The organism is Martelella alba (genome assembly GCF_005217455.1).
Classification (GTDB): Bacteria; Pseudomonadota; Gammaproteobacteria; order Enterobacterales; family Enterobacteriaceae; genus Acerihabitans.
Window position 1 is genome coordinate 1 of the sequence record NZ_SZPQ01000009.1, and the last position, 57,671, is coordinate 57,671.

The window sequence follows — 57,671 nt, forward strand, 5'->3', positions numbered from 1 at the left end:
CGAGAGTAGGGAACCGCCAGGCATCCAACAGACAAGCCCTGTACTTAGGTACAGGGCTTTTTTTATGCGCCCGACATGGGCGTACTCCCGACGGTGCAGACCCGCCCATAATGCAGACTGGTTCAGTTTTCAGTGCGCATTTCCAAGATGCCAGGCACTATTTCTGAAACACACGCCGTGATACAAGGTTTATCAGAAATAAATTCTATTATTTTATAATAAAAAAAACCTTTGAAATCATATATATGTTCATTTTAAAAGTAAAAAATGGAAATTGTTTTTGATTTTAATGTACAGATCGGATTAAGCTTGCCCGTGTTGGTTGAAAAATGATCGCATTGGCAACATCGGTTCGCTAGGCGCAGTGAAGGCCATCTGTATGGGAAAAATCACATGACGCAACAGACGATGAACAGAGAATTGACGTTTAACCAGCCTAAAGGTGAGGTTGAACAACAGATTTTGACAGACGGGGCTATCGACTTTCTCGCTGATCTGGTCGGCCGATTTACCGTGCCGCGGGATAAATTACTGGCGCAGCGGCAGGAATATCAACGCCGGATCGACGCAGGGGTATTACCGGCATTTACTCCAGAAACAGTTTCCATAAGAAGCGCGGAATGGAAGATCCGTGGTATCCCTGTTGACCTGCTGGACCGGAGGGTGGAAATCACCGGTCCGGTGGAGCGCAAAATGATCATCAATGCGCTTAATGCCAACGTAAAAGTGTTTATGGCGGATTTCGAGGACTCGCTGGCGCCAGCCTGGCGAAAGATCATGGAAGGACAGATCAATTTGCGCGATGCGGTACGGGGCGTCATCGCCTATACCAGCGACGAGGGTAAAATTTACCAACTCAAACCCGACCCCGCAGTGTTGATTTGCCGCGTCCGCGGCCTGCATATGCCGGAAAAGAATGTGACATGGCGTGGACAACCCATTCCCGGTTGCCTGCTTGATTTTGCACTGTATTTTTTCCATAACCACAGAGAATTGTTGAATAAAGGCAGCGGGCCCTACTTTTATCTTCCTAAATTACAGTCTTACCATGAAGCCGCCTGGTGGGACGAAATATTCAGCTATACGGAAGATCGTTTTGATCTGCCGCGCGGCACAATTAAAGCCACAATATTGATTGAAACGCTGCCGGCCGTTTTCCAGATGGATGAGATTCTCTACAGCATGCGCGACCATATTGTCGGCTTAAACTGTGGTCGCTGGGATTATATTTTCAGTTATATCAAAACGTTGAAAAATCACGCCGATCGCGTTTTGCCGGACAGACAATCGGTCACCATGGACCAGCCGTTTCTTGATGCCTATTCACGTTTGCTGATTCGGACCTGCCACCGGCGCGGGGCTTTCGCCATGGGCGGTATGTCGGCGTTTATTCCCGGCAAGGATGCGGCGCGTAATGCCGTGGTACAGGAAAAAGTCCGGCAGGACAAAGAACGGGAGGCCCGTAATGGACACGACGGAACCTGGATCGCCCATCCTGGGCTGGCGGATACCGTGTTGCCTATCTTCGACGCTATCTTGGCCGGGCGACAGAATCAATTGACCATTTTGAGAGAACATGACGCGCCGGTGATCGCCGCGGATTTACTGGCCCCCTGTCCGGGCGAACGTTCCGAAGCCGGCATGCGCGCTAATATCCGTGTGGCGGTGCAATACCTGGAAGCCTGGATTTCCGGCAATGGCTGTGTGCCGATTTACGGGTTAATGGAAGATGCCGCCACCGCGGAAATTTCGCGCACCTCTATCTGGCAGTGGATTCACCACGGAAAAACGCTCAACGACGGGCGCGCGGTAACCAAAGCATTGTTTCGACGGATGCTGGAAGAAGAGATGCAGGTGATTCGCCAAGAACTTGGCGACGCGCGTTTTCAGTCTGGACGTTTTGAACAAGCGGCACGATTGATGGAGCGTATCACCACACAGGACGAACTGATCGATTTTCTCACCTTATCCGGTTACGACTTGCTTGTTTAATCTTAAAAAAAGGAATCGCCATGAGCATCACCTCTCGTATTCACTCTGCGCAGCAACTTGAACAAGACTGGCAAAAACCACGGTGGGAAGGCATTGTCCGACCATATCAGGCGAAAGATGTGATCAATTTGCGAGGTTCGGTGAACCCGGCCTGTACACTGGCGCAGCGAGGCGCGGAAAGACTGTGGGATCTGTTGCACGGCGGCGCGCGAAAAGAATATGTCAACTGCCTTGGGGTACTAACCGGCGGTCAGGCGCTACAGCAAGCGAAGGCCGGAATCGAGGCGATATATCTTTCCGGCTGGCAGGTGGCGGCGGATGCCAACCTGGCCGCCGCCATGTACCCGGACCAATCGCTTTATCCGTCCAATTCCGTACCGGCGGTGGTGCAGCGCATCAATAACACGTTTCGCCGCGCGGATCAGATCCAGTGGGCGAACGGTATCGAACCGGGCGACCCGCGGTATATCGATTATTTCTTGCCGATTGTGGCGGATGCGGAAGCCGGGTTCGGCGGCGTATTGAATGCGTTCGAATTGATGAAAGCGATGATTGAGACGGGCGCGGCGGCGGTACACTTCGAGGATCAACTGGCGTCGGTGAAAAAATGCGGCCATATGGGCGGCAAGGTCTTGGTACCGACGCAGGAAGCGGTGCAAAAACTGATTGCGGCCCGGTTAGCGGCGGATGTCATGGGCGTGCCGACATTGCTGGTCGCCCGAACCGATGCGGACGCGGCGGATTTGCTGACGTCGGATTGCGATAGCCGCGATCAGCGCTTTATTACCGGCGAACGCACAGTGGAGGGTTTCTTTCGCACCCAGGCCGGCGTAGAGCAAGCCATCAGCCGCGGACTGGCTTACGCGCCTTATGCCGATCTGGTGTGGTGTGAAACGTCCACGCCGGATCTGGCGCAGGCGCGGCGTTTCGCCGAGGCCATCCATGACCGCTTCCCCGGTAAGATGCTGGCCTATAACTGTTCCCCTTCCTTCAACTGGAAGAAAAATCTGGACGATCGCACCATCGCCCGTTTCCAGGATGAATTATCGGATATGGGCTACCGATATCAGTTTATCACCCTGGCCGGCATCCACAGCATGTGGTTCAACATGTTCGATTTGGCGCACGCCTATGCGCAGGGAGAAGGCATGAAGCATTATGTTGAAAAGGTGCAGCAGCGGGAGTTCGCCGCCATGGCGCAGGGATATACTTTCTCGTCGCACCAGCAGGAAGTGGGCACCGGTTATTTTGACAAGGTAACGACCCTGATTCAGGGGGGCGCTTCTTCCGTAACGGCGTTGACCGGTTCCACGGAAGAACAGCAGTTCTGACGGCGGTGTCGGACGATGCGGCCAGGCAACGGCCGCATGGCATAAAAGCAAATACCGGGGAGTGACGATGCGCGATCGGCATCAATTAGTGGCGCAAACCATTTTGCAGGGGTTTGATGCGCAATACGGGCAATTTCTGGAGGTGACGGCCGGGGCGCAACAACGGTTCGAGCAGGCGGACTGGCAGGCGGTGCAGCAGGCCATGAAGCGGCGTATTCATCTCTATGACCATCATGTCGGCCTGGTGGTTGAACAATTATTGTGTATCACCGAACAATGCCATGAGACCGATTTTATTGTTCGGGTAAAAGAGATTTATACCGGGCTACTGCCGGATTACCCCAGGTTTGAAATTGCCGAAAGTTTTTTTAATTCCGTGTATTGCCGGCTGTTTAACCATCGGTCGCTAACGCCGGATAAATTGTTTGTTTTCAGTTCCCAACCCTCCGCGCGTTTCCATGAAGTCCCGCGTCCACTGGCGCGGGTTTACCGTCCCGACGGCGACTGGGAGGGGGTCTTGCGACACATATTGAACGCGTTGCCGTTGCGGTTGCCTTGGGAGGATCAACGACGGGATATTGATTATGTGATACGCGCGCTGCGGGAAAATTTCCCCAAACAGTGCCTGGCGAAATCGGTATTGCAAGTCGCCAATGAACTGTTTTACCGCAACAAGGCCGCCTGGCTGGTGGGGAAGCTTATTCTGCCGCAAGGGATCTTCCCGTTGTTGTTGCCGATTCACCGCAACGAGCATGGCGCGTTGTTTATCGATACCTGTCTGACCCGCTACGATGAGGCAAGCATCGTGTTCGGTTTCGCCCGTTCTTATTTTATGGTGTACGCGCCGCTGCCATCGGCATTGGTCAACTGGTTGCGGGAAATCCTGCCGGGTAAGACCACCTCAGAACTTTACCTGGCGATCGGTTGCCAGAAACACAGTAAAACCGAATATTACCGGGAATACCTGCGTTTTCTGGAACATTCCCAGGAGCAATTCGTTATCGCCCCTGGCGTAAAAGGCATGGTGATGCTGGTGTTCACACTGCCTTCTTTCGAGCGGGTGTTCAAAGTGATTAAAGACCGCTTCGCACCGGAAAAAGCCGTTGATGAAGCGCGGGTTCGCGCCTGTTATCAAATAGTGAAAGAACATGATCGCGTTGGACGCATGGCGGATACCCAGGAATATGAGAATTTTGTGCTGGAAAAATCCCGCATCAGTCCGCCGCTATTGGAGGAGTTGTGGCGCGAGGCGCCGGGAAAACTGGAGGATCTGGGCGACAGGCTGGTGATTCGTCATTTGTATATGGAACGGCGGATGACGCCGCTCAACCTTTATTTGACGCAGGTCGAGGGACGGGCATTGCATGAAGCGATTGAGGAATACGGCAATGCCATTCGGCAACTGGCGGCGGCGAATATTTTCCCCGGCGATATGCTGATGAAAAACTTTGGCGTCACTCGCCATGGCCGGGTGGTATTTTACGATTATGACGAGATTTGTTATATGACCGAGATGAATTTTCGCAATATTCCGCCGCCGCGCGATCCGGCCGACGAACTGGCGGCGGAACCTTGGTATAGCGTCGGACTTAACGACGTCTTCCCCGAGGAGTTTCGTCGTTTTTTGTGCGGCAATCGCCGTTTGTTGCGGTTGTTTGAGGAATTGCACGGCGATTTATTCCAGGCGAATTACTGGCGCGACTTACAAAAACGCATCCGCGAGGGACACGTGGAGGATGTTTTCGCTTACCGGCGAAGCCAGCGCTTTTGCCAGCGCTATGGCGGGGGCCGCCGCCAAAACGCCGACCGGTCAGAACGTCTGTTAACCCATGCCGCCATAGGCAAGGGTGATCTCTTTCGCGGCCCGGATCACTAGCGCGCCGAGTTCCGTCACGCGCACGTCGTTGATGCGCGATACCGGGCCGGAAATGGATATGGCCGCCACCGCGTCGTGGTGTTCGTCGAAAATGCACGCCGCCACGCAGCGCAACCCCAACGCGTGTTCTTCATCGTCAAAGGCATAGCCCTGGCGGCGAATTTGCGCCAGATTCTCTTTTAGCGTCCGGGTATTGAGCGTCTGCGGCGTATAGCTTTGCAGCCCTTTGTGATGCAGCAGTTGCGAGACTTTGTCATCCGTCAGCGCGGCCAGCAAGGCCTTACCGGCGCCGGAGGCGTGCATGGGCAGTTTACCGCCAATGGGCGCGGACATGCGCATCAGCGCGTTACACTGCACCTGGTCAATGATAATCGCCTGATAATCCGATTGATCCAACACCGCCATATTGACGGTTTCCCCGGAGCTTTCCATGAGCTTTCGCAGTATCGGATGCACCATGGCCAGCAGATTCCGGCTTTGCAGAAAGCTGGCGCCGACGATAAAGGCTTGCGTGCCGATGCTCCATAACCCCAGATCGCCCACCTGGCGCACAAACCCCTGCTGTTGCATCGTCGTCAGTAGACGGTGCGTGGTGGAATTGGGCAGCCCAGCCTGTTGCGCCAGTTCAGTCAGCGCGATGCTGCCGTTGGCATGGGCTATGTATTCAAGCAACGTCAGGCCGCGGGTTAGCGATTGGATCTGCCCGGCGGGCGTCGCGGTAACGGAAGTGGCGGCGCGGGGTTTTTTGCCGCGTTTGATGATGTCGGGAGAAACCATGGCGAACATTCCTTTTTCATATCATGGAAACGATTTTCGTTTTTTTGGCGGCGAATGCAAATGCTTTCGCAAGGACACGGAGAAAAGAGTGGCAAACGATCGGAATGCCTCTCGATCGCCATAATGCCGGCGATTTTCGCGGCCCTGGTTCGGGCGAAGGGGCGTTGGGGCGGCAATAGGGATTCTGGCGGCAGGAAAACCCCCCGCTATCGCCTTGGAATCGTCAGTTTCTGAAAGCCATAGGTATCACTTCTGATTATTGTAAATCACATTATCAGGAGGTACCCCTATGCCCAACATAATTGCCACCGTCTCAAGGGAAAACACCGCGTCCGCCGCCGCGTCCGTGGCGCAACACAATAAAGGACCGCGTCCGCAGGCCGTTCATAATAGCCCGCAAACCTGTCGCCGCGTCGGCGCGCATGCCGGTATCCCGGGTTCGCCGGCACGGGGGGACGACATGCTGTCCAGGCCGGTTCCGATCGATTCGGGCGGCCCGCGAGATAGTTTGGTCTCTTCCCGTCTTTCGCCACAGAACACGGCATTGCCTGGACGAAACCACGGGGCGTGCCGGACAATGCCGATATCGGCCCCGCAAGCGGGGGATGCTGTCGCGGGGGGACGGACTACGGCCGATGCCGGCCCGATCAAACCGGTTATGGCCGACGCTCCCCGTCCCGCCTGTCAAGCGACACGGATGAAAACCGTTATGCAGGTCGCGGTGAAAACCGCCGCTCTGGCCGTGGCCGTCACCGCCGTGCTGATGCCGATAGCCGCCATGTTCGGCATCCCGGTGGGCATGCTGTCGCTCGTTCAAATGCTGGCTGTGGGGGTGGGGATCGCGGCGGGCGTTTATACCGTCGCTGGGCCGGACAGATTTGCCCTGCTCATGGACAAAATCTTGCCGAAAACCTCAACGCACACGCAATCGATCGCCGGCGCTTCGGTTGGGCTGGTCTCGGCCGGCGTCTACCGTGCGTCGGGGAGAGGGAAAGCCATTGCCTCCGTGGCGGGGTATTATTCCGTCAAAAAAGCCGCCAGCCTGGCTGGCTTCGGCGATAGCGGCGCGGCCGGCTTGGCCGGCGCCAATGCCGCCGGCGCCGCTATCGGCACGGTGGATAGACTGGCCGGTGGCAAAGCCAATATGGCGATCCACACCGGCGCGGCGGTCGGCGGCGTCATCGGCGGCTGGGCGCTGGGTCGGGTTGACGGCAGCGCGCGGGTCGGCGAGACGGCGGGCGCCGGGGCGTATTATGGCGCGGGCTGGGGTAAACGCCTTGATGATTACGCCGCGGCGATCATCGCCAATCCCTGGCGGCTATTTTTGGGCAATGCTGAATCGCAGGATCGTCGCGCAGACAGCCTGTTTATGACACGGATGCCGATGGCGTCGTCGATTGCCGGCGATGATGGCGGGGAGCCGGCGCGGTATCACCGTTATCCGGCCTTTACCGACCTGGCCCATGGGCAAGCGGCCCCGCGATGGACGTCCGGCAGGGCGGAAAAGATTGCCGCGATGACGGGTGGGGTAAGCGGCGGCCTCTATGCCGCGGCGGATATCCATTGCGGCGGCAACCTCTCGCAAACCGCCGGGGCGGCAGGCGTTGCTTATCACACCCTGTCATTCGGCAAACTGGTGCTTGCCGCCCGCAATTATCTTAATGATTGCGCCGTCTTTGCCGAACAAGGGCAACGGCGATTCGCTTTGGTCGATAACATCGACTGAGCCTCCCCGCCGACAGCGGCGCATACTTGCGCGGCCGGCACAGACTTAAGTGCCGGCATGCGTCTCTTCCAGTCGCCGGCCGCTGGCGGCATCGAAAAGATGCAGGCCCCGCGGTTTGACTTCCAACGATATCCGCTGACCCGGCAAGCCGGGCAGACGGCCGGCAAATTGGACATGCAGCGGAAATTCCCCCCAATCCACATGTAATAGGCTGGTTTCGCCAGTGATTTCCTGAAGCCGCAAGGTCGCGGCGGGCAGCGTCCCCTCATTGCCGTCGACATACTGAAAATCATGGGGGCGAATGCCCAAAGTAATCGGTTTGTCGCCCTGCCGCCGGGCGGCGGCATGCCATTTATCGGCCAGGGGAAACCACAAGGGTCCGCATAAGACGCCGGGCCGGCCTTCGCGCGCGGTACAAACGCCCGGCAACAGGTTCATGGGGGGCGAGCCGATGAATCGCGCCACAAAAGTATCGACCGGCCGATCGTAAATAGCCAGCGGCTCCCCTTGCTGAATGATGGCGCCGTCTTTCATGACCACAATTTGATCCGCCAGCGTCATGGCTTCAATCTGATCGTGCGTGACGTATATCGTGGTGGTTTTGAACCGTTGGTGAAGGGATTTGATCTCAGCGCGCAGCTCCATGCGCAACTGGGCGTCCAGGTTGGATAAGGGTTCATCGAAAAGAAATACCCGGGGGTTGCGCACCATGGCCCGACCCATGGCCACCCGTTGCCGTTGACCGCCGGACAGGGCTTTCGGCAAGCGTTGCAAGAGACGTTCGATCCCGAGCATCTTGGCGATTTGCTGCACCTTGGCCTGCTGTTCCAGGCGGGGCACCTTTTTGACCTGCATGTGAAACGCCAGGTTTTCCGCCACGGTCAAGTGCGGGTAAAGCGCATAACTTTGAAATACCATCGCGATATCCCGATCGGCGGGATCCAGATTATTGATTTGCTGGCGATCGATAAAGATATCCCCCTGCGAAACGGTGTCCAGACCCGCCAGCAATCGCAATAACGTGGATTTTCCGCAGCCGGAAGGACCGACCAAAACGGTAAAGCTGCCGTCCGGGATGGTTAAATCCAGCGGTTTTAATACGGAATGTTTGCCATAACGCTTGGCTACATTAATCAGTTCGACGCTCGCCATGGCTTATTCCTCGCCGGTATAGGATTGAAGAGCGGCGCGATCCGGATAGCGGCGCGGCGAACTGCTAATAGCCTGTCCCGCGACCCGGATGCCCCAGTACAACGCCTGCCGCCGGTTATGGCCATATAACAGGGCGCTTAAAAAACCGGCATTGAAACTGTCGCCGGCGCCGATGGTATCAATGACTGTCACCGGTTCCGCCGCGCGGACGATAACTTCCTGGTTATCCACCAGCATGGCGCCTTCTCGCCCGCGCTTAATGACGCAAGCGCCGTCGGGCGCCAGTTGCTCGGCCAGACGGCGGCCACCGATCTTGAGGTCCGGGTTGTCGGCCAGGCCCTGAGTCTCCACCTCGTTCAGGAGTAAATAATCGCAATATTTAAGCCAACCGGCGATACGACGCCGTATATCTCTGTTCCAGCCCTGCGGCGGCCAACCGGTATCCACCGCCACGGCAAAACCCCGCTGCCGCAGCGCGGCCAGCAAATCGGCATAATCCTCGAACAGGCGCAGGCATAAAAAGGTTCCGCACAGCAAAACCCGGTCTCCCGGCGTCGCTTTTTCAGGCAACTGCCGCAGGACATCCTGTTGCGACAGGCGGACGATATGCCCCTGGTTGCTGAAAAACGTCCGTTCATTATCCGGATGGGTGATGCCGACTGTGAGGGAGGTCTCGCAGTCATAACGCGGCCAGTGGGGCGCGCTATCGGCAAAATGCTTTGCCAGCCAGCCGGAAAAGTGATCATTGCCCTGATTGGCTACCGCGCGGTGGGGCGTTCCCAGCGCCGCCAGCGCCAAGACGCAGTTGCCCGCCGAGCCGCCGGGACGCAGCGCGCTGTAGTCCAGCATCGCCTCGGTGCCGCGGGCCGGCCATTGCCTGAGCGTTCCCATGATAAGATCGATATTGATATTACCCGCCACATATAGCGTGGCGGTGGAGGAAGTCGTCGTCATAGTATCGAATACTTGTGGTTGATTAACCCTTGCTACCGCCGCTGGTGAGACCGCTCACCAGGAATTTTTGCAGCCAGATCGCAATAATCAGTGGCGGAATGGAAGCCAAAATGCCGACCGCGGCGATAAGTCCGTCGTCCGTGGCGCGCCCGGCGGTAAAACCGGCGATGGTCACCGGCAAGGTCTGGGCCTGGATATTATTGGTAAATAACAGCGCGTAGAAAAATTCATCCCAGGCCAGCAGCCAGCCGAACACGGTTGAGGCGGCGAGCGAGGGTTTGCCCAGCGGTAACGTAATGCGCAGCAAAACCTGCCAGAATCGCAGACCATCCAGACGGGCCGCCTGTTCGATATCCCGTGGCAAAGCGTCGAACTGGTTTTTCAGCATCCAGGTGAGAAACGGCAGTATCAGCGAACAATACACCAAAATCAGGCCCAGATGGGTATTGAGCAGTCCCAGCCATTGCAGGATGAAGTACAGCGGCAGGACGAAGGCTACCGGCGGGACCATATAAATGGCCAGGCTGGCGGTTAGCCAGCCACCGCGCCCCGGATAGCGCGAAAAACCGAATGCCGCCGGTATCGCCAGCAGCAAGGAAATCAAAGTGGCGCCGGTGGCGGTCAGGATGCTATTGGCCAGCGCGTGCAAAAACAACTCGCCCGGTTGTCCTGGCGCCAGCGACAGCAAACGGCCGTAGCGGCTGAAATCCCATTGCCGCGGTAGCCACTCCAGCGGAACCCTGGCCAGATCCGCCGAGGAGCTGACGCTCATTAAAAACAGCCAACCCAGTGGCGCCACAATGGTTGTCGCCAGGACTAACGCCGCGAGATAACGCAGCAAGGTGTGGATGTGGCGTTTCATTGCCAAACCTCCCGCCGGCGCTGGCGCGCCAGCATCAGCATATAGACGACGATCAGTATGCCGCACAACAGGGTCATCAAAATGGCATAGGCGGCGCCGCTGCCGGCGCGCAAATAGCTAAACGATTCCTGGTAGACGAAAAAGCTCAGCGTCTTGGTGCTATCCACCGGCCCGCCGCGGGTCATGACATAAATGATATCGAAAATCTTGAAGGCATCGATGGTACGCAGCACCAGCGCCACGCCCAGCGGACCGAGGATCGCCGGCAGGGTGATGGCGCGAAACCGCCGCCAGGCGGACGCGCCGTCGATACGGGCGGCTTCGAACAAATCATCCGGAATGGTTTGCAATGCGGCCAGCGTCAAGAGCGTCACCAGCGGATAGTTTTTCCAGATATCGGCCGCCATCACGGCGTTTATGGCCGAATCGGGCGAGCCCAGCCAACTGCGGTAATGACTGATAAGGCCGAGTTGGGTCAGCAAGGCATTGACGCTGCCGTAATCCGGATTGAAATTAAGCCGCCACATCATGGCGTTGACGATGGTCGGCAATGCCCAGGGCAGTATCACCAGTACCCGCAATAGGCCGCGGCCGTGGAATTTCTGGTTTAGCAATAGCGCCACCAACACGCCGATGACCCCCTCGCAGGCCACCGACACCACGGTGAAATATAACGTGCGCGCCAAAGCGGCCAAAAAATCGGGGTCGGTCAGGGCATAGACATAATTATCAAAACCGACCGGCCGCGGCGGCGTCCCTCCGCCTATCAGCGCGGCGTCGGTGAAACTGAGCCACAGGGTTCGGGCCAGCGGCCAGGCGGTCAGTAAAAACATCATCAGCAGCATGGGCGCCAGCAGTACCCATGCCTGACGACGCTCGCGTTGCGGCAAACTGAGCATAACGGGGCAATCCTTAACGCAGACGATCGGCCGCCTTGGTCGCCGCCTGCATACCGGCCTCCGGCGTGACCTGGTTTTGCAGTACCTGTTGCAGATCCTGTTGCAGGATATTGGACAGGCGTGAATATTCATCGGTCGCCGGACGCGACAGCATAACGTTCAGCGATTGTTTCGCTGCGGCGATAAGCGGTTCTTGCCCCTGCTGTACCGCGGGATCGTCGTAAGACGATTTCCAGATGGGCAGACTCAGGCGGGCATATTTGTCCTGCACCGGCTGGGAGGTCATATAGGTGATATATTGCCAGGCCTGTTCCGGATGCTGGCTGCCTTTGGCGATACCGAGACCCATTGAGCCGTTGACCGCCGAGACGTCGCCCGGCGTGGATCCGGGCGCCGGGATGATGCCCACCTCGCCCGCCACTTTACTCTGCTTCGGGTCGTTGGCCATGTTATACATATAGGTCCAGTTCAAGGCGAAGGCCGCGTCGCCGTTGGAAAAGGCTTTGCGGACGTCCTCTTCCAGGTATTCACGCGAATTGGGGTTGGTCAGGCCCTTATCCAAGGTATCCTTCATGTAATTGACGGCCTGCATTGAACCGGGATTGGTGAAGTTGAATTTGCCGTGTTCGCTAAACCCCCCTTTGAACGCCGAAACCAGCGTGGTGTAATCGCAAATAAGGGCTTCGGCCTGCGACCAACTCCATACCAATGGGTATTTGACGATACCTTTTTGTTTCAGAATTTCCGATTGCTGTTCCACCTGTTGCCAGGTCTGCGGCGGGGCGGTGATGCCGGCCTTGTTTAACATGGCCTTGTTGTAATAGAGATATTTGGTGTCGAGAATCCAGGGCATGCCCCAGATTTTGTCTTTATAGGTCACGGTGCTCATGGCCCCGGAAAAAATTTTCTTACTGTCTTGCGGGTTGATCCGCGCGGTGACATCTTGCAACAGACCGAATTTATAAAACTCGGCGGGCCAGATGGCATCGAACAATACCACATCATAGCCGTTGCCGCCGGCCCCCCTGGCCGCGACAATCTTGTCGTGCAGGGCTTCATAGGGCACAAATTCAAGATTAACGTCGATATCGGGGTGCTGTTTAGTGAAATCGGCCGTCATGGCGCGGATATCGTTTTCGCTGTATGCGGCCTGGGTCATAAACAAGGCGTTGATTTGCGTTTTCGCCAGGGCTTGCGCCGATAGCCCCAGCGAGAGGACCGACAAGGCGCAAAAGGTCAGGGCAGGGCACAATCTCTTTATCTTCATGACTCTCTCCGGGAACAGTAATGATGGGGGTTGGGGCAATCATTAAATCAATTTGATTGCTTTAATAGCCGGACACAACCGCCGCGCTTCCATCTTGTGACGGCTATCGCGATGTCGTCTCTCTCTCGCAGGGGGCTATTGCGGTAATCATGTGCAATTGCCATGCCGAAAACGGCCATTTGGGTTTATTAAATCAAATTGATTGCTAAATAATGCCTATCCTGCAAAATGCAATGAGGCGGCATTAACCCTTATCCGCCGGCGCCGTGACCGCGCGCCGTCAATAAACAGGCGGTTGGCGGGGTGACGAGTCAAGGGCATCGTTGCATACTGGCAACAAACCAGCGGCAATTTAGGAAGTGAATGAAGAATTCAGGCACGAATCTGGAACATGCCAGAGCGCATAACAGGCGGGTAATCATTGAGGCCATCCGGCTAAAAGGCGAGCTGACGCGGGCGGAACTGGCGCGATTAACCGCGCTGACGCCGCAGACCGTTTCCAATATTGTCGCCGAGCTACAGCAGGCCGGGATCCTCTCCTCGCACCTGCCGCGCCATATCGGCGGGCGCGGCCAACCGGCGGTGCCCATCACCTTAAATCCCGATAGCGCCTATTCCATCGGCATCCATCTTGATCACCAGACTTTGCTGATGGTGCTGGTGGATCTGACCGGTCATGTGCGCTTCCGGCGCCTTTGTTTGGTGCATAAGCCCCAACCGGGTGCGACGCTTGCGTTAATTGAGCAATTGCTGGGGGAAATGAAACAGCGCATGTCCATCGACTGGCGCAAATTACTGGGCATCGGGGTGGTCATGCCGGGACCTTTTGGCGTCGAGGGTATTTCGTCCCAAGGGCCGACGACCTTGCATGGCTGGGAGGAAGTGGATGTGGCGGCGGAATTGTCCCGCGCCAGCGGGTTGCCCGTGACGCTGGAAAACGACGCTACCGTGGCGGCCATTGGCGAACGCTTTCACGGCGTGGCCAAGCAGCTGGATTCCTTTATTTATCTTTATATCGGCGCCGGCCTGGGAGCGGGTATTTTCACCCGCGGGCATATCTACACCGGTCATGCCCACAACGCCGGCGAAGTCGGCCATATGGTGGTACGGCCGGGAGGTAGGCCTTGCGCCTGCGGCAATCAGGGGTGCCTTGAGCGGTATCTTTCGTTACAGGCCGCCTATGAGACCTGCGGTCTTAATCCGATGACGGCCATGCCCGAGGATTTGCTTTTGGTAGAAGCGTCCGTGTTCGACCGCTTTGTCGAATCGGCGTTGCCGGCCGCCCGTCAGGGGATCAATATTCTCGAATGCCTGTTTGATGCGGAGACGGTGATCATCGGCGGTTTAATGCCGCATCCGCTGGTGGAAAAGATCGTCCGGCGCCTGTCGCCGCTGCTGCGCTCGGTGCGCAGTATGTATCCGGACGATTATCGTGTCAGGATCGGTATGACCGGCACGGATACCGCCGCCCTGGGGGCGGCGGCATTGCCGATTTTCGATGAGTTCAATCCGCAGTATGACGTGCTGTTGAAATAACGCGTCACGGTTTAATGCAGGATTTGCGACAGGAACGCGCGGGTACGCTCGGACTTTGGCTGGGTGAAGAAGGCGTCCGGCGACGCTTCCTCGACAATCTCCCCGCGGTCCATGAAAATGACCCGATCGGCCACCGTCCGGGCGAAGCCCATTTCGTGGGTGACGCATAACATGGTCATTCCGTCGTTGGCCAGGCTTATCATGGTATCCAGCACTTCTTTGACCATTTCCGGATCCAAAGCCGAAGTGGGTTCGTCGAACAGCATGATTTTGGGTTTCATGCACAGCGAGCGGGCAATAGCCACCCGTTGCTGCTGGCCGCCGGATAACTGGCCCGGAAATTTGTGGGCATGCTCGGCGATCCGCACCCGTTCCAGAAAATGCATCGCCAGTTCCTCCGCCTCCTTGCGCGCCATTTTCCTGACCCATATGGGCGCCAGGGTACAGTTCTGCATGACGGTCAAATGGGGAAACAGATTGAAATGCTGGAATACCATGCCCACTTCCGCCCGCACCCGCTCAATATTGCGCAGATCGTCGTCCAGCAGAGTGCCGTCCACCACGATGGTGCCGCGCTGATGCTCCTCGAGGTGGTTGATGCAACGGATGGTGGTGGATTTGCCGGAGCCGGACGGACCGCACAGGACGATGCGCTCGCCGGCCTTCACCTGTAAATTGATGTCTTTCAGGACATGGAACTGGCCATACCATTTGTTGACGTTTTCCAGCGTAATCATCAATTGTTCTGCCGGGGTGGCGTTATTGTCGCTCATATTTCACCTCAATGCTTTAAAGAATGCCCGGTATGGAAACGTCTTTCCAAATGCTGGCTATAGCGGGACATGCCGAAACAGAAAATCCAGTAGACAAGGGCGGCGAAGACATAACCCTCCGTCGACATTCCGAGCCAGGCCGGATCGACAGTGGCTTGCTGAACGCTGCTGAACAAATCGAACAAACCGATGATGACCACCAGGCTGGTATCTTTGAACAGCTCGATAATGGTATTGACCAGGTTGGGGATGACGATTTTCAATGCCTGGGGCAGGATCACCAGCGCCTGGGTCTTCCAATAGCCGAGCGCCAGGGATTCGGCCGCCTCGTACTGGCCCTTGGGCAACGCCTGCAGACCGCCGCGCACCACCTCCGCCACATAGGCGGACTGAAACAGGATAACGCCGACCAGCGCGCGGATCAGTTTATCGATATTGGTGCCTTCCGAGAGAAACAGCGGCAACATCACGGACGACATAAACAGCACGGTGATAAGCGGCACGCCGCGCCATAATTCAATGAAGATAATGGAGAACCATTTTACCACCGGCATCTTCGAACGACGGCCCAGCGCCAGCAGTATGCCCAGCGGCAATGCGCCGCTAATACCCACCGATGAGATAATCAGCGTCAGCGTCAGCCCGCCCCATTGCCGGGTTTCCACCCGCGACAAGCCCAAAAAGCCGCCGTAAAGCATCACCCAGGTAAAGAGGGGGAAGGCGATGACCCAGCAGGCGATATAGCGTCCGCGCCGGGGCATGGCGCGCCAGAAGAAGGGCCAGGCGGTCAGTAGCAAAACCACCAGCACGGTATTGATACGCCAGCGCTGTCCCATGGGGTACAGACCGTACATAAATTGCCCGAACCGGGCATGGATAAAGACCCAACAGGCCCCGTCCCGGGTACAGTCGGCACGGGTGGCGCCCGTCCAGTTGGCCTGGAATACCAGCCAGTTGAGCAACGGCGGGATACAAACCCACAACAGCCAGAGGCACAAAAGCGTCACGATACTGTTGGTCACGTTGGAAAACAGGTTTTGCCTCACCCAGGTCAAGGCCAACGCCAGCCGGCTGCGGGATGCGGTCGCTACGGGTTCGTTATGAGATAAAGTCATGGTCATGGATTTCCCTTAGCGCTCAACCAATGCTTTACGCCGGTTATAGACATTCATGAGGAAAGAAATCGTCAGGCTGATGATCAGATAAACCGACATGGTCATGGCGATGGTTTCAATCGCCTGTCCGGTCTGATTCAGTACCGTCCCGGCAAACAGCGACACCATATCCGGATAACCGATTGCCGCCGCCAGGGAGGAGTTTTTGACAATATTAAGATATTGATTGGTGAGCGGCGGGATAATGACCCGCATTGCCTGGGGCAATATGACCTTGTTCAACGTTACCGGATTGGGCAGCCCCAGGGAGCGCGCCGCTTCGTGTTGGCCATAAGGCACCGACTGGATGCCGGCCCGCATGATCTCGGCGATAAAACTGGAGGTATAAATGGACAACGCCAGCGCCAACGCGGCCAGTTCGGGGATAAGCGCCATGCCGCCGCGAAAGTTGAAACCGCGCAGCGCCGGTATGTCCCAATGCACGGCGGCGCCGAAGAAGAACTGGCCGAGGGCGGGCAACGCTATCAATAGCAGGATGATCCAGGGCCAACTGCGGCGGAGTTCGCCGGTGGCCATCTGATGCCGGGAGTTGATACGATAAAGCGCCACGGCGACGACGATGGCGATGACCAGGGCGACAAACGTCGGCCATGCGCCGGCGCTGGCCAGCGGCATGGGAAGATAAAGGCCGCGGTTGCTCAGGAAAATCACATCGAAGGCGTCGACGGCCTGACGCGGACCGGGCAGATTGCGCAGCACGGCGAAGTACCAGAAAAATACCTGCAGCAACAGCGGAATGTTACGGAAAGTCTCGATGTAGATAGTGGAAAGTTTGCGTAACAACCAGTTATCGGAAAGCCTGGCCAACCCGACGAAAAAACCTATCACGGACGCAAAAACAATCGACAACGCGGAAACCAGCAGGGTATTGAGCAGGCCGATAATAAACACCCGTCCATAGGTGTCGCCATCCTGGAAGGAAATCAGATGCTGCACGATGCCGAAACCGGCGGGATCGCTTAGAAAGCCGAAGCCGGACGTGATGCCGCTGTGTCTGAGGTTGGTTAGCGTGTTGTGAAGGATGTAGCCGGCAAACGCGAAGAGTACCACGACCGCCACAACCTGATACACCCAGGCGCGGATAGCCGGATTGGTCAGGGAAAAACCGCTTTTTGCGATTCGGCGTTGTTGCATGTGGAAAGCCTCAGAAAAGAAAGATCTACTGAAAAACACTGGCGCGCGGCGCCAGTGTTTCCGCCTGTTGGGCTGTTATTATTAACGTACCGGCGGCGCGTATTGGATACCGCCTTGATTCCATAACGCGTTCAGGCCGCGTTTGATTTTCAGCGGGCTGCCCTGGCCGACATTGCGTTCGAAGCTCTCGCCATAGTTCCCTACTTCCTTGACGATGTTGTACGCCCAGTTATTCGGCAGTTTCAGTTGTTCGCCGTAATTACCTTCTTTGCCCAGGAAGTGGGCCATATCAGGCGTGGTCGGATTGGCGGCCAACTGATCGACGTTTTTGGAGGTGATACCCATTTCTTCGGCATCCAGCATGGCGAACAGCGACCATTTGACGATGGCGAACCAGTCGTCGTCGCCGCGACGCACCACCGGTCCCAGCGGCTCTTTCGAGATAACTTCCGGCAATACCACGTAATCATCGGGCTTGCCCAGTTTGATGCGCAGGGCGTAAAGTTGCGATTGGTCGGAAGACAGCGTATCGCAGCGGCCGGATTCCAGCGCTTTGGCGGTTTCGTCGGAACGGTCGAACGTCAACGGGGTATACTGCATTTTATGCGATTTGAAATAGTCGGCCACGTTCAGTTCGGTATCGGTGCCGGACTGTAGACAAACGGTGGCGCCGTCCAGATCCTTGGCGCTCTTCAAACCGGCTTTCTTTTTGGTCAAGAAGCCGATGCCGTCATAGTAATTGACGCCGGCGAAGACAATACCCATGGAGGCATCGCGGGAGGAGGTCCAGGTCGTGTTGCGGGACAGCAGATCTACCTCGCCCGATTGCAGGGCGGTAAACCGTTCCTTGGCGGTCAGCGGGGTGTATTTTACTTTATTGGCATCGCCGAACACGGCGGCGGCAACCGCCCGGCACACATCGACATCGATCCCGGTGAATTTACCGCTGGCATCGGCATAGGAAAAGCCGGGCAGACCGTCGCTGATACCGCATTGTACAAAACCTTTTTTCTTAACCGCATCCAATGTCGCGCCCGCATGTGCCTGATTAGCAGCCGCGAACAAGGTTGCCGCGGCGACTAATGTGGAAATCATAATTTTTTTCATAAAGCATCCTGTGAGGCAAAAAAAAATATCGAATGGTTTTGATGCACCTTAGCTGCGCACCCGTCCTGTCTATGGCGTGTCGCCAGTAACCTCATAGCAAAGGCAATGCCAATATGGCAAGCGCCGGCCTGACGCCTAAGGCGGTGATAATGTCCCATTTTATGGCACAAAAAACGCGCATTCGCGATCCAAAACCGTGCGTTTGTCCTTTTTATGCACTTTTTTGGTGCTTGCGAGTTCCGCTATATGGGATTTCGCCAAAACGCGACGCTTCTCCCGCTTGCCGGCCCCGACGCAAGTTGCCGGTTTGTTGATAGTCGCTGTGTTGCAAATGATTTTTTTATAAATTTGATTTCAAATTAATAAAAATAAGTCAATAAGACCTTCAATCGAAGGGTTTTGACAGAAAAATAAAAATTGCCTTTTAATTAAACCCCTCAAATAACCTGGAATGGGAACAGACCTTATACCCTATGTTATTAACGTTTCATCGCGGCAGCCGATAAATAAGGCAATTTGAAGGACGACGGGTATTAAAAAGAAAGTACTGATCGGCGCAATAAATATTTTCTTATACTCTAAATACTAAAAGTTGCATCGCGGCGGTAAGCGGTAAAGTCCCCAGGAGAATAGCTGACCCTATGACCGGGGCGAGCGAGTGTAGCCAACAAAGAGGCAACTTGGAGTATGACAAGTATAAAACAGTATCGACAGAGTACCGGGGCGTTTAGCCATACCGGGCAACGCGGCAGAGTCATCCGCAAACCCTTTTCAGCCGTACCGCTTGGCGCAGCGCGCGCGCCCTATGCAACCTCTCGTTCCTCGTGCGCCGATATCATGCTGCGCATGATGTTATTATTGGCCCATGTTTCACAGAGCATGCCATGGACGGTCCAATTGAACGGGACGTCCGTGTCCGCCGGAAAAAGAACATTGTTATCCCCGACGTGGCAGACAGCGCGGCCGCCGGGCGAAATCCCCGGCCACGGGTTTTTGGCGCCGCCAGAAGGGCCAGCCTTGCGCCAGCGGAGCCGTAGGGGCTTGAAAAGCGCCAAAATCCCTAAAACGACGGTTAACCGCCAGGAAAATGAAACGACGCGCGTCACCCAACGGCCGTTACACGCTTATTCGGGCGGCGCCGACAGCGGTAAAACCGGCCAGGCCGCGATGCAAACAAGTCGCGGGGCGTTTGGCCTGAACGGATCGATGCATCCCGGTAAGACGTTATCCCGCCCAGCTTCGGCCGGGCCAGGCGCAGATCCGGCCAAACGGCGGGCCACGTCCCAAGCCCGCGGCGAGGGGGCGGCGGTCAACGGATCAGGCGGCGCCGGTTCGGCGCCGATCCTGGCAACGCTGACCGATTTCGCCAAGGCCTATGCGGAACATTACCCCGAAATCAATAAGATTGCGGCCGATGCCATTAAAAGCGCGTTGTTCAGGCGAACCGGCATCATGCTCGACCCCGATCGAACTTATTTTCATCGTTTCTCGTCCGCCCAGAATGATCCGGCTTCCGTCACCGGCTGGCGCCATGGTCGCGCGACACCGATCTTGTCGGCGACATTGACCCAATGCGTATTAAACAATTTTTCCGCCGATGCGCAGGATAATATGGATGTGGTTGATCAGATGAGCGGAATCTATACCGAGCCGGCGCACGGTGTGGGTTCCTTCGGCCATGAAAATCAGGTCGCAATCAAACCTTCTCTGCTTGCCGCGGTTATTCATGATCTGGATTTTTCCGCCTATTATCTTGATAAGCTGGAGCGCTACTGGCAAAGCGGTATGCCGGACCATTTCAATTTGGTCTGTCTGATTATCGCGCTGGCCAGCTTGCCGCGCGATGACGCCGATGCGGCCCGGTTGATATTGCGCGCATTCGACTTGCTCGCTGAGAAGACGCCGGCCGTGGAAAGCTATCTGTTCGTCGTCGACAACACCGCCGCCACCGATATCCTTGTTATCAAGGATCCGCATTCAGCGCGGCAGGTGATTTATCTGCCCGGCGAAAATCCCTCGTTTGTCTGTTTTGAACATCCCCCGGCGCTAGCGACCTGGTTGCGGGATAGCTGCGCGAATCCGTCCCGGCGCGCGGCGCTGGCGCGCCATTTCCCCCTGCGCGACCGGCAACCCGGGGTACTTAGCCAGGGGGTGGATCGCTGGCTGGCGGATTGCGCCAAAGGACAAGCAACCCTGGGAGACATGGGCATGCCGGGGGCGGCGATCGGCGGGGATTTGCTCAGCTCTATCCGCGCCCGGCAAAAGGAGCGGGCGTTAAGCGATGCCGATATTCTGATCACGTCCAACGCTGAGGTTAACAGAGACAGAATGATTCGTTATATCTCGGTCATGAACATGCTGTTTCCAAACCCCATAACGGCGTTTGTCTCGTTGGGGCTGAACATTGAGAAAATGGTGGACGGCGATAATCCCGACGAGCGGCGGGAAGCCATGATCGCCACTGTTGATGATCTGGCGAATATCGCGCTGCAATCCTTAGGCGCCGTGCTGGAGCGTTGGCTTGCTTTGTCCGCGGATGTTCCGGCGCCGGCGATGCCGGAAGGGCGTCTTTCGCATATGTTGCGCAAGGAAATGGCCCGTCGGGCCGACGCGTTGGACCCGCAGGCGGCCGGCCGTAAGCGAAACCGCCCCGGCGCGGTACGGCCGGAGAACGTCCCGTCGGCGCTTTTACAGGCGCAAAGCGGTCCACCGCACCGTTTTCGGCCTTCGGGCCGGCTAACAATGGCGAATTCACGTCGCGGGTCCCTGTTTAACAGGCTCAAAGCGCGGGGCATCGGACCCAGTTCCGTGCCTTTGTCGCGACTATCCAAGGCCGACCTGTTTGGCGTGCGTTATGATAAACGCAATAAACCGTATTTGTTGATTGACGGACATCCCATCAGGATTAATAAAATCAAACGTCCCGGTTATTATACGCTGGGTAAGCGGGATCAGGTGGGCGTCTATGTCGAGGGATCCACTGCGGGCTACCGGGTGATTCCTTTGAGGAATCGATTCCCTGTGGAAATGCCGCTATGCCGGGAACCCCGTTCTTTTACCAAAGCGGCATTCCATTACTGTCTGCATTTTTCCCCCCGGGCAAAAAAAACGCTTGGCAAATTTATTATGGCCAATCCGGATACCGGAGGGTCCAAAATGAATATCATCTATAACCGGGATAAAAATTATTTTATCGATGAGGCTAAAAATCAGAAGTACATACTTTATGCGAAGAGATATTTTCCCATTCAAGAGCATCGCGGCGGATATGATATTTTTAGCGACAACATCCACCGGCGGCAGATAAAAATCATCAGGGTTTATTTTAGCAAAAGTCGTAATCGAAATTTTCTTATCAGCCGTCTGGATAGACTTATTGAAATTTTCAATAGTCCCGCTATCGAGCAGTATCAATTGCGCATCAAGCCCAACCAAGCGTTAACCGCCGAGGAAACATACGCGCTGGCCGAATTTCGTGATGATGGAGGAAATAGGGCGGTGATGTCCATGCCCGCCCGATCCGGCCCGGCCATGGCGCAGTCCGTCCTAGTGCGTCAGGGGGAGCATTTGCGTTCGGCGCTGGCGAAAATCCGGCCGGCTGAATGCACGGTGTATAAAATGGGCCAATTGCCATTGGTGGAGTGGGACAATATCCATAAAAACGACTTTTTCGTCACGGATCGGTTCATATTGGCCGATTTGCGCGAGCCTCTCGACAAGGATATCCCCACGGAACCCGGCAATGTGCTGGTCAAATTTGTCTTGCAAATGAAAAAAAGGGGATACCCCATCGACAGTTTCAGTGCCGACGGCAGGGTGCTTATCAAGGACAAAACCTATTTCAGAATCCGCGAGGCGCGCGGCAGGCTGATTGTGATGCAGGAAGCTCCGTCGCCGAACCCGGTCGGGTCACGGGCCGATGCGGCCAATTTGCGGCGGCTGGATTTTGCCATTAACGCCGGAGGAACGGGGGATTTGTTGGCGGAGGGCGAAATGCTGCGACGGCTGCTGTCGCAAAAAAAGCCTGGGGCGCGCATCGCCCGCCAGGAGGTGGATACATTGGTGGACGTGCTGATCTTATTGGCGAAAAAGCAGGTGCACTCGCCGGCCCTGGAAGATTATACCGAAGCGGGCAGTGACGCCATCAATAACTGGCTGCGTTTCGACGCGGTGAGACACGATCCGGCTTACGCCGATGCCGGCGTTGAAGCGCGGCTGTTGCTGAGGGATTTTGACAAGCTGTATAACTATGACGGTTATGCTTATCGTTCCGCCAACTTTCCCGCCGGTGTTTACGGTAAGAAGATCGTCACGGGCGATGTGGTGTTGGACAAAGGGTTTATGTCAGCCTCTGCCCTGCCTGGCAACAGCATCGAATGGAAGGATCAATGGTCGAAAACTATCGCCCGCTCCGCCAACGATCAGGTCATATTCGTTATCGATCGCCATGTGCCGAAAAAAGTCGCCGGCACCGGCTTTTTGGTGGACCATTTGCTGCTTAAACCCGGCACTGCGCTGAAAATCGTCGAAATCATGGCCGCCGAAGACCGCCATGGTATGCCGGTTAAAGTGATCTGCGTCGCCAGTGGCGTGGAACATCGGTTGGCAAAAGACATTTTTTCCGGTGAGCCGCTGGCCGCGGCGTCATGACACGGGAGAATAATTGGTGATGATTTCCAGAACACCGTTGATAATAAATTGGACGCCCATGCATACCAGCAGGAACCCCATCACCCGACAGACCGCTTCGATTCCGCCTTGGCCGATAAGGCGCATGATGGTGCCGGAACTGAGCAGGCAGCCCCAGAGAATAAGACTGACGCACAAAAAAACCATGACGGGCGCCACAGCGATGACCCAGGGGGAAAAGAGCGGGGTATCTTTAATGGTGGACACTGAGCTGATGATCATCGCGATAGTGCCGGGACCGGCCGTGCTGGGCATCGCCAGCGGCACGAAGGCGATATTCGGCGCCGGGTGATGCATCGCGTCCTTATGGATATCGTCATCTTGTTCCTTCTGCCGGGGAAACAGCATGCGAAAACCGATAAACGCCACAATGAGCCCGCCGGCGATCCTGAGTCCGGGAATCGAGATGCCAAAGGTATTCATTACCAGTGTGCCGGCGTAGTAGGCCACCATCATGATGACAAAGACGTAAAACGACGCCATCATCGATTGCCGTTTACGTTCCTCGCGGCTCATGTTTTTGCCGAGCGCCAGAAACAGCGCCACGGTGGTCAGGGGATTGGCCAAGGGTAAAATCACCAGCAAACCCAATCCTATCGCTTTGAACAAGTCGCTCATGAATGTCTTCTCTCTCGCGTATGAAAAAAGCGTTAACGGTTTCCCATTAACGCTTTTATTATCAATTAGCTAAGTTACAGTATTAGTTCATACCATATTTTTTCAATTTCTTACGCAGCGTGCCGCGGTTGATACCCATCATCAAGGCCGCGCGGGTCTGGTTACCGCGAGTGTATTGCATGACCATGTCCAACAATGGCTGTTCCACTTCAGCCAATACAAGCTCATACAAATCATTAACATCCTGACCGTTTAATTGAGCAAAATAGTTCTTCAGTGCTTGTTTCACCGAATCCCGCAGGGGTTTTTGCGTTACCTGATCCTGAGAATTAACAGTGGAAACAGTCAGTACGTCAGAATTTACGCGTTGTTCGAACATAGTTCTGTCAGCTCTTTTTTCTATTACGCAAGATTTTCAAAATATGCCTCCAACGCCTCCAGCTGTTCGCCGGCATCCTCTATGGCGTTGAATGTGCGCCTGAACTGGTTGTCGGGGGCATGCTCCTGCAAGTACCAGGAGACGTGCTTACGAGCAATACGGAATCCTTTGCCTGGACCATAGAAGTCGTGCAATTCCCGGACATGCTCAATCAACAATCGCTTTACCTCGCCCAACAGCGGCGGCGGCAGCAATTCCCCCGTATCCAGATAATGCTGGATTTCCCGGAAGATCCAGGGTCTTCCCTGAGCGGCCCGGCCTATCATCAGGGCGTCGGCCCCGGTGTAGTCCAATACCGCTCTGGCTTTGCGCGGGTCAGTGATATCGCCATTCGCGACAACCGGGATGGCGACAGACTGCTTGACTGCCCGAATACTGTCGTACTCCGCGCTGCCGTTGAACAAACAGGCGCGGGTGCGGCCATGAATCGTGATGGCCTGTATACCACAATTTTCGGCCAATCGGGCAATTTCTACACAGTTACGGTGAGCCGGCGCCCAGCCCGTACGTATTTTAAGCGTTACCGGCACATTAACCGCTTTGACGACCGCCGTCAGTATCCGTTCCACCCGATCCGGATATTGCAGCAAAGCGGAGCCCGCCATCTGACGGTTAACCTTCTTGGCGGGGCAGCCCATGTTGATATCAATCAGTTGCGCGCCGTTCGCCACATTGATGACGGCGGCGGCAGCCATATCCTCAGGGCAACTGCCGGCAATCTGTACGGCCCGGATTCCGGGTTCATCACTATGTACCATACGTAGACGAGACTTATCCGTGCGCCATACCTCAGGATTCGAGGAAAGCATCTCGGAGAAAGTCAGCCCCGCCCCCATCGCATGACATAGCGCCCTGAAGGGACGATCCGTAACACCGGCCATCGGGGCGGCCATCAGGCGATTAGCGAGCTGAAGATGTCCAATACGCATAGACGAAGAACGACCATACTGTGTCCGCAAGGGCGCGTATATTACGCATTTTTTTCGCCAGATGAAAGGCCAAACTTTGAACAATCCGCTGCTATAGATCAATGAATTTGTTCTTTGAATAGCCTGTTTTAGCATTTTTTGTTAAATAACAATTAGTTGCAGGTAAAAATACCTTTTGTGCGGTTAATAAATTTTCAAAAATGACTTTTGTCCGCGAAACCCGTTTCCTACGATGCCGACCCACGCCGTCGGCCGGTGATTCGGCACCATTCGTCTTTTTCCGCCGCCGGATCAAGTAAAAACTCGCCGGCGTAGGCCGCCGCGACGCCGTTTGCCTGATTCGTCAAGATACCGGACAGGCCGATAAGACCGCCGGCCGACGGCAGCGCCGACAACAGCGGCGCCAGTTCGCGCAGCGGTCCGGCCAGAATATTGGCCACCACCACATCGGCTTGTAAATCATCCGGTCTGTTCTGGGACAAAAACAGCGTCAACCGGTCCTCCACCCCATTGCGGCGGGCGTTGTCCCGGCTGGCCTGAATGGCCTGGGGATCGATATCGATGCCGACGGCGCGGGCGGCGCCGAGTTTCAGCGCGGCAATGGCCAGGATTCCCGAGCCGCAGCCGAAATCGATAAGCGTTTTACCGGCCAGGTCCAGACTGTCGAGCCATTCCAGGCAAAGCGCGGTGGTGGGGTGGGTACCGGTACCGAAGGCCAGACCGGGATCAAGCATAACGTTAACCGCATCGGCGTCGGGCACCGGCCGCCAACTGGGGCAAATCCACAGCCGTCGGCCAAAACGCATGGGGTGGAAATTATCCATCCACTCGCGTTCCCAGTCTTTGTCCTCCACCTGCTCGATTTTATGGGCGAAGGCCTTGCCCAGCAACGGATGGGCCGCCAAGGCCGCTACGACCGCCGCCATGTCCGTATCGGCCGCGAACAGTCCTATGACATCGGTATCGCCCCATAACCGCGTCTCGCCCGGTAGCGGCTCGAATATCGGGGTATCGCGGCTATCCTGAAAGGTGACCGACACCGCGCCGTTTTCCATCAGCGCATCGCTCAGTTCCTCGGCATGCGCGCCGGCGGCATTGATTTTAAGTTGAATCCAAGGCATGGCTGCTCCCAGTTTATTAAAGCCGGCTCGATTCCGGGCCGGGACAGTCCGAGCCGAACCGATTACCAATAAGAAACGCCAGCAGGCTTAGCGCCAGCGACAGCACGATGGGGTGAAAACCGCCGGGTTGCAGGGAGAAGATCGCCAGCAGCGCGTAGCAGCCGCCGCCGACAATCATGGAACTCAGCGCGCCGGCGGCATTGGCGCGTTCCCAGTAAAGCCCCATCACCAGCGGCCAGAGGAATACCGCCTCCAGGCCGCCGAACGACAGCAGATTTAGCCAGATAATCATCTGGGGCGGTCGCCAGGCCGCCAGTACCAGCAACAATCCGAGAATAAGCGTAACGGCGACGGATAAACGGGTCAGCAATGCCTGGTTACTTGCCTGGCGCGGGGACAGGCTGAGATAAAGATCTTTGATAATCGTGGCGGAGGATTGCAGCAGATGCGCATTGGTCGTCGACATGATGGCCGCCAACGGCGCCGCCAGGAAGATCCCGGCCAGAACGGGCGGCAAGACGGTTACCATCAGTGTCGGGATCACTTGATCGGGAATGGCGAGATTCGGCAGCACGGCCCGGCCCAATGCGCCGGAAAGGTGCATGCCGAACATCAATATTCCCAGTACCAGCGTGCCGATTACGATACCGCGGTGCACCGATTTGCTGTCCCGATAGGAAATACAGCGCACGGCCGTGTGCGGCAGACCGACGACCCCGAAACAGACCAGGATCCAGAAGGAGGCCATAAACGACGGTGAAAGAATATGGCCGGCGCCGGCGGGCGTGGTCAGCGCCGGCTGTATGTCATGCAGTTTGTGTACCGCCGCCGGCAAGCCGCCGGCCGCATGGATGACGCCGAACAGCAGAATAAACGTGCCCAGCAGCATCACCAGCCCCTGGAAGGCATCATTCAATACGCTGGCGCGGAATCCGCCGAAAGTGGTATATAACGCGATAGTCAGGCCGAAAATCAGCAAGCCGGCGTCATAAGGGATCCCGGCCGCCGTTTCCAGCAACCGGGCGGCGCCGATGAACTGTACGGTCATGGCGCCGATAAAGGCCACCAGCAGGCTGATGCTGGCCAGCCAGACCAAGAGCGGGCTTTTGTAACGCGCCAACAGCATATCGTTTAATGTGACCGCCTGATAGCGCCTGGCCAGAATGGCGAACTTTTTGCCCAGCACCCCGAGGGACAGCCAGACCGCCGGGACCTGGATCATGGCCAGCAGTACCCAGCCGAGGCCGTATTTGTAGGCGGCGCCCGGCCCGCCGATAAAAGAGCTGGCGCTGATGTAGGTGGCGGTCAGCGTCATCGCCAGTACAAAACCGCCCATGGAGCGATTACCGAGAAAATATTCGGCCAGAAACTCCCCTTGCCGGCGCCGGCGCCAGGCATGGACCGACAGCGCGAAAACCAGCGCCAGATAGGCAATGAGCGGCAGCAGGATTTCAATCCGCATCATTATCCTCCAGCGAGATATCGCGGTAGATAAAGCGCACCATCAAGGCGCACAACAGGAGAAAAATCAGCGGAACCGCCAGGCAGGACAGCTCGAACCAGCGGGGCAGGCCGGTGATGCCGGGCTGATCGCCCGGAAGATAGGCGGACAATAACCAGGCGAGCAGGTATGCCAGCGCCAGGCTGAACGCCCATCGAGCTTCCCGATGGGCCTGTAGAAAACGTTTATCCATGATAGTGACGCCCGTAGGAACCCGATAGCAAGAGGCCGGTGAAAACCGGCCCCGGACTTCGGCACGACCCTTCCGGCCTATTTTTCCTGTAGGCCGAGCTTTTTCTCAAGATAGTGGATGTTGGTGCCGCCGTGCTGGAAGTTTTCGTCGTTCATGATCCGCTGCTGCAGATCGATGTTGGTTTTGATACCGTCGATGATCAATTCCGCCAAAGCATTGCGCATCCGCGCGATGGCCACATCGCGGTTTTCGCCGTAGCAGATGAGTTTGCCTATCATGGAATCATAATAGGGCGGTACGGAGTAGCCGCCGTAAATATGCGATTCCCAACGGACCCCGAATCCCCCCGGCGCGTGGAAGCGGGTGATTTTGCCGGGACTGGGCAGGAAGGTATTGGGATCTTCGGCGTTGATACGGCATTCGACCGCATGTCCCTTAACCGTGACATCTTCTTGCTTGATGGACAAAGGCTGGCCGGCGGCGATCCGCAATTGCTCCTTGATGAGATCGATGCCGGTGATCATCTCGGTAACGGGATGTTCCACCTGGATTCGGGTATTCATTTCAATGAAGAAGAATTCGCCGTTCTCATAAAGGAACTCGAAGGTGCCGGCGCCGCGATAACCGATATCGCGGCAGGCTTTGGCGCAGCGGTCGCCGATATAGCGGCGCAGGGTGTCGGTGATGCCCGGCGCTGGCGCTTCCTCGACCACCTTCTGGTGGCGGCGCTGCATGGAGCAGTCGCGCTCCGCCAGATAAATGGCGCTGCCCTGGCCGTCGGCCAGTACCTGGATTTCCACGTGACGGGGATTTTCCAGGTACTTTTCCATATAGACCATATCGTTGTTGAATGCGGCCTTGGCTTCGGCGCGGGTCATCCGGATGGAGGATTCCAGTTCGCCATCGCCGCGCACCACGCGCATGCCGCGGCCGCCGCCGCCGCCGGACGCCTTAATGATGACCGGATAGCCGATGCGTTTGGCGATGGCGCGGTTTTTCTCCATGTCGTCGCCTACCGGGCCGTCGGAGCCGGGAACGCAAGGCACGCCGGCTTTTTTCATGGCGGTGATGGCGGAAACCTTATCGCCCATCAGCCGGATGGTTTCCGCGCGCGGGCCGATAAAAATAAACCCGGAACGCTCCACCTGTTCGGCAAAGTCGGCGTTTTCCGACAGAAAGCCATAACCCGGGTGGATAGCCACGGAACCGGTAATTTCCGCCGCCGAGATAATGGCCGGGATATTAAGGTAGCTTTTCACCGAGGGCGGCGGTCCGATACAGATGGTTTCGTCCGCCAGCAGGACATGTTTCAGATCCCTGTCGGCCGTGGAATGTACGGCGACGGTCTTTATACCCAGTTCCTTGCATGCGCGCAAAATACGCAGCGCAATTTCGCCACGATTGGCGATGACGATTTTATCTAGCATGTGGCGCCCCGTTATTCGATGACGACCAGCGGCTCGTCGAATTCCACCGGCTGACCGTTATCCAGCAGTATGGCTTTTACCACGCCGGCTTTATCGGATTCGATCTGGTTCATCATTTTCATTGCTTCAACGATACATAACGTGTCGCCAACGTTGACTTTCTGACCGATTTCGATAAAAGGCTTGGCGTCCGGGCTGGGCGTGCGATAGAAGGTGCCCACCATGGGCGAACGCACCAGGTGTCCAGCGGTTTCGACGGCCGGAGCGGGCGTGTCCGCGGCGGCGGCCTGCGCGGCGGGGAGCGCCGCTGCGGCTGCGGCAGGCTGCGCCGCGGGGAGATACGCTTGCTGCATCACCGGATAAGACGATGCCGGCGCGGCGCGGCTGATACGAACCGATTCCTCGCCTTCGGAGATTTCCAGCTCAGATATGCCGGATTCTTCAACCAGTTCAATCAGTTTCTTGATCTTACGAATATCCATGAGAGGGTTCCATACACGAATTAATTGGATGCGGACAGGCGGTTGACCGCCGTCTGGAATGCATAATGATAACCATCGGCGCCGAGGCCGCAGATAACGCCGACCGCGATATCTGAAAGATAGGAGTGATGGCGGAAGGGTTCTCGCGCATGCACGTTGGACAAATGGACTTCAATAAAAGGAATGCTTACCGCCAGCAACGCGTCACGCAGGGCCACGCTGGTATGGGTGAACGCCGCCGGATTGATGACGATGAAATCGGCGTTGCCCCGCGCCTGGTGGATTTGATCGATAAGCTCATGCTCCGCATTGGATTGCCTATGGCTGAAAGTGACGTCCAGTCGCCGAGAAAGCGCCTCAAGACCGCTTATGATATCGGCAAGGGTGGTACGGCCGTATTTTTCAGGCTCCCGCGTCCCCAGCAGGTTAAGATTGGGGCCGTTTAGGAGTAAAATATGGAACTTATCCGCCATCGTGCCGCTATCTCCGGTCAATAGTCGCTACCTGGTAAGAAAATAACCTTCCGGTACCGGTTTGTCATCTTTTCGCTGCATAATTCGCCCCAGATTGTTAGCAGGCTCATGCAACAGCGGAAAATCGCCGCTGTTCGCCACTAAATTCTGGCGATATCCGCGAAGTTGTCTTTACGCGGTCGGCAAAGTGGAAAGCAAGATAGCGCATTTTGCGCGGGGATAGAAATAAAAAGTGATTTTCTCATCGTCGCCAATGGCGGAATTTCTTATAACGCAGCGCTAATAACAACGCGGCCGCCAAGGCGTAAACGACGGGTTGCGGCGATAGGATTTTCACCGACCAAATATAATGAATGGGTGCCAGTACCGCCACCACATACACCAGATTATGCAACGCCTGCCAGCGGCTTTTCAGGCGCCGCTGCGCCCATTGTGTGGAGGTGGCGGCCAATGCCAGTAAAATGAGCCAACTGATTATCCCCAGAGTTAAATAGGGCCGCCGCACCAGCTCGCTGCCCAGCAGCGCCAGATTATCCATGCCCAGCTCCAGCAGCGCGTAGCTGAGCAGATGCAGGGTAACCCAGAAAAAACACCACAGGCCCAGCAAACGGCGGCAGCGGATCAACAGAGGCTGGCGGCCGTAACGGGCCAGGGGCGTCACCAGCAGCGAGCCTAGCAGCAATTTAAGCGCCATTCGTCCGGTGAAATGCTGGATATCCTTGGCGGGATCGGCGCTAAAGTCGCCTTGCGCGACCGCGAAGACCAGCCAAACCAGAGGCAGAAAGGCAGCCGAATGCAGCAAGACTTTCAGCCAAAACACCTGCCTGAGGGTGAGGCGCACTTAAAAATTCTCCCGTAAATCCAGTCCGCGATACAGTTTGGCCACTTCGCGGGCATAGCCGTTAAACAGTAACGTCGGTTGGCGTTTCACGTCCAGAATACCACCGGCGCCTATCACCCGTTCGCTGGCCTGGGACCAGCGGGGATGATCCACATGGGGGTTGACGTTGGCGTAGAAACCGTATTCATTGGGGGCCGCCAGGTTCCAGGTGGTGGGCGGCCGGTTGCGGACCAGACTGATGCGCACGATGGATTTTATTCCCTTGAAACCGTATTTCCAGGGAATAATCAACCGAATCGGCGCGCCATTTTGCGGCGGTAGGGTTTTACCGTAGACGCCCACGGTCAGCAGCGTCAGCGGATGCATCGCTTCGTCCAGCCGCAAGCCCTCCACATAAGGATAAGACAGGCCCCCGCCCAGCAGACTGTCTTTCTCGCCAGGCAACTGTTTAGGATCATCCAGGGTCTGAAACGCCACATAGCGGGCCTGGCTGGTGGGTTGCGCCCGTTTAAGCAGTTTGCCCAGTTCGAAGCCTATCCAAGGCACCACCATCGACCAGGCTTCCACACAGCGCATGCGATAGATGCGTTGTTCCAGGGGAAAACGCTTGAAGATATCGTCCATATCCAGTGTCATCGGCTGGGCGACTTCGCCGTCGACGGCGATTTTCCAGCCGGCGGTTTGCAGTCCGCCGGCGTTGCGGGCCGGATCGGATTTGTCCATGCCGAACTCATAAAAATTATTATAGCCGGTGACTTTGTCCTCCGGCGTGAGCGGCAAGTCGGCCTGCCACTGCGGCGGCCGGTCGAAAGTCAGGGGCTTGCCCGGCGGCGCCTTGACCGGCGTGAAGGATTTCAGCCAGGAGGCCAGATCCGCCTGGGCCTGGGAGGGTACGCTCAGGGCGGCGGCGGCGATACCAAGCGCTTTCAAAACCTTTCGGCGTTGAAAAAAAGCGTCTTCGGCGGTCACATCGGCATCACGCAGGGGACGATAGCGGTTCATAACAGGCTCCATCGCGTCAACACAAGTGGCATATCCATTATGATGGGTAAAAACGTTTTTTATTCCCACCGCCGAAAACTTTTCTTCGTCTTGCGGGGCGCGCGCGCCGCAAGACACCACAAACGGACGGAACAAAATATGTCATTTCGCCGCGACAACCGATACACTTAACGGGGAATTGGCGGCGAGCGCAACATCGGCAGCATTATCGTCGCCTTGCACGGTGCCGCGCCGCAGGTGGGCAGCAGACAATTAGCGGGGCTCAGGGATGCGATTGATCGTCAGACTTTCCGCAATGATGGCCTTATTATGCTCGCTGGTGACGTTACTGATCCTGTCGGGCAGCGCGTTGAGTTTCTTCTATCTCAGCCAAAGCCGGACCGAGCGCCAGTTCGCGGCGCTGGCGACTACCCTGGACAAAGCCCTCGATGATCAGCCGCCGCCGGCGCTCGCCCGCTGGCTGCCTTATGCCTTAAACAGCAGCGGCGTCGAGCAACTGATTATCCGCCGGGGCGGGCATATCGTCTATCACTACTCCGCGCCGGCGGATATCGGTTCGCCATCCTACGGGCAACGCCCGCGACGGCTGGCGCTGGCGCATCATCCCGAATACCAGGTGCTGGCGAGCTACCCTATTGTGCCCCTTGCGGAAGTCCGCACGCCGGGCGTCACAGCGCCGGTGGGCGCCGCCATTATCGCCATCGTGCTGGCGCTGCTGACCGTTGTCCATTGGCTGCGACGGCAGATACGACCCCAGGAGTCGCTGGAATCCCGGGCGCGGCGAATTATCCACGGCGAACGGGACACGGTGCGGGAGTCCGCCGGCGAGTCTTCCTCGCTAACCGGCCATGCCATCGATCGGCTGCTAAACGATTTGGCCCAGGCGCGGGAGCAACGCGGCCGGGTCGATATCCTTATCCGGGCCTTTGCCGCCCGCGATGCCAAAACCGGGCTCAGCAACAGGCTGTTTTTCGACAGTCAACTGGCCTTGCAACTGGATGATAGCCAGGAATCCGGACCGTATGGCGCGGTACTGCTGCTGCGTTCGCCGGACGGCGAAATTTTTGAGGGCCGGGTGGGCAAAACGCCGGAAAACGATCTGTTCCATCTGTTTATCGATGGGATTTCCGCCTGCGCCAAGCGCTACCCCGACGCGCTGCTGGCGCGCTATTTCCAGGGCGATCTGGCTTTGCTGCTGCCGCACGGCTCCCTTAAGGAAGCGGAATCCCTGGCCGCGCAATGCATCGGCGCGCTAACGACGTTGACCGGCCTGCCGGCGGGGCGGCGGGAGAATGTGCTGAACATCGGCATTTGTCTGTATCGGCGCGGGCAGGCCGCGGTGGACGTCATGGAGGCCGCGGAGCAGGCGGTGCGCGAAGCGGTGTTGCAAGGGGGCAATACCTGGTCGGTGTATGGCGGCCGGCAGCCGGGGCCGGCGCGCGGCAGCGTCAAATGGCGTACCTTGCTGGAACGCACGCTGTCGCAAGGCGGGCCGCGGCTTTTCATTCGTCCCGCCTTCGATAGTCGCGGGCAACCTGATCATCTGGTTATCATCAATCGCATCATCGATGGGGACGAGACGGTGGCCTCCGCCGAGTTTTTACCCCTGTATCGCCAGTTGGGCCGGCTGACGGATTACGACCGTTTACAACTGAACCGGACCATTGCGCTGCTGGATCAACTGCCGCAGCAAGTCCTGTCGATTACCGTGAGCGCCGATTCGCTAATGCAACAGGCATTCGTCGTGTGGCTGCGCGATACGTTGATGCAGTGCGGTAAATCGCAGCGACAGCACATAATGTTTGAACTTGTCGAGGCCGATCTGTGTCAACACTTGGGTCAATTACGGCCGGCATTGCGTTTGCTGACCGGTTTGGGCTGCCGTCTGACGGTGTCGCAGGCCGGACTGACCATGGTCAGTACCGCTTATATTACCGCCGTGCCGGTGACGCTTCTCAAGCTGCATCCCGGATTGGTAAGGGATATCGATCGGCGCGCGGAAAACCGGCTGTTTGTGCAAAGCCTCTCGGAAGCCTGCCTCGGTACGCCGACGCGGGTTTACGCCACCGGCGTCAAAACCCAGTCGGAATGGCAAACCCTGACCGATCATGCCGTGGCGGGGGGCCAGGGCGATTTTTTCGCGCCGTTGACGCCGTTGGATCAGGTGGTAAAAAAATATTCACGCCGGAACGCGTGAACAGTATAAAAGTTCGGGAAAAATAACGTACAATAACGCCCATTAACCAACTTGGTTAGTAGGCACTTACATTGCCTGGGATCAGGTTAACCGTGAGATTTTCCGCTTGGCGCGCTCGCCATCCATCGCAGGCAGGAGAGTCGTTATCACGGCGCGCCTGGCATAAAACCGCGCAGGGACTTATACCCGTGATATGTCGAGTCGCGGCAAGACGGCGGCCCGGCGGTTCCCGGACGGCTTGGACAACCAGGTGGCCGTGACCGGCGCGGGGAGCCGACAAAGCGTCGGCTTGAAGGAATCAGGGTATATACGGTATGTGGAAATATTAACGGGACCATTTTTTCATTGAAGTAGCGCTTCTTTGCGCCTTGTCGCTGCTTCTCGTGGTTGGTAAAGTAGGCGGATTTTATCTTCGCCCCAGCTTGCAGGATTATCCTTCAGTTATGTTTAAAAAATTTCGTGGCATGTTTTCCAACGACTTGTCCATCGACCTGGGTACCGCCAATACCCTGATTTATGTGAAAGGACAGGGCATTGTCCTCAATGAACCTTCCGTCGTCGCGATTCGCCAGGATCGCGCCGGCTCGCCGAAAAGCGTCGCTGCCGTAGGCCATGAAGCCAAACAGATGCTGGGCCGCACTCCCGGCAACATCGCGGCGATTCGGCCGATGAAAGATGGCGTCATCGCCGACTTTTTCGTCACCGAGAAAATGCTTCAGCACTTCATCAAGCAAGTTCACAGCAACAGTTTTATGCGCCCGAGTCCCCGGGTGCTGGTTTGCGTACCGGTGGGGGCGACCCAGGTTGAGCGCCGCGCCATTCGCGAATCGGCCCAGGGCGCGGGCGCCCGCGAGGTTTTTCTGATTGAGGAACCCATGGCCGCGGCCATTGGCGCCGGTCTGCCGGTTTCGGAAGCCACCGGCTCAATGGTGGTGGATATCGGCGGCGGTACCACTGAAGTCGCGGTCATCTCCCTGAACGGCGTGGTCTATTCCTCTTCGGTGCGAATTGGCGGCGACCGTTTTGATGAGGCTATTATTAACTATGTGCGCCGCAATTACGGATCGCTTATCGGCGAAGCCACCGCGGAGCGCATCAAACATGAAATCGGCTCCGCCTATCCGGGCGACGAGGTCAGGGAAATCGAAGTGCGCGGTCGTAATCTGGCCGAAGGGGTGCCACGGGGCTTTACCCTGAACTCCAACGAAATCCTGGAAGCGTTGCAGGAGCCTTTGACCGGTATCGTCAGCGCGGTGATGGTGGCGCTGGAACAATGTCCCCCGGAACTGGCCTCCGATATTTCGGAACGGGGCATGGTATTGACCGGTGGCGGCGCGTTGCTGCGCAATCTTGACCGCCTGCTGATGGAAGAAACCGGTATTCCTGTCGTGGTGGCGGAAGATCCCTTGACTTGCGTCGCCCGCGGCGGCGGCAAAGCCCTGGAGATGATCGACATGCACGGCGGCGATTTGTTCAGCGAAGAATAACCTGCCTCGAAAAGGGGGGAACCGCCCGGGTGAACGCTGATATTTTTCATCCTGGCCGGCGCCCCCCTTTTTTGTTGAGGAACTTGCAAAGCTTATGAAGCCGATTTTCAGCAGGGGCCCTTCTCTGCAACTCCGTTTGTTCCTGGCCGTGCTGGTTGCCGGCGCGGTGATATTCGCCGATAGCCGGCTTGGGACGTTCGTCCAGATCCGCACCTATATGGACACCGCCGTAAGTCCTTTTTATTTTCTGGCCAACGGCCCGCGTAAAATGCTGGATAATCTCTCCCAGACTTTAGCCTCGCGGGACCAGTTGGAACTGGAAAACCATGCGCTGCGCCAGGATCTGCTGCAAAAAAACAGCGAATTGCTGTTGCTCGGACAGTATCGCCAGGAAAACGCCCGCCTGCGGGAATTGCTGGGGTCGCCGTTGCGCCAGGACGAACAAAAAATGGTGGCGCAGGTCTTATCCACCAGCACCGATCCATACAGCGATCAAGTGGTCATTGATAAAGGATTGGATAATGGCGTCTATGTGGGGCAGCCGGTTATCAGCGATAAGGGCGTAGTCGGGCAGGTGGTGGCCGCCGGCAAATTCACCAGCCGGGTGCTGCTGATTTGCGATGCCTCGCACGCGTTGCCGATCCAGGTCCTGCGCAACGATATCCGGGTCATCGTGGCCGGCAATGGCTGTAGCGAGGATTTGCAACTGGAGCATCTGCCCGCCAATACCGATATTCGCGTCGGCGACGTGCTGGTGACTTCCGGACTTGGCGGCCGTTTCCCGGAGGGTTATCCGGTAGCGGTGGTGTCGTCGGTGAAAGTCGATACGCAACGGGCCTATACCGTGATCCAGGCGCGTCCCACGGCCCAATTGCGCCGTCTGCGCTATTTACTGCTGCTTTGGGGCGCCGATCCGCGCGGCGAGGTGCCCCTGCCACCGGCCGAGGTCCATCGGGTGGCGAATGAGCGGCTCATGCAGATGATGCCGCAAGTATTGCCGACTCAGGAAATCATGGGACCGACGGCGCCCGCCGCGCCGCCGTCGCCGGACGGCTCCGCCCCGTCTTCGGCCAGCCCGCCATCCGGGGCCAACCCATGAACCGGTATAACCGTAATGGCACATGGGTCATTTGGTTGTCGTTCCTGGTCGCGATCATTTTGCAAATCATGCCCTGGCCGGATCAGCTTTACCTTTTCCGGCCGTCGTGGCTCAGCCTGGTGCTGATTTACTGGGTGATGGCCATTCCGCATCGGGTCAATGTCGGTACGGGTTTTTTGCTCGGGCTCATCTTGGATCTGGTGCTGGGGTCCATCTTGGGCGTCAGGGCGCTGGCGCTGAGCATCTTGGCCTATCTGGTGGCGTTCAAGTTTCAGCTATTCAGAAATATGGCGTTATGGCAGCAATCACTGGTGGTGGTTTTGCTGTCGCTCGCGATGCATGTGATCGTGTTCTGGGCGGAATTCCTGGTGATAAATATTTCGTTCAGGCCGGAAATATTCTGGAGTAGCGTGGTGGATGGGGTATTGTGGCCGTGGTTGTTTTTGCTGATGCGCAAAATCCGCCGCCAGTTTTTGGTACAGTGAGGGACGGATGAAGGCAATTTATCTGGCTTCCGGCTCGCCGCGACGTACCGCGTTGCTAAGCTTGCTGGGAGTGTCTTTCGATGTTCTGCATGCGCCGGTGGCCGAACAACGCATGCCCGACGAGGCCGCGGCGGATTACGTGCAACGGCTGGCGCTGGAGAAAGCGCGGGCCGGGGTGGCCATCGCCCCCGAGGCAAGGCCGGTGCTGGGGGCGGATACCATCGTGGTGCTGGATGACGAAATCCTGGAAAAACCCCGCGACGGCGCCGATGCCGCCCGTATGCTGCGTTTGCTGTCCGGCCGGGGCCATCGGGTCATGACCGCCATCGCTGTGGCGGATAAAGCGCGGCAACGGGTTCAACGGGTTGATACCGAGGTGGTTTTCCGGTCATTGTCCAATGAGGATATCGATCGCTATATCGCGTCCGGCGAGCCGATGGACAAAGCGGGCGCTTACGGAATTCAGGGCCTTGGCGGGGCTTTCGTCAGGTCGATTAACGGCAGTTATCACGCCGTGGTGGGATTGCCGCTGGTGGAAACCTCGGAATTACTCTGCCAATTCACGGCGTTAACCTAGGTACGGTGACAACATGGCTGCAGAATTACTGATTAATATCACGCCTTCCGAAACCCGTGTCGCTTATATCGACGGCGGCATCCTACAGGAAATTCACATTGAGCGGGAAGCGCGGCGAGGTATCGTCGGTAATATCTATAAAGGCCGGGTCAGCCGGGTATTGCCGGGGATGCAGGCGGCGTTTGTGGATATCGGCCTGGATAAGGCGGCGTTTTTGCACGCCTCCGACATCATGCCGCATACCGAATGCGTGGCCGGCGAAGAACAGAAAAATTTTCATGTGCGCGATATTGCCGAACTGGTCAGGCAGGGACAGGACATTATGGTGCAGGTGGTCAAAGATCCGCTGGGCACCAAAGGCGCCCGCCTGACCACCGATATTACGCTGCCGTCCCGCTACCTGGTGTTTATGCCGGGCGCGGCCCATGTCGGCGTATCTCAACGTATCGACAGCGAAGAAGAGCGCGAACGGCTCAAACGCGTGGTGGCCGATTACTGCGATGATCAGGGGGGGTTTATTATCCGCACCGCCGCCGAAGGGGTCGGCGAGGAGGAACTGTCCCAGGACGCGGCGTTTCTCAAACGCTTATGGAGCAAAGTCACCGAGCGCAAACGGCGCGGCCAGACCCGCTACATGCTATACGGGGAACTGGCGCTGGCGCAACGGGTCCTGCGCGATTTCGCCGGCGCCGCGCTCGATCGTATCCGGGTGGATTCACGCCTTACCTACGATTTGCTGGTGGATTTCACCGGCGAATATATACCGGAAATGACCCACAAGCTGGAGCATTACAACGGCAAACAACCCATATTCGATCTGTATGATGTCGAAAACGAAATACAGCGCTCCCTGGAACGTAAAGTCGAACTCAAGTCCGGCGGCTATCTGATTATCGATCAGACCGAGGCCATGACCACCATCGATATCAACACCGGCGCTTTCGTCGGGCATCGCAATCTCGACGAAACCATCTTCAATACCAATATTGAGGCGACCCAGGCCATTGCCCGCCAGCTCCGGCTGCGTAATCTGGGCGGCATTATCATTATCGACTTTATTGATATGAACAACGAGGAGCATCGACGGCGGGTACTGCATTCCCTGGAGCAGGCGTTGAGCAAGGATAGGGTTAAAACGGGCATTAACGGCTTTTCCCAGCTCGGCCTGGTGGAAATGACCCGCAAGCGGACCCGTGAAAGTATTGAACATATCCTTTGCAGCGAGTGTCCTACCTGTCATGGCCGCGGTACGGTGAAAACCATCGAAACCGTATGCTACGAAATTATGCGGGAGATTGTGCGGGTGCATCATGCCTATGATTCCGATCGCTTTCTGGTCTATGCTTCGCCGACGGTGGGCGAGGCATTGAAAAGCGACGAGTCCCATGCGCTGGCGGAGGTGGAGATTTTCGTCGGTAAACAGGTCAAAGTTCAGATTGAACCGCTTTACAGTCAGGAACAGTTTGATGTAGTCATGATGTAGGCCGGGCGCCATCTTTGCCGACGCCGCGGCCGGGAACAGAAATGGGGCCCTTCGCCTAAGCGAAGGGCGACGGGATGCAAGGAGAAAGGCTTGAAGCGACTGCCGGGGATATTGCTGGCCCTAAGTGCAACCCTCATTGTCCTGGTGGCGTTGGCGGTGAGCGCGCTGCGTTTGGCCCTCCCTTATCTGGATTCGTTCCGGCCGCAGATTCTTCGGCAAATCAATTCCGCCTACGGTTTAAACGTCACCGCCGGCGAAATGCACGGCAGTTGGCAGTCTTTCGGCCCGACGTTGGAGATTCGCAATCTCACATCGGAGACTGACCAGGAAACGCTGGCTATCCGGCGGGTTACGGTGGCGCTGAACGTTTGGCAATCCCTTTTGCATTGGCGCTGGCAATTCCGGGATGTCACCTTCTATCATTTACATCTCGATCTCAATGCCACGCTGCTTGGCCGGGATCGCCAGGGCAGCCCCATTAAATCCGACGAACTGTCCGATCTGCTGTTCCGGCAATTCGATCATTTCATTTTGCGCGACAGCGAAGTGTCGTTTTTGACGCCCTCCGGCGAGCGCAGCACGCTGTCGGTGCCGTCCCTGACCTGGCTCAATACCCGCCAGCGCCACCGGGCCGAAGGTGAAATCAGCCTGTCGAACAGGGTGTCGCCGCAAGGCGCCATCCAGTTGCGTATGGATTTGAACGATGAAAGCGGCTTGCTCGATAACGGCACGGTCTACCTACGGGCGGACGATATCGATCTGAAGCCGTGGTTCAGTCAGTGGCTGCGCGACCAGACCGGCTTGAAAAACACTGATTTCAGCCTGGCCGCCTGGATTCATCTAAAAAAGGGCAATATCGCCGGCGGCGACATGATGCTATCGCGGGGCCTGGCTGAGTGGGCGGATGGCGATAAGCCTCACCGGCTGGATGTGACGAATTTGTTTATGCACCTGAGCCGGCGCAACGAGGGTTGGCAACTGGATATCCCGAAGCTGGATATCGCCACCGACGGCGACGCCTGGCTGCCGGGGGCTTTATCGCTTTATTGGCAACCGGAGAAAAACCATCTGTTTTCCCCGGATCAAGCCAGCGAAATTCACATCCGCGCCCGACAGCTGCGTCTGGAGCGCTTCGCGCCGTTTCTCTCGCTGGCCTCGTTCGTGACGCCCAACCTGCGCGATCGCTGGCGGGATTTGCAGCCGAAGGGCGATTTGACGACCCTTGCCATGGATATCCCCCTCAGGCATCCGGAAAAGACCCGATTCCAGGCCAATTGGCGCGATATCAGCTGGCGGCAGTGGCAGCTACTGCCCGGCGCCGATCATGTCACCGGCTCGGCGTCCGGTACGCTGGAAAACGGCCGGCTAACCCTGGCGCTGGATAACAGCACCCTGCCTTACCAGGGTATGTTCCATGCGCCGCTTAGCGTGCGGCAGGCCAGAGCCAGTCTCCATTGGCGCGATGATGCCCAGGGGCTGGCGTTATGGGGGGAGAATCTCGATGTGCGCGCCGACGCCCTGTGGCTGACCGGCGATTTCTATTTCCACCAGCCGGCCGGGGGCGAGCCCTGGCTGGATATTCTCTCCGGCATACGCCTGTATGATGCCGCCCAGGCCTGGCGCTACTTCCCCGAACCACTGATGGGGCCGCATCTGGTCAAGTATCTGACCGGCGCGCTGAAAGGCGGTCGGGTGGATAATGCCACATTGGTGTTCGCCGGCAATCCGAAACAATTCCCCTTTCGGCACAATGACGGCCAGTTCGAGGTGTGGGTACCCCTGCGCCAGGCCGATTACGAATTCGAACCGGGCTGGCCGCATCTGACCCCTCTGGATATCGACCTGGATTTCGTGAACGACGGTCTGTTTATGCGAGCGCCGCAAACACAGTTGGGCGAGGCGACGGGTCGCGATATCGTGGCCGCCATCCCCGATTATTCCAAGGAATTGCTGTTGATTGACGGGGACATCAACGGCACCGGCAAGGCTATCGGCGACTATTTCAACCAGACGCCGTTGCAAAACTCCTTGGGCGCCGCTTTGCAGGAATTGCAGGTAGGCGGTAATGTCAGTGGGGACTTACATCTCGATATCCCCTTGGATGGGCAGCCAACAGTGGCCTCCGGTCGGGTCAATCTGCATAACAACAGTCTTTTTATCAAACCGTTGGGCACGGCGTTAAAAGACTTGAACGGGCAGTTTCGCTATCGTAACGGGGATTTGGACAGCGACGGGCTGAAGGCCCAATGGTTGGGACAACCGGTGAACATCGCGTTCAGTACCGCCGAACAGCCGCAAGCTTTCGACATTAATGTCGGTATGCAAGGCAACTGGGCCGTCGACCGGCTGCCCGGTATCCCCGCGCCCTTTGTGAAGCCCCTTAACGGGCAGGCGGCCTGGCAAAGCGCGATTGCCGTGACCGTTCCGGCCAAGGGCAAGACGTCCTATAAAATCGATTTGACCGGCGATCTTCGGGAAGTAAGCAGCCACTTGCCTGCGCCGCTGGATAAGCAAGGCGGCAAGGCCTTTCCCCTGACGGTCAATGTCGCCGGCGATTTGGCCGGTTTTACGCTCAGCGGCAGCGCCGCCGGTAATCAATTCAATTCCCAATGGCTGATGGGCCGACAGATTACGTTGGCGCGGGGCGCCTGGAGTCACGGCGGCGGCAAAATTCCGCCGTTGCCGGCCGATAAAAGCCTGACGTTGGATCTGCCGCCGCTGGACGGGGAACAGTGGCTGGCGTTGATGACGCCGCAATCACGCACCGCGGGCAAGGCGGTGGTCAGCCGGTTCCGTTTTCCCGAGGCGTTAACGCTGAAAACACCGTTATTGACCCTGGGCGGCCAGCAGTGGCACGAGTTGTCGCTGACTCGCCGCGATATCGCCGGCGGCAGCGCCGTCGCTCTTCAGGGACGGGAAGTCAGGGGGACGCTGTCCATGATGGATCAAGGCCCGTGGCGGGCCGACCTGGATTATCTTTATTACAACCCGCTGTGGCCGAAAAACAGTCATACCTCCGGCGGCGATAGTCGGGATTCGTTATTTGGCGGCGATACCGCCCAGCCTTTCGCCGACTGGCCGGCATTACAACTGCGCTGCCGGGAATGCTGGCTGCTGGGCCAAAACCTGGGCCGGGTGGAAGGGGATTTCACGCCGCACCAGGACAGTCTGTCATTGGATCACGGTACGGTGGATACCGGCAAATCCTTGCTGACGCTGACCGGCACCTGGACGCGACGCGGTTCGCAAAACCAGACCGGTGTAAAAGGCCAGCTCAGCGGCAAAGATATCGGCGCGGCCAACGATTATGTCGGCATTGATACGCCGTTGCGCAACGCGCCTTTCAAAGTGGATTATGACCTGCATTGGCAGTCCGCTCCCTGGGATGTGGACATTCCCACGCTAAACGGGGTGCTGCACGCCAATCTGGGCAAAGGCAAAATCGACAACATCAGCAGCGGCCGGGCCGGCCGACTATTGCGGCTGGTGAGCTTTGACGCGCTGCTGCGCAAACTGCAATTTGATTTCAGCGACACATTCGGCAAAGGGTTCTATTTCGATTCCATTAAAGGTACCGCCTGGCTGAAGTCCGGCGTACTGCACACCAGTGATTTGCTGGTGGACGGCCTTGAGGCGGATATCGCCATGTCAGGCCAGGTGGACCTGAACGCCCAGAAAATCGATATGGAAGCGGTCATCGCCCCGGAAATTTCCGCTACCGTCGGGGTCGCCACCGCCTTTGCCATCAATCCTGTGGTCGGCGCCGCGGTGTTTGCCGCCAGCAAGGTGCTGGCGCCTTTATGGAACAAGATATCGGTCATTCGCTACCATATCAGCGGCAGCCTGGATCAGCCCAAAATTCAGGAAGTCCTGCGTCAGCCGCGTCAGCCGTCGTCAAGCAAGGGTAAATAATGACGGTTATTTGACGCCGGCGGCGAATTGCCGCAGTCTATAGACTACGAGGTCGTTCAAGTTGCATCAAAGAAGCCACTTGACGTGCGACGAGACTCCCTGATAACGGTCGCGGCGCGTCGTCCAGCCGCTGCTGGCCATTTCACCCAATATAAGTGTGTAAAACTATGAGTCTGACATTAGTCAGTGAACATCTGCTTTCAGCCAACAACCTGAGCCACAACGATCTGTTTAACCTATTGGAACAGATGACCGAGCGCCGTCTGGACTATGCCGATTTGTATTTTCAGGCCAGTTACCATGAAGCCTGGGTAATTGAAGACGGTATCATCAAAGACGGCTCTTATAACATCGACCAGGGCGTGGGGGTGCGCGCCGTCAGCGGCGAAAAAACCGGTTTCGCCTATGCCGATCAGCTTACCCTGAATGCCTTGACCCTAAGCGTTAATGCCGCGCGCAGCATTGTCAACGAGCACGGCGACGGCCGGGTGCGCACGTTGGGCGAAGTGCCTTATCGTCAACTGTATCCGGTGCTCGATCCCCTGGGCAGCCTGCCGCGGGAAGAGAAAATCGCGCTCTTGCATCGGGTTGATCAAGCGGCGCGCGGCGCCGATCCCCGGGTCCGGGAGGTCAATGCCAGCTTGTCCGGTGTTTACGAGCAGGTTTTGGTCGCCGCCAGCGACGGTACCCTGGCGGCGGACATCCGTCCGTTGGTGCGGTTGTCCATCAGCGTGCAGGTAGAGCAGGACGGTAAGCGCGAACGGGGTTCCAGCGGCGGCGGCGGCCGATTTGGCTATGAGTATTTCCTGGCCGACGAGAACGGTGAAATACGGGCCGAGAACTGGGCGAGGGAAGCGGTGCGCATCGCGCTGGTGAATTTGTCGGCCGTCGCGGCGCCCGCCGGAGCCATGCCGGTGGTACTGGGCGCGGGCTGGCCCGGCGTGCTGCTGCATGAAGCCGTGGGCCACGGTCTGGAAGGGGATTTCAACCGACGGGGAACATCGGTGTTCAGCGGGCAGATGGGCAAGCTCGTGGCCTCGCCCCTATGTACTGTGGTGGACGACGGCACGCTGTCCGGACGGCGGGGGTCGCTGGCGGTGGATGACGAAGGCGTGCCGGGACAATATAATCTGCTGATTGAAAACGGCGTGCTTAAAGGCTATATGCAGGATAAGCTCAATGCCCGCCTGATGGGCGTGCCGCCCACCGGCAACGGTCGGCGCGAGTCCTATGCCCATTTGCCGATGCCCAGAATGACCAATACCTATATGCTGGCGGGCCGATCCACGCCGGACGAAATCATCGAAAGCGTCGAATACGGTCTGTATGCCCCCAATTTCGGCGGCGGCCAGGTAGATATCACCTCGGGCAAATTCGTGTTTTCCACGTCGGAAGCCTATCTTATCGAAAAAGGCCGCATCGCCAGTCCGGTAAAAGGCGCGACCCTGATCGGCTCCGGTATGGAGGCGATGCAGCAGATCTCCATGGTGGGCAATGACCTGGCGCTGGATAAAGGGGTCGGCGTGTGCGGTAAAGAGGGTCAGAGCGTGCCGGTGGGGGTTGGCCAGCCGACCTTAAAGCTGGACAACATCACCGTCGGCGGCACCGCCTGATTTCAGGCGGTGTTATCCCGCCGGAAGGCCTGGTAAATGGCGGTGACGTTTTTGAAGTAATCCTGAAGAGCGTTAATGCACACCTGTACCTTAAGCGGCAAATTGTTCTTTTGGGTATATAAAGCATAGACCGGGCGCGGATCGGACAAATACTGGTTGAACAGAATTTCCACCTCGCCCCGTTTAATTTCCTCCAGTACCCACATCAGCGGAACATAGGCGACACCGGCGCCGGCGGTCAGCCAGCGGATGAGCGTCTGCGAGTCGTTGGTGGCGAAACGTCCCTGGGGGGAGAAACGCAGGGCAATGCCTTCCGGCGCGATCAGTTCGAATTCGCTGTCCGGGCGGACATCGTATTGCAGCCAGGAATAATTGGCGATGTCGCCGGGTTTCTCCGGCGTGCCGTGGGCCGCCAGATAGCTTTTGGCGGCGCAAACCACCATGGGCATGGCGCCCAGCCGCTTGGAAAACAGACTGGAATCGCTCAGGGCGCCGACCCGCACCACCAGATCCAGCCCGTAGGCTATCACATCCGGCGCCGGGATGCCGGTGATCAAATTGACCGACAGCCCGGGATACTCTTTCAGCATATCGGCGGTGATGATCGCCAGTACGTTTTGGGCCATGGTGGAGGAACTGCCGATGCGCAAAGTCCCGATGGGCGTGTTGTTGAAGGCGTAAAGCTGTTCATGGACCGCGGTGAACTCCGCCAGCATTTTCCGGCAGCCCTGGTAATAGATTTTCCCCGCCTCGGTCAAGCCGATGCTGCGGGTACTGCGATTGAGCAGTTTGATCTGCAGTTCGGCTTCCAGCTTCGCCACGGTCTGGCTGACGGAGGAAACGCTCGTTTGCAATTGTCTGGCCGCCGATGTGAAAGATCCCCCTTCCACTACTTGAGCGAACACCATCATACGGTTTAGCCGTTCCATTATTCACTCTGAGTTAAAAGTGATTTAGATCACATTAAGTTGAAACCAGTGGATTATCAGGGATATTATTATGCATCGGTTCATGAGATCGCGCATCATCCCATTATATAAATAGAACTTTTATTAGCGATTAATAAACAGTTACATTTTGGCCGCGGTATTGCCAGTTTGTCTAACCTGTTATGCCCCCTGGTCCGTCCATCGGTACATTTTCCGCTTTTCGACTAGCCTTTCTGATATGACATGATGAATGTCCGGGATCACGGGGAGTGTTGTCGTGGACGGTCAAACCTGTCCCGGCCCCGACGCGCTATCAAGGAAATTGTAAAGGAAAAGGTCATGAGTTTGCTCCCGGTTTTGGTGATCTTCGGCTTATCCTTCCCGCCGGTGGTTTTTGTGCTGGCGGTATCGATGGCGTTGTTTGCGCTGCTGCGCCGTTTACTTCAGCCTACCGGTTTTTACGACTATATCTGGCATCCGGCGCTGTTTAATACGGCGTTGTATTGCTGCATGTATTACCTTGTTTCCGCTCTGTTCGTCTGAGGTTGTTGTGAAAACTATTGCTACAAAAATAATTAAAATATCCATCACCTTGCTGCTGGTCCTGATCGCCGTCATCGCCATTTTCCGGGCCTGGGCCTTTTATACCGAGTCCCCCTGGACTCGCGACGCCAAATTCACCGCCGACGTGGTGGCCATCGCGCCGGATGTCAGCGGCCTTATTAGCGATGTGCGGGTTAGCGATAATCAATTGGTCCGGCGGGGACAAGTTCTGTTCGTGATTGATCAACCCCGTTATCAGCAAGCGCTGGACGAAGCGCAAGCCGACGTGGAGTACTATCAGTCGCTGGCGGACGAGAAACGCCGCGAAGCCGCCCGGCGGCAGCGGTTAGGCACCAACGCCATGTCCCAGGAGGAAATCGATCAATCCAGCAATGACTACATTACCGTCAGCCACCAGTTAGCCAAGGCCATCGCCGAGCGGGACCTGGCAAAACTTGATTTGGATCGCACCGTGGTCCGGGCGCCGGCGGAAGGCTGGATTACCAATCTGACCGTGCATGCCGGCGAATTCATCACCCGCGGCAACGTTTCGGTGGCGCTGGTAAAACGCAATTCGTTTTATCTCTTGGCCTATATGGAAGAAACCAAGCTGGAAAGGATACGGCCGGGTTATCGGGCCGAGATTACGCCCCTGGGGAGTAATCGGGTGATCTACGGTACGGTGGACAGCATTGCCGCCGGGGTGACCAATAGCAGCAGCACGGCGGGCAGCAAAGGGCTGGCGTCGGTGGATTCCAACCTGGAATGGGTGCGGCTGGCGCAACGGGTGCCGGTGAAAATCCATCTTGATAGCCAGCCGGAAAACCAATTCCCGGCCGGCACCACCGCCACGGTAGTGATCACCGGCAGCCGCGATCGGGGGCAAAAAGCGTCGACGCCATTCATTCAGTTTATGCGCCGGCTGCGCGAATTCGGTTAAGTATCCGCTATGTTGCAATCTTTTTTCATTCATTGTCGTTTCGCGCTGAAACTGACCTTCGCCATTTTGCTGGCGTTATTTCTCGGTTTCCACTTTCAATTGGCCACGCCACGCTGGTCAGTGCTGACGGCGGCCATCGTCGCCGCCGGTCCGGCTTTCGCCGCTGGGGGAGAGCCCTTTGCCGGCGCCATCAAATACCGGGGAATACTGCGGATCATCGGCACCTTTCTTGGCTGTTTCGCCGCATTGGCGATTATTACCCTCACCATTCGCGCGCCGGCGGTGATGCTGCTGCTGGCCTGTATTTGGGCCGGAGTATGCACATGGTATTCCACGCTGGTGCGCGTGCAAAATTCCTATGCCCTGGGACTGGCCGGCTATACCGCGCTGATTATCATCATCGGCATTCAATCGCAGCCGCAGGCCGCGCCGCAATACGCCATTGAACGGTGTAGCGAAATCGTTCTGGGCATTGTTTGCGCCATCCTGGCCGACGTGCTGTTTTCGCCGCGTTCGGTCAAGAAGGATATCGATCGGGCGGTGGACCGATTATTGATCGAGCAATATCGACTATTGCGACTGTGTTTATTCAATGCCCCCAGAGAGGAAATCGACGCGTTATGGGGGAATATGGTCAAAGCCATCAATAATCTTGAGGGCATGCGCGCCAATCTGGTGATGGAGTCTTCTCATTGGCCGCGGGTCAACCGGCGTTTAAAGGCATTGCACACACTGGCCTTGACGCTTATCACCCAGTCTTGCGAAACCTATCTGGTGCTGCAGAATCATCTCGATTATGTGCCGCCGTCGCTTCGCATGTTGTTTGACGACTCACTGGAAAGCGTGTCGGATATCCATAAACGGATGAAATTACTGCGTCAGGTCATCGCCACCACGCCGGCCAGGGAAACGCCGCAAACCCTGTATACCTGGGTCGGCGCCGCCACGCGCTTCCTGCTGTTGTCGAAGGGCATAAAAAACAACACCCGGATAAGCCAAGTGGAAGAACAGGTGCTGGTGGATCAGGCCATTATCGTCGCGCCGTCGGCGGAGCGGCATCGCGCCCTGATAAACGGCCTGCGCACCGGCATCGCTACGGCGCTGGGCGGCCTGTTTTGGCTGTGGACCGGCTGGTCGGCGGGCAGCGCCTGTATGGTTATGATAACCGTGGTTACGGCGTTGGCGATGCGCACCCCCAATCCGTTGCTGGTATGCAAGGATTTCGTCATCGGCATGTCCGCCGCGTTGCCCGTCGGCGCGCTGTATTATATGTTTTTGATGCCGGCCAGTCAGCAAAGCCTGCTTCTACTCTGTCTGGCGCTGGGCGCGCTGGCGTTTGTCATTGGTATTGAGGTGCAAAAACGCCGGGTCGGCGCAATGGCCACCTTGGCCGGCACCATCAATATCCTGGTATTGACCAATCCCATGTCGTTCGGCGTAAACACGTTTCTCAATAGCGCCCTGGGCCAGTTGTTCGGCTGCGTTCTGGCCATGCTGATTGTCATGTTGGTGCGGGACGGCTCCAAGGAACGTATCGGCCGCGTGCTGCTAAACCGATTCGTGCTTGGCGCCGTTTCATCCCTTTCCACCAATAAGGCCCGGCGGCAGATCAATTTGCTGCCGGCGCTGTATCAACAACTGTTCCAACTGCTGACGCTGTTTCCCGCCGATATTGATAAATACCGTCTGGCGTTGCAGCTTATCATTAGCCACCAGCGCCTGCGCGTCACTGATATTCCGGTCAATGAGGATCTCTCAGCCTATCACCGGCAGATCCGCGCCACCGCCGATCGTGTTTTAACCGCGCGCAACGAAACCCGTCGCAGCGAGTATTACAATCAATTGATGGGAGAGCTGGATGTCTATCAGCAAAAACTGGCCGGATACCATGCGTCGGCGGCGGTGACCGAGCCGGTGCGCCGGCTGGCCGATACACTGCGCCGTTACCGCCACGCCCTTAGCGAATAGCGTATACTTTATTTATTTCAAGTAGCATGGCGGCGGCAAAGGGGCGGGTCCCCCGGCGTATCGCCGACGCCGTGGCGAAGGGCGCGGGCGCAACCCGTAAAGAGGCGACCTAAGGCATGTAAAGTCTATATACTTAAGTGGGAGGTGGCATATGGGCCGAGCAACGCTGCAAGAGAATGTCCTGTTCAACACCGGTTATCTGGTCGACGGGCAATGGCGTCATGCCCGTGAAACGTTTGCCGTGCATGACCCGGCCACCGGTCGGTTGCTCGCCAACGTCTCCCGCTGCGGCAAGACCGAAGCCGAGGCCGCCATCGCCGCGGCGAGCGCCGCTTTCCCCGCCTGGCGCGACAAAACCGCCAAGGATCGCTCCGAGCTGCTGTACCGCTGGTACGCCCTTATCATGGATAACCAGCATTATCTGGCGGAACTGATGACCGCCGAGCAAGGCAAGCCGCTGAAAGAGTCGGCGGGCGAAGTGGCCTACGCCGCCAGTTTCATCCAGTGGTTCGCCGAACAGGCCAAGCGCGCCAACGGCGAAATCATTCCCGCCGCCAAACCCCGTTCCCGTATCCTGGCAACCCGCGAGCCCATCGGCGTGGTGGCGGCCATTACACCCTGGAATTTCCCCCTGGCCATGCTGACCCGCAAACTGGGGCCGGCGCTGGCGGCTGGCTGCACTGCTTTAATAAAACCGGCCAACGCAACGCCCCTGTCGGCCTTCGCGCTCTTGGCCCTGGCCCACCAGGCCGGTATTCCGGGCGGCGTGGTGAATGGCGTGGCGGGGGATACGGCGGCCATCAGCGATGCCATTATGAGCAGTTCGGCGGTGCGCAAAATCACCTTTACCGGTTCGACGGCGGTAGGCAAGACCCTGATGCGCCACGCCGCCGACACCATGAAAAAGATTTCCCTGGAACTGGGCGGCAACGCGCCCTTTATCGTGTTCGACGATGCCGATATCCCGGCCGCGGTGGCCGGCGCCATCGCCAATAAATTCCGCAACGCCGGCCAGGTTTGTGTCAGCGTCAACCGATTTTATATACAAAAAGGCGTTTATGAGGCGTTCGTCGCCAGGTTGGCCGAAGCGGTGGGGCGGTTGACCGTGGGCAACGGTATGGACGACGGGGTGGTGGTCGGGCCGCTTATCAATCAGGACGGCCTGGAAAAGGTAACGGGACATGTCCGGGATGCGCTGTCGAAAGGGGGCCGTCTGGTGATTGGCGGACAACCCCATGCGTTGGGCGGTAATTTTTTTCAGCCGACGGTCATCGCCGAGGCCAACGAGCATATGACCCTGGCCCATGAGGAAACCTTCGGTCCGCTGGCGGCCTGTTTTCGTTTCGACAGCGAGGAAGAGGTCATTAAACGGGCCAATAATACGCCCTTCGGTCTGGCCGCTTATTTTTACACGCAAAACTTGCAGCGGGTATTCCGGGTGGCCGGCGCGCTGGAAGCCGGCATGGTCGGCGTCAACGAATGCGCGGTTTCCACCGAACTGGGGCCGTTCGGCGGCGTCAAGGAATCGGGGCTCGGCCGGGAGGGCTCGGTGCTGGGACTGGAAGAGTATTTGGAGGTCAAAACGCTACATATCGGCGGACTGTAGCAGGTTGGATGCCGGTGCCCGGCAGCAGGCTGCCCGGGTTTTTTTTCGACAGGTTTCGCGGAGTGCGCTTGATGGGAAAAGTCTCTTTTGATTTTAATCATATAGCCGATCTTCCGGATTTTTATCGCGCTTTCGCGCGCGAATTCCCGCCCACGGATGCCGATGCCATGAATCTCGATGAATTATGGCAAACCGTCACCCACCGTTTGTCTTTGCCGGTGGAAATTGAATTTTTGCATCTCGCCGGCGCGAAAAAACGCCGTTTCGGCGCGCTGATCCTGCTGTTTGACGAGGCGGAGGAAGAGCTGGAAGGACAATTGCGCTTCAATGTGCATTGATTAGCCGGCCGGCGCGCGGCGCCGGATAGCGAAGGCCGGAACTAGCGATCTTCGGCCTGGTCGCGCAGATACTGAAAGATCTGCCGCGCGCTTTTCGGCGGCTTGCCGGCGGTCCGTTCTTTTTGCGCGTTGCGCACCAACGTGCGTAACTGCTGGCGATCGGCAGCTGGATAGAGCGCCATGACTTCTTCGAGAGCCTCGTCGCCCCGTTCGATGAGCCGGTCCCGCAGGGTTTCCAGTTTATGGAGTAGCGTCACTTGCTGGTTATGGCGGTTTTTCAGCTTGTCGAGAGCCTGGCGGATGGGCTCCACGTCCCGGGCGCGCAGCATTTTACCGATAAGCTGGATCTGGCGGCGGCGCCCTTCCATTTTGATCCGCTGCGCCAGGGCGACGGCCTCGCGCAAATCGTCGTCCAGCGGAATCCTTTCAAGACTGCTTTTGCCCAGTTCCACCAGTTCAACGCCAAGTTTTTTCAGCGCTTCGGCATCGCGCTTGATTTCGCTTTTGCTGACCCAGATAATTTCATCGTCTTCATCATCGTCCGGCAGCGCGTCAGGCTGCTGGTCGCGCCAGTCGTCCGGTTGCTTGTTCATGTGCCTATCCTCGAAAAGGGACTGATACTAACAGGTCGGCGGGGATCTGTAATGTCCTTATTTTACCCCAGGACGCGTTAAGGGGGGAACCGGGCGTCGGCCGGGGCGATAACCCGCCGCACGGATACCGCCGAGCGGAGTGCCAAATGGTTTGCGGACTGATAGACTGGATCGGGATACCCGGCGGCAGCCGCAACGGACTGCCCGATCGCGGCGCCCGGCCCCGCCTGTGGCGAGTGTGGGCGGGTTTTCGCGGATAACCCTATGAAACTGGCGGATCAATGAAACAAGTCACAGAAGTCGCAGAGCAGCGGAATTTACTGGAGAACGCCGTGGCGCACGCGCTGGAATTGGCCAAGGCTGGTTCCGACGCAGCGGAAGTCGCGGTCACCAAAACCACCGGTATCGGCGTCAGTACCCGATATGGCGAGGTGGAAAACGTTGAATTCAATAGCGACGGCGCATTGGGCATCACCGTCTATCATCAGCAACGCAAAGGCAGCGCATCATCCACTGATCTGAGCCCCGATGCCATTGCCCGCACGGTGAACGCCGCGTTGGATATCGCGCGCTATACTTCGCCCGATCCTTTCGCCGGTCCCGCGGATAAAGCGCTGTTGGCGTTTGACGCGCCGGATTTGGATTTGTTCCATCCCGCCGATCTGGATGCCGAACGTGGCGTCCAACTGGCGGCGCAGGCTGAAAAAGCGGCTCTGGCCCTGGACAAGCGGATCGTGAACACGGAAGGCGGCAATTTTAACAGCCATTACAGCATTAAAGTCTACGGCAATAGCCACGGAATGCTGGCCGGTTACAACAGCAGCCGGCATTCCCTGTCCTGTAGCGTTATCGCCGAGAGCGGCGGCAGAATGGAACGCAACTACGCCTATACCTTGAGCCGGGTTTTCGAGGATCTGCGTTGCGCCCAGTGGGTCGGCGAGGAAAGCGCGCGCCGCGCCCTCGCGCATCTCAATCCCCGTAAGCTTGCCACCATGCAGGCGCCGGTACTGTTTACCGCCGAGACGGCCACCGGTCTGTTTGGCCACTTGGTGGCGGCCATCAGCGGCGGCAACGTTTACCGCAAATCCACATTTTTGCTCAACGATTTGGGCAAGGGGATATTGCCGGATTGGCTGACTATCGAGGAGCATCCGCACCTGCCGAGGGGGTTGGCATCCGCCCCCTTTGATAGCGAGGGCGTGCGGACCGAACGGCGCGCCATCGTGCAGGATGGCGTACTAAAAACCTGGCTGCTGGGCAGCTATGCGGCTCGTAAGCTGGGCATGAAAAGCACCGGCCACGCCGGCGGCATCCACAACTGGCGGATAGCCGGCCGCGGTCTGGATTTTGCCGGCATGCTCAAGGAAATGGATCGCGGGCTGGTGGTGACCGAGTTGATGGGGCAGGGCGTCAGCGCCATCACCGGGGATTATTCCCGCGGGGCCGCGGGTTTTTGGGTGGAAAACGGCGAAATCCAATATCCGGTGAGCGAAATCACGATTGCCGGTAATTTACGAGATATGCTGCGCAATGTCGTGACTATCGGCGATGATATCGAGACGCGAAGTAATATCCAGTGCGGTTCGGTGTTATTGCCGCAAATGAGAATCGCGGGTCAATAACAAACAGGAAAGCAATGATGAATATAAAAATTGTCGCAATGTTGTCGTTAACCTTAATGATGTCAAGTCCCCTGTCGGCGTTGGCCCGGGATCTCGCTGATGATATGGATGCCCTGGCCGCCAATTACAGCGCGCTGCTGAAAACCAACGACCCGGCAACCATGAAAAAGGCCCTGGATGGCATGCATGTCGCGGCCGAGGACGCCCGCAACGGGACGCCGCCCAAATTAAAGGGGCAATCCAGCGACAGCCCACAAATGCGGGACTTCCGCAAAGGCATCGATCATCTCGTCAGTCAGATAGAGCAAACCCGGGCGCTGGTGGACAAAGGCGATATTAAACAGGCCAAGGTGGTGGCAAAGCAGATGCAGCAAACCCGCAACGAGAATCACGCCAAATTTCGTTAGCGGCCCGGCTGTTCCAGCCCCTGAAATGCCAGCATAAACAGTACCGAGCGGATATGCGGGTGATTGAAGCGGTGTTCGCAATGGCGATACAAAATGGCATGCAGATGCCAGAGCAAATGGGCGAAATAGTCGGCATCCACCAATAGCAGGCGGGCTCTCGCCATGGCTTTGGTGCGAAACACCATGCCGGCCAGCTCCGCCGGGGTCATAAACGCGCTGATTTCCATACTGGCGGCTTCAGGCAGGCTTATCAGCGCGTTGATTTCGTTTTGCGTCATATTGTTGCGCCACAGTCTCTCGACAAAATGCGTAAAAACGGTTTCCCGCGCGAAAAGGGGGGGGACGGCGGCGCCTGATGGGCCGGGGCCTTTCGGGGCTACGCCGACGGAGGCATAGTGCCGGTTGGCGCTGATTTCCCGACATTCATATTGGCAATGGCGGTCGAGATAGCGGTTTGCCGGGCCGGCGGCCAATGCGCGGGTATTAAACCAGATACGCTGTAGCGGATCGTGTTTCAGACTGAGCATATGCAGATCATCGGGTGAGAAAACGGCCGTCCAGATCCGTGCCAGGCCGTCGTTCAGGTGGCTTTTCAGCAGGGCGCGGGTTTTGGCGATATGGGTTGAAAACAGCCGGTAGGCGCGAAGTTGCAGGGACTGGCTGGCGCGCTGTAGTCTAAGCGCATTCTGGAAATACCGCTCCAGGCGCACGTCGCCCAAGTATTCCTCAACCTGCCGCAATACGTCGTCGCATCTGGCGAAGAGGTCGCGAATCGTATGCGCCAGCGGGGCATGCTCCGGATGCCGCGCTATTTCCGGCCCGCTAAGGCCATAATGAATGACGCGGCCCAATCCCATCGGCGTCAGGGCTTTTTCCGCCGCCAGGGACAATCGGCATGTTTTTTCGTCCGTACTGCGAAACCCCTGACGGAAGCTACGGGCGGCATCGGTGGCCTTGGCCAAATCCTCCGCCGGCAAGGCCCTGTTCATCTTGTGGGTGGCGCGCCAATTCCCTTGCGTGGGGACCAAGATAAAGCTTTTCTTTTTATGATCGAATCTCAGGGTCAGCGTGGCGTTATTGCGACCCGCGACAATGAAATGCCGCTTGTTGGCGACCGGGGTTAATTGGATATAGTGCCGTTTTACCACCAGATAGTCGCGGCCCGCCGCGTCTTGCGCCATTCCATGGCTGTTAACGGGTGAAAAATCAGCGCCATGTCCGCAATAATTATTGATGTTTTCCATTAGTTTTTCATACAGCCTGATGGAGACGAAACGGTAATCCGCCACAGACGTCTGTTCTCCCTCGCCAATGCCGCTATAGGTATGGCGACCGAAAACCCAGCAGGACTGCTCATCTTTGATGACCGGATATCCGGGCCGCGTCTGATCCGTTATATCGTATATTTCAAAGGCGTTGAGGCGATCGTTAAAACGCAGCGGCATCCACGCGCCGGAAAGGGATATGGCGGGCACGCCCATCGGCGGTTGCGCGCGCGCGTCGGGCAGGTAGACCGTAGTATGCGAATCGATCGCGCCATTGGGGCGAATACGAATTTCCCGTTCATAGCCTTGTGGTTTGAGCGTCAGGCGGCGTATAACGCGGCGTTCCGCCGCCGTGCTGATGGGCGTGGCCAGAAATGTCGCCCAATCCTGATTTAGGATGCGGGCAAAAGCGGCAAGATCCAGGGGATGGGAGTGGGCAAGAGGCGCATCGCTTTGCCTATTGGCCGTCAGGAAAGCGGCGGCATCGGCGGCGGCAATGAACAGCGCGGCGGCGGCCGGGCCGAGCTTTTGCGGCGGCTCCAGGAATGCGTCGCCGGTCGCGCCGATGTGCCGGAGGGCGGACTCGGTATCCATTTCCGGCAGCGGCGCGTACAGCGTCATCACGCGGGTGAACGAGATAGCGTCCGTTTCCGCTTGTGTTTTCGCCGCCCGCGGGAATGCATGCAGGAAATCGGCATCTTCCAGGGCCCGCTGTCGTTGTTGCCGAGTGAGCAGCAAATACAGCGGCTCGCCGAACGCCGCGCCAGTGCCGCCGAGGCTGTCGGGATCGTCGGCCGCCGCGGCCAGCGCGCGCGTCAATGCCGGATTCAAGGCCCCTGTCGCGTCCAGCCACCGGTCTTTCACCGCGAAATGCATCAGGATCTCTTCCGATGGGAGGGGGTGGCGGCACTGCTCGGTTATCCAATTCGCCATGGCGCGGTGATTGGCGAAAAGCCTGAATGGCCGCTGTGCCCGGGGGAGATACAGTATAACCTGCCTCAGGTCCGGGGCGGTCATCACGAAAAGATCGTTGGCGACGATGCCCGCCGCCTCGAACAAGCGTAAAGAGACGGCAAACGTATGCCGATTGCCAAAACCCAATGCGCAAAGCGCCATGTCGGTATTGACCGCGCCGAGGCGGTGGGCGGTTTCCACAAGCTGCGCGAGGATCCGCAAAAGGTTGCCCAAGGCATGGCGCTCATGGTGATGTAGCCAATAGCGGTTCAGCGCATCGCGATACGCGGCGGCCATATCCCATTGACCCATCAGGTGATCGAGCTCGGCCGGCGTCAATGATAAAGCCGCGCCGCGCCGGGGCTGTGCCGCCCTGTTTTCCGCGAAGATCAGGGCGTCGCGACTGTCTTTGTCCGCCAACGCGGGGACGGCGTTGGTGAGAAACCGTCTGAGGGCGAATTGCGTCAATGAGATGTCATCCGTTGGCCTCGCCCCCGCCGCGCCGCGCAGGTAAATCTCGTCGGCATCAACGGCGACGGCGAAGCGCCGGGCGATGTCCTCAGACAACTGCCGCGCCACGAGGGTTTGCAAACGGGGAAAGTCCCTGTACCGCAGGCGCTCAAGTTTCCTTAACAGATCCGCGGGATGGGGCATCGGAAAATCGCCGCGGATAATCAGTGTCCGATAACCGGAATGGCGGTCGCCGATTACGCTGGCCGGCGCCGCGCCGACCCCGGTAAGGCGGGGAAGCGCCGTAACGAGAGCCCGGCCGATTTGCCGGATGACGCGGTAAATGGCCGATGCGGCCGAAACCGGTCCGGGCAGGTTTGATGGACCGGCAAGTGGCATCCCATCGCAGGAAACCCTATTGGTGGACGGGGGATGGCCGCCGGTCGCCGTGCGAATGCCGTAATAGCGTAGCGCCGCGTGTTCCGCCCCGATTTGCCCCCCATTATTCCTGGCCCATCCTCTGGCCAATAGTCGCTCGCCGTACTGCCGCTGTTTCTCGTCGCCGCTAAGGCGCAGGCGGCCGAACTTGTCCACGGACCGGGGACCGGCATATTCGGTCGCCCCGCAGACCATGCGCCAAAAACGCGCCGCCCTGGTGAATAATCGCGCCAGCATCAGGGGGATGCGCAGTGTTTTGCGGCTGGGGGCGGGGAGACGTCTATCCGCCGAATAGAATTGGTATACCAGAGCCAATATGCCCAGCCAGACAAAACCGTTGCCGTTTCGATCGCGATAGGCCGGAATCAGCGAAAGTATATCCGTACCCAACTGATTTTCGACCAGATTTTTGACGTAATCGGCCAATGTTTGCAATTTTGCGCTATAGGGAAGAATTATCCGCAGCAAAAAAGGCAGCGCATTACTCAG

General features: G+C 57.5%; 45 protein-coding genes (1 of these 45 running past the window's edge). 21 read left to right on the forward strand and 24 right to left on the reverse strand.

The features are described 5' to 3' along the window. Positions 1–393 precede the first annotated feature (393 nt). From aceB to aceK, 3 genes are all read left to right on the forward strand, one after another. Entirely contained in the window at positions 394–1,992 is a 1,599-nt protein-coding gene (gene aceB / locus FCN80_RS07770) for a malate synthase A (protein ID WP_136989597.1), read from the forward strand. Positions 1,993–2,012: 20 nt separating this feature from the next. After that, positions 2,013–3,323: an isocitrate lyase gene (gene aceA / locus FCN80_RS07775; RefSeq protein ID WP_136989598.1), complete on the forward strand. Its 1,311-nt coding sequence runs from the start codon at positions 2,013–2,015 to the stop codon at positions 3,321–3,323. A gap of 67 nt (positions 3,324–3,390) precedes the next feature. Then, on the forward strand, positions 3,391–5,199 hold the full coding sequence (gene aceK / locus FCN80_RS07780) for a bifunctional isocitrate dehydrogenase kinase/phosphatase (RefSeq protein ID WP_136989599.1): 1,809 nt from the start codon (positions 3,391–3,393) through the stop codon (positions 5,197–5,199). On the opposite strand, the gene iclR is transcribed toward aceK, so the two are convergent. Continuing rightward, the gene (gene iclR, locus FCN80_RS07785) at positions 5,146–5,976 is read right to left on the reverse strand and encodes a glyoxylate bypass operon transcriptional repressor IclR (protein ID WP_136989600.1); all 831 of its coding nucleotides are present in this window, start codon (positions 5,974–5,976) and stop codon (positions 5,146–5,148) included. The two genes, aceK and iclR, sit on opposite strands and share 54 nt — an antisense overlap. A 289-nt stretch (positions 5,977–6,265) precedes the next feature. Between iclR and FCN80_RS07790 the strand changes: the two genes are divergently transcribed. After that, positions 6,266–7,702 (forward strand): hypothetical protein, encoded by a 1,437-nt coding sequence (locus tag FCN80_RS07790; RefSeq protein ID WP_136989601.1) that lies wholly within the window; start codon positions 6,266–6,268, stop codon positions 7,700–7,702. 45 nt (positions 7,703–7,747) lie between these two features. On the opposite strand, the gene FCN80_RS07795 is transcribed toward FCN80_RS07790, so the two are convergent. From FCN80_RS07795 to FCN80_RS07815, 5 genes are read right to left on the reverse strand one after another with little or no spacing between them, the layout of a single operon-like run. After that, a complete protein-coding gene (locus tag FCN80_RS07795) occupies positions 7,748–8,854 on the reverse strand; it encodes an ABC transporter ATP-binding protein (protein WP_136989602.1) in 1,107 nt (368 codons plus the stop codon). 3 nt (positions 8,855–8,857) lie between these two features. Next, the gene (locus tag FCN80_RS07800; protein WP_136989603.1) at positions 8,858–9,808 is read right to left on the reverse strand and encodes a carbohydrate kinase family protein; all 951 of its coding nucleotides are present in this window, start codon (positions 9,806–9,808) and stop codon (positions 8,858–8,860) included. 22 nt (positions 9,809–9,830) lie between these two features. Beyond that, the gene (locus tag FCN80_RS07805; RefSeq protein WP_136989604.1) at positions 9,831–10,670 is read right to left on the reverse strand and encodes a carbohydrate ABC transporter permease; all 840 of its coding nucleotides are present in this window, start codon (positions 10,668–10,670) and stop codon (positions 9,831–9,833) included. Further along, positions 10,667–11,569, reverse strand: a complete 903-nt coding sequence (locus FCN80_RS07810; protein WP_136989605.1) for a carbohydrate ABC transporter permease — start codon at positions 11,567–11,569, stop codon at positions 10,667–10,669. The genes FCN80_RS07805 and FCN80_RS07810 overlap by 4 nt, the downstream gene beginning before the upstream one ends. 13 nt (positions 11,570–11,582) lie before the next feature. Beyond that, a complete protein-coding gene (locus tag FCN80_RS07815) occupies positions 11,583–12,836 on the reverse strand; it encodes an extracellular solute-binding protein (RefSeq protein ID WP_136989606.1) in 1,254 nt (417 codons plus the stop codon). Positions 12,837–13,199: 363 nt separating this feature from the next. Here FCN80_RS07815 and FCN80_RS07820 point away from each other — a divergent pair, with 363 nt between their 5' ends. Continuing rightward, the gene (locus tag FCN80_RS07820; RefSeq protein ID WP_136989607.1) at positions 13,200–14,372 is read left to right on the forward strand and encodes an ROK family transcriptional regulator; all 1,173 of its coding nucleotides are present in this window, start codon (positions 13,200–13,202) and stop codon (positions 14,370–14,372) included. 11 nt (positions 14,373–14,383) lie between these two features. Here the strand turns inward: FCN80_RS07820 and FCN80_RS07825 are convergent, their stop codons facing one another. The 4 genes from FCN80_RS07825 to FCN80_RS07840 form a co-directional block, all read right to left on the reverse strand. Then, on the reverse strand, positions 14,384–15,145 hold the full coding sequence (locus FCN80_RS07825; RefSeq protein ID WP_136989608.1) for an amino acid ABC transporter ATP-binding protein: 762 nt from the start codon (positions 15,143–15,145) through the stop codon (positions 14,384–14,386). An 8-nt stretch (positions 15,146–15,153) separates the two neighbouring features. Then, the gene (locus tag FCN80_RS07830; RefSeq protein ID WP_136989609.1) at positions 15,154–16,266 is read right to left on the reverse strand and encodes an amino acid ABC transporter permease; all 1,113 of its coding nucleotides are present in this window, start codon (positions 16,264–16,266) and stop codon (positions 15,154–15,156) included. A 9-nt stretch (positions 16,267–16,275) separates the two neighbouring features. Next, entirely contained in the window at positions 16,276–17,454 is a 1,179-nt protein-coding gene (locus FCN80_RS07835; RefSeq protein WP_136989610.1) for an amino acid ABC transporter permease, read from the reverse strand. 81 nt (positions 17,455–17,535) lie between these two features. Further along, a complete protein-coding gene (locus tag FCN80_RS07840) occupies positions 17,536–18,561 on the reverse strand; it encodes an amino acid ABC transporter substrate-binding protein (RefSeq protein WP_136989611.1) in 1,026 nt (341 codons plus the stop codon). Positions 18,562–19,602: 1,041 nt separating this feature from the next. Between FCN80_RS07840 and FCN80_RS07845 the strand changes: the two genes are divergently transcribed. After that, on the forward strand, positions 19,603–23,211 hold the full coding sequence (locus tag FCN80_RS07845) for a dermonecrotic toxin domain-containing protein (protein ID WP_136989612.1): 3,609 nt from the start codon (positions 19,603–19,605) through the stop codon (positions 23,209–23,211). Here FCN80_RS07845 and FCN80_RS07850 read toward each other — a convergent pair. From FCN80_RS07850 to msrP, 11 genes are all read right to left on the reverse strand, one after another. Then, positions 23,206–23,868, reverse strand: coding sequence for a MarC family NAAT transporter (locus FCN80_RS07850; RefSeq protein WP_136989613.1), 663 nt, complete (start codon positions 23,866–23,868; stop codon positions 23,206–23,208). The genes FCN80_RS07845 and FCN80_RS07850 overlap by 6 nt on opposite strands. An 82-nt stretch (positions 23,869–23,950) precedes the next feature. Beyond that, positions 23,951–24,247: a DNA-binding transcriptional regulator Fis gene (fis, locus tag FCN80_RS07855; protein WP_000462905.1), complete on the reverse strand. Its 297-nt coding sequence runs from the start codon at positions 24,245–24,247 to the stop codon at positions 23,951–23,953. Between the two features lie 23 nt (positions 24,248–24,270). Next, positions 24,271–25,371, reverse strand: coding sequence for a tRNA dihydrouridine synthase DusB (dusB, locus tag FCN80_RS07860; RefSeq protein WP_306767859.1), 1,101 nt, complete (start codon positions 25,369–25,371; stop codon positions 24,271–24,273). 92 nt (positions 25,372–25,463) lie between these two features. Next, positions 25,464–26,357, reverse strand: a complete 894-nt coding sequence (gene prmA / locus FCN80_RS07865) for a 50S ribosomal protein L11 methyltransferase (protein WP_136989615.1) — start codon at positions 26,355–26,357, stop codon at positions 25,464–25,466. A 16-nt stretch (positions 26,358–26,373) separates the two neighbouring features. Next, the gene (gene panF / locus FCN80_RS07870; protein ID WP_230492555.1) at positions 26,374–27,822 is read right to left on the reverse strand and encodes a sodium/pantothenate symporter; all 1,449 of its coding nucleotides are present in this window, start codon (positions 27,820–27,822) and stop codon (positions 26,374–26,376) included. Further along, positions 27,809–28,051, reverse strand: a complete 243-nt coding sequence (locus tag FCN80_RS07875; protein ID WP_136989616.1) for a YhdT family protein — start codon at positions 28,049–28,051, stop codon at positions 27,809–27,811. Before FCN80_RS07875 ends, panF begins: the two co-directional genes overlap by 14 nt. 77 nt (positions 28,052–28,128) lie before the next feature. After that, complete coding sequence (accC, locus tag FCN80_RS07880) at positions 28,129–29,478, reverse strand: acetyl-CoA carboxylase biotin carboxylase subunit (RefSeq protein ID WP_136989617.1); 1,350 nt, start codon at positions 29,476–29,478, stop codon at positions 28,129–28,131. Positions 29,479–29,489: 11 nt separating this feature from the next. Then, positions 29,490–29,960, reverse strand: a complete 471-nt coding sequence (accB, locus tag FCN80_RS07885) for an acetyl-CoA carboxylase biotin carboxyl carrier protein (protein ID WP_136989618.1) — start codon at positions 29,958–29,960, stop codon at positions 29,490–29,492. A 20-nt stretch (positions 29,961–29,980) separates the two neighbouring features. Then, complete coding sequence (gene aroQ / locus FCN80_RS07890) at positions 29,981–30,433, reverse strand: type II 3-dehydroquinate dehydratase (RefSeq protein WP_136989750.1); 453 nt, start codon at positions 30,431–30,433, stop codon at positions 29,981–29,983. 241 nt (positions 30,434–30,674) lie between these two features. Next, positions 30,675–31,274 carry a protein-methionine-sulfoxide reductase heme-binding subunit MsrQ gene (gene msrQ, locus FCN80_RS07895; RefSeq protein WP_136989619.1) on the reverse strand — a complete coding sequence of 200 codons (600 nt, stop codon included), beginning with the start codon at positions 31,272–31,274 and terminating at the stop codon, positions 30,675–30,677. Continuing rightward, a complete protein-coding gene (gene msrP, locus FCN80_RS07900; RefSeq protein WP_136989620.1) occupies positions 31,275–32,276 on the reverse strand; it encodes a protein-methionine-sulfoxide reductase catalytic subunit MsrP in 1,002 nt (333 codons plus the stop codon). 268 nt (positions 32,277–32,544) lie between these two features. Between msrP and csrD the strand changes: the two genes are divergently transcribed. The 8 genes from csrD to tldD all read left to right on the forward strand — a co-directional run bounded on the left by csrD (position 32,545) and on the right by tldD (position 45,129). Further along, positions 32,545–34,473, forward strand: coding sequence for an RNase E specificity factor CsrD (gene csrD, locus FCN80_RS07905; protein ID WP_136989621.1), 1,929 nt, complete (start codon positions 32,545–32,547; stop codon positions 34,471–34,473). A 443-nt stretch (positions 34,474–34,916) separates the two neighbouring features. After that, positions 34,917–35,960, forward strand: coding sequence for a rod shape-determining protein MreB (gene mreB / locus FCN80_RS07910; protein WP_004385136.1), 1,044 nt, complete (start codon positions 34,917–34,919; stop codon positions 35,958–35,960). A 94-nt stretch (positions 35,961–36,054) separates the two neighbouring features. After that, complete coding sequence (gene mreC, locus FCN80_RS07915) at positions 36,055–37,059, forward strand: rod shape-determining protein MreC (protein WP_136989622.1); 1,005 nt, start codon at positions 36,055–36,057, stop codon at positions 37,057–37,059. Then, positions 37,056–37,544, forward strand: a complete 489-nt coding sequence (mreD, locus tag FCN80_RS07920) for a rod shape-determining protein MreD (protein ID WP_136989623.1) — start codon at positions 37,056–37,058, stop codon at positions 37,542–37,544. Before mreC ends, mreD begins: the two co-directional genes overlap by 4 nt. Positions 37,545–37,551: 7 nt before the next feature. After that, positions 37,552–38,121: a Maf family protein gene (locus FCN80_RS07925; protein ID WP_136989624.1), complete on the forward strand. Its 570-nt coding sequence runs from the start codon at positions 37,552–37,554 to the stop codon at positions 38,119–38,121. Between the two features lie 13 nt (positions 38,122–38,134). Then, a complete protein-coding gene (gene rng / locus FCN80_RS07930) occupies positions 38,135–39,604 on the forward strand; it encodes a ribonuclease G (protein ID WP_136989625.1) in 1,470 nt (489 codons plus the stop codon). Positions 39,605–39,694: 90 nt separating this feature from the next. Beyond that, the gene (gene yhdP / locus FCN80_RS07935; RefSeq protein ID WP_136989626.1) at positions 39,695–43,516 is read left to right on the forward strand and encodes an AsmA2 domain-containing protein YhdP; all 3,822 of its coding nucleotides are present in this window, start codon (positions 39,695–39,697) and stop codon (positions 43,514–43,516) included. Between the two features lie 167 nt (positions 43,517–43,683). Then, positions 43,684–45,129, forward strand: coding sequence for a metalloprotease TldD (tldD, locus tag FCN80_RS07940; protein WP_136989627.1), 1,446 nt, complete (start codon positions 43,684–43,686; stop codon positions 45,127–45,129). Positions 45,130–45,131: 2 nt separating this feature from the next. Here tldD and aaeR read toward each other — a convergent pair whose 3' ends face one another. Continuing rightward, positions 45,132–46,058, reverse strand: a complete 927-nt coding sequence (gene aaeR, locus FCN80_RS07945; protein ID WP_136989628.1) for an HTH-type transcriptional activator AaeR — start codon at positions 46,056–46,058, stop codon at positions 45,132–45,134. A gap of 339 nt (positions 46,059–46,397) precedes the next feature. On the opposite strand from aaeR, the gene aaeX reads away from it, so the two are divergent. The 5 genes from aaeX (at position 46,398) to FCN80_RS07970 (ending at position 51,453) form a co-directional block, all read left to right on the forward strand. Further along, positions 46,398–46,601 (forward strand): p-hydroxybenzoic acid efflux pump operon protein AaeX, encoded by a 204-nt coding sequence (gene aaeX, locus FCN80_RS07950; RefSeq protein ID WP_136989629.1) that lies wholly within the window; start codon positions 46,398–46,400, stop codon positions 46,599–46,601. A 7-nt stretch (positions 46,602–46,608) separates the two neighbouring features. Further along, a complete protein-coding gene (gene aaeA, locus FCN80_RS07955; RefSeq protein WP_136989630.1) occupies positions 46,609–47,541 on the forward strand; it encodes a p-hydroxybenzoic acid efflux pump subunit AaeA in 933 nt (310 codons plus the stop codon). Between the two features lie 9 nt (positions 47,542–47,550). Continuing rightward, positions 47,551–49,509, forward strand: a complete 1,959-nt coding sequence (gene aaeB, locus FCN80_RS07960) for a p-hydroxybenzoic acid efflux pump subunit AaeB (RefSeq protein WP_136989631.1) — start codon at positions 47,551–47,553, stop codon at positions 49,507–49,509. A gap of 151 nt (positions 49,510–49,660) precedes the next feature. Continuing rightward, on the forward strand, positions 49,661–51,115 hold the full coding sequence (locus FCN80_RS07965) for an NAD-dependent succinate-semialdehyde dehydrogenase (RefSeq protein WP_136989632.1): 1,455 nt from the start codon (positions 49,661–49,663) through the stop codon (positions 51,113–51,115). A 71-nt stretch (positions 51,116–51,186) separates the two neighbouring features. Continuing rightward, positions 51,187–51,453 (forward strand): barstar family protein, encoded by a 267-nt coding sequence (locus FCN80_RS07970; RefSeq protein ID WP_136989633.1) that lies wholly within the window; start codon positions 51,187–51,189, stop codon positions 51,451–51,453. A gap of 41 nt (positions 51,454–51,494) precedes the next feature. Here FCN80_RS07970 and yjgA read toward each other — a convergent pair whose 3' ends face one another. Next, positions 51,495–52,046: a ribosome biogenesis factor YjgA gene (gene yjgA / locus FCN80_RS07975; RefSeq protein ID WP_136989634.1), complete on the reverse strand. Its 552-nt coding sequence runs from the start codon at positions 52,044–52,046 to the stop codon at positions 51,495–51,497. A 281-nt stretch (positions 52,047–52,327) separates the two neighbouring features. Between yjgA and pmbA the strand changes: the two genes are divergently transcribed. Both pmbA and cybC read left to right on the forward strand, forming a co-directional pair. Further along, entirely contained in the window at positions 52,328–53,668 is a 1,341-nt protein-coding gene (pmbA, locus tag FCN80_RS07980) for a metalloprotease PmbA (RefSeq protein ID WP_136989635.1), read from the forward strand. Positions 53,669–53,682: 14 nt separating this feature from the next. Next, positions 53,683–54,075 carry a cytochrome b562 gene (gene cybC, locus FCN80_RS07985; protein ID WP_230492557.1) on the forward strand — a complete coding sequence of 131 codons (393 nt, stop codon included), beginning with the start codon at positions 53,683–53,685 and terminating at the stop codon, positions 54,073–54,075. On the opposite strand, the gene FCN80_RS07990 is transcribed toward cybC, so the two are convergent. Then, positions 54,072–57,671 carry the 3' portion of a dermonecrotic toxin domain-containing protein gene (locus FCN80_RS07990; protein ID WP_136989636.1) on the reverse strand. The gene runs 12 nt beyond the window's last position, so the window shows 3,600 of its 3,612 coding nt (coding positions 13–3,612); its start codon lies beyond the right edge, outside the window; the stop codon is at positions 54,072–54,074. The two genes, cybC and FCN80_RS07990, sit on opposite strands and share 4 nt — an antisense overlap.

Excerpts from the sequence above, each read along its gene's own strand:
- FCN80_RS07800 (WP_136989603.1), bottom strand. The coding sequence starts at position 9,808 with ATGACGACGACTTCCTCCACCGCCACGCTATATGTGGCGGGTAATATC.
- panF (WP_230492555.1), bottom strand. The coding sequence starts at position 27,822 with ATGATGCGGATTGAAATCCTGCTGCCGCTCATTGCCTATCTGGCGCTG.
- mreB (WP_004385136.1), top strand. The coding sequence starts at position 34,917 with ATGTTTAAAAAATTTCGTGGCATGTTTTCCAACGACTTGTCCATCGAC.
- aceK (WP_136989599.1), top strand. The coding sequence starts at position 3,391 with ATGCGCGATCGGCATCAATTAGTGGCGCAAACCATTTTGCAGGGGTTT.
- FCN80_RS07805 (WP_136989604.1), bottom strand. The coding sequence starts at position 10,670 with ATGAAACGCCACATCCACACCTTGCTGCGTTATCTCGCGGCGTTAGTC.
- csrD (WP_136989621.1), top strand. The coding sequence starts at position 32,545 with ATGCGATTGATCGTCAGACTTTCCGCAATGATGGCCTTATTATGCTCG.
- aroQ (WP_136989750.1), bottom strand. The coding sequence starts at position 30,433 with ATGGCGGATAAGTTCCATATTTTACTCCTAAACGGCCCCAATCTTAAC.
- FCN80_RS07965 (WP_136989632.1), top strand. The coding sequence starts at position 49,661 with ATGGGCCGAGCAACGCTGCAAGAGAATGTCCTGTTCAACACCGGTTAT.
- FCN80_RS07925 (WP_136989624.1), top strand. The coding sequence starts at position 37,552 with ATGAAGGCAATTTATCTGGCTTCCGGCTCGCCGCGACGTACCGCGTTG.
- mreD (WP_136989623.1), top strand. The coding sequence starts at position 37,056 with ATGAACCGGTATAACCGTAATGGCACATGGGTCATTTGGTTGTCGTTC.
- yjgA (WP_136989634.1), bottom strand. The coding sequence starts at position 52,046 with ATGAACAAGCAACCGGACGACTGGCGCGACCAGCAGCCTGACGCGCTG.
- FCN80_RS07840 (WP_136989611.1), bottom strand. The coding sequence starts at position 18,561 with ATGAAAAAAATTATGATTTCCACATTAGTCGCCGCGGCAACCTTGTTC.
- FCN80_RS07850 (WP_136989613.1), bottom strand. The coding sequence starts at position 23,868 with ATGAGCGACTTGTTCAAAGCGATAGGATTGGGTTTGCTGGTGATTTTA.
- FCN80_RS07795 (WP_136989602.1), bottom strand. The coding sequence starts at position 8,854 with ATGGCGAGCGTCGAACTGATTAATGTAGCCAAGCGTTATGGCAAACAT.
- aceA (WP_136989598.1), top strand. The coding sequence starts at position 2,013 with ATGAGCATCACCTCTCGTATTCACTCTGCGCAGCAACTTGAACAAGAC.
- accC (WP_136989617.1), bottom strand. The coding sequence starts at position 29,478 with ATGCTAGATAAAATCGTCATCGCCAATCGTGGCGAAATTGCGCTGCGT.
- FCN80_RS07810 (WP_136989605.1), bottom strand. The coding sequence starts at position 11,569 with ATGCTCAGTTTGCCGCAACGCGAGCGTCGTCAGGCATGGGTACTGCTG.
- FCN80_RS07970 (WP_136989633.1), top strand. The coding sequence starts at position 51,187 with ATGGGAAAAGTCTCTTTTGATTTTAATCATATAGCCGATCTTCCGGAT.
- tldD (WP_136989627.1), top strand. The coding sequence starts at position 43,684 with ATGAGTCTGACATTAGTCAGTGAACATCTGCTTTCAGCCAACAACCTG.
- FCN80_RS07815 (WP_136989606.1), bottom strand. The coding sequence starts at position 12,836 with ATGAAGATAAAGAGATTGTGCCCTGCCCTGACCTTTTGCGCCTTGTCG.
- mreC (WP_136989622.1), top strand. The coding sequence starts at position 36,055 with ATGAAGCCGATTTTCAGCAGGGGCCCTTCTCTGCAACTCCGTTTGTTC.
- dusB (WP_306767859.1), bottom strand. The coding sequence starts at position 25,371 with ATGCTAAAACAGGCTATTCAAAGAACAAATTCATTGATCTATAGCAGC.
- FCN80_RS07835 (WP_136989610.1), bottom strand. The coding sequence starts at position 17,454 with ATGCAACAACGCCGAATCGCAAAAAGCGGTTTTTCCCTGACCAATCCG.
- aaeR (WP_136989628.1), bottom strand. The coding sequence starts at position 46,058 with ATGGAACGGCTAAACCGTATGATGGTGTTCGCTCAAGTAGTGGAAGGG.
- pmbA (WP_136989635.1), top strand. The coding sequence starts at position 52,328 with ATGAAACAAGTCACAGAAGTCGCAGAGCAGCGGAATTTACTGGAGAAC.
- rng (WP_136989625.1), top strand. The coding sequence starts at position 38,135 with ATGGCTGCAGAATTACTGATTAATATCACGCCTTCCGAAACCCGTGTC.
- aaeX (WP_136989629.1), top strand. The coding sequence starts at position 46,398 with ATGAGTTTGCTCCCGGTTTTGGTGATCTTCGGCTTATCCTTCCCGCCG.
- FCN80_RS07820 (WP_136989607.1), top strand. The coding sequence starts at position 13,200 with ATGAAGAATTCAGGCACGAATCTGGAACATGCCAGAGCGCATAACAGG.
- FCN80_RS07830 (WP_136989609.1), bottom strand. The coding sequence starts at position 16,266 with ATGACCATGACTTTATCTCATAACGAACCCGTAGCGACCGCATCCCGC.
- cybC (WP_230492557.1), top strand. The coding sequence starts at position 53,683 with ATGATGAATATAAAAATTGTCGCAATGTTGTCGTTAACCTTAATGATG.
- msrP (WP_136989620.1), bottom strand. The coding sequence starts at position 32,276 with ATGAACCGCTATCGTCCCCTGCGTGATGCCGATGTGACCGCCGAAGAC.
- accB (WP_136989618.1), bottom strand. The coding sequence starts at position 29,960 with ATGGATATTCGTAAGATCAAGAAACTGATTGAACTGGTTGAAGAATCC.
- FCN80_RS07825 (WP_136989608.1), bottom strand. The coding sequence starts at position 15,145 with ATGAGCGACAATAACGCCACCCCGGCAGAACAATTGATGATTACGCTG.
- aceB (WP_136989597.1), top strand. The coding sequence starts at position 394 with ATGACGCAACAGACGATGAACAGAGAATTGACGTTTAACCAGCCTAAA.
- FCN80_RS07875 (WP_136989616.1), bottom strand. The coding sequence starts at position 28,051 with ATGGATAAACGTTTTCTACAGGCCCATCGGGAAGCTCGATGGGCGTTC.
- fis (WP_000462905.1), bottom strand. The coding sequence starts at position 24,247 with ATGTTCGAACAACGCGTAAATTCTGACGTACTGACTGTTTCCACTGTT.
- aaeB (WP_136989631.1), top strand. The coding sequence starts at position 47,551 with ATGTTGCAATCTTTTTTCATTCATTGTCGTTTCGCGCTGAAACTGACC.
- iclR (WP_136989600.1), bottom strand. The coding sequence starts at position 5,976 with ATGGTTTCTCCCGACATCATCAAACGCGGCAAAAAACCCCGCGCCGCC.
- FCN80_RS07790 (WP_136989601.1), top strand. The coding sequence starts at position 6,266 with ATGCCCAACATAATTGCCACCGTCTCAAGGGAAAACACCGCGTCCGCC.
- prmA (WP_136989615.1), bottom strand. The coding sequence starts at position 26,357 with ATGCCTTGGATTCAACTTAAAATCAATGCCGCCGGCGCGCATGCCGAG.